52 protein-coding genes (2 of these 52 only partly in view) are annotated in these 57,671 nt (G+C 63.5%); 14 read left to right on the top strand and 38 right to left on the bottom strand.

Features of this window, described 5'->3' with window-relative positions; all coding sequences use genetic code 11:
* The 4 genes in view from OKW39_RS08110 to OKW39_RS08125 are tightly spaced (each overlapping or abutting the next) and all read left to right on the top strand, a layout consistent with a single transcriptional unit that may run on beyond the window.
* Positions 1–508: the 3' portion of a glycosyltransferase gene (locus OKW39_RS08110; protein WP_090803327.1), read on the top strand. Its footprint begins 464 nt before the window's first position; only the last 508 of its 972 coding nucleotides appear in the window; the start codon falls outside the window, past its left edge; it ends in the stop codon at positions 506–508.
* Complete coding sequence (locus OKW39_RS08115) at positions 505–2,712, top strand: glycosyltransferase family 2 protein (protein WP_429562394.1); 2,208 nt, start codon at positions 505–507, stop codon at positions 2,710–2,712. The genes OKW39_RS08110 and OKW39_RS08115 overlap by 4 nt, the downstream gene beginning before the upstream one ends.
* The gene (locus OKW39_RS08120; RefSeq protein WP_429562395.1) at positions 2,705–5,941 is read left to right on the top strand and encodes a glycosyltransferase family 4 protein; all 3,237 of its coding nucleotides are present in this window, start codon (positions 2,705–2,707) and stop codon (positions 5,939–5,941) included. The genes OKW39_RS08115 and OKW39_RS08120 overlap by 8 nt, the downstream gene beginning before the upstream one ends.
* Positions 5,938–7,056, top strand: coding sequence for a glycosyltransferase (locus OKW39_RS08125; protein WP_429362219.1), 1,119 nt, complete (start codon positions 5,938–5,940; stop codon positions 7,054–7,056). The genes OKW39_RS08120 and OKW39_RS08125 overlap by 4 nt, the downstream gene beginning before the upstream one ends.
* A gap of 65 nt (positions 7,057–7,121) precedes the next feature.
* Here OKW39_RS08125 and OKW39_RS08130 read toward each other — a convergent pair whose 3' ends face one another.
* The 4 genes from OKW39_RS08130 to OKW39_RS08145 are packed head-to-tail and all read right to left on the bottom strand — an operon-like array spanning position 7,122 to position 10,669.
* On the bottom strand, positions 7,122–8,027 hold the full coding sequence (locus OKW39_RS08130; RefSeq protein ID WP_429562396.1) for a hypothetical protein: 906 nt from the start codon (positions 8,025–8,027) through the stop codon (positions 7,122–7,124).
* Positions 8,024–8,614: a histidine phosphatase family protein gene (locus OKW39_RS08135; RefSeq protein WP_090803319.1), complete on the bottom strand. Its 591-nt coding sequence runs from the start codon at positions 8,612–8,614 to the stop codon at positions 8,024–8,026. Before OKW39_RS08135 ends, OKW39_RS08130 begins: the two co-directional genes overlap by 4 nt.
* A gap of 14 nt (positions 8,615–8,628) precedes the next feature.
* Positions 8,629–9,630 carry a glycosyltransferase gene (locus OKW39_RS08140; protein WP_429562397.1) on the bottom strand — a complete coding sequence of 334 codons (1,002 nt, stop codon included), beginning with the start codon at positions 9,628–9,630 and terminating at the stop codon, positions 8,629–8,631.
* A 49-nt stretch (positions 9,631–9,679) separates the two neighbouring features.
* Positions 9,680–10,669 carry a glycosyltransferase family 4 protein gene (locus OKW39_RS08145; RefSeq protein ID WP_090803315.1) on the bottom strand — a complete coding sequence of 330 codons (990 nt, stop codon included), beginning with the start codon at positions 10,667–10,669 and terminating at the stop codon, positions 9,680–9,682.
* Between the two features lie 504 nt (positions 10,670–11,173).
* Between OKW39_RS08145 and OKW39_RS08150 the strand changes: the two genes are divergently transcribed.
* The 3 genes from OKW39_RS08150 (at position 11,174) to OKW39_RS08160 (ending at position 14,484) form a co-directional block, all read left to right on the top strand.
* Positions 11,174–12,130, top strand: coding sequence for a class I SAM-dependent methyltransferase (locus OKW39_RS08150; protein WP_429562398.1), 957 nt, complete (start codon positions 11,174–11,176; stop codon positions 12,128–12,130).
* A gap of 42 nt (positions 12,131–12,172) precedes the next feature.
* Positions 12,173–13,246, top strand: a complete 1,074-nt coding sequence (locus OKW39_RS08155; RefSeq protein ID WP_429562399.1) for a zinc-dependent alcohol dehydrogenase — start codon at positions 12,173–12,175, stop codon at positions 13,244–13,246.
* A 77-nt stretch (positions 13,247–13,323) separates the two neighbouring features.
* On the top strand, positions 13,324–14,484 hold the full coding sequence (locus tag OKW39_RS08160) for a methyltransferase type 12 (protein ID WP_429562400.1): 1,161 nt from the start codon (positions 13,324–13,326) through the stop codon (positions 14,482–14,484).
* A 311-nt stretch (positions 14,485–14,795) separates the two neighbouring features.
* Here the strand turns inward: OKW39_RS08160 and OKW39_RS08165 are convergent, their stop codons facing one another.
* The 18 genes from OKW39_RS08165 to OKW39_RS08250 all read right to left on the bottom strand — a co-directional run bounded on the left by OKW39_RS08165 (position 14,796) and on the right by OKW39_RS08250 (position 35,397).
* Positions 14,796–16,262 (bottom strand): hypothetical protein, encoded by a 1,467-nt coding sequence (locus OKW39_RS08165; protein WP_429562401.1) that lies wholly within the window; start codon positions 16,260–16,262, stop codon positions 14,796–14,798.
* A gap of 71 nt (positions 16,263–16,333) precedes the next feature.
* Positions 16,334–16,732: a GtrA family protein gene (locus OKW39_RS08170; protein ID WP_184038521.1), complete on the bottom strand. Its 399-nt coding sequence runs from the start codon at positions 16,730–16,732 to the stop codon at positions 16,334–16,336.
* A gap of 133 nt (positions 16,733–16,865) precedes the next feature.
* Positions 16,866–17,606, bottom strand: a complete 741-nt coding sequence (locus OKW39_RS08175) for an SDR family oxidoreductase (protein WP_429562402.1) — start codon at positions 17,604–17,606, stop codon at positions 16,866–16,868.
* Entirely contained in the window at positions 17,603–18,919 is a 1,317-nt protein-coding gene (locus OKW39_RS08180; RefSeq protein ID WP_429335849.1) for an FAD-binding oxidoreductase, read from the bottom strand. Before OKW39_RS08180 ends, OKW39_RS08175 begins: the two co-directional genes overlap by 4 nt.
* 2 nt (positions 18,920–18,921) lie before the next feature.
* Positions 18,922–20,346, bottom strand: coding sequence for a UbiA family prenyltransferase (locus OKW39_RS08185; RefSeq protein ID WP_090803302.1), 1,425 nt, complete (start codon positions 20,344–20,346; stop codon positions 18,922–18,924).
* A gap of 367 nt (positions 20,347–20,713) precedes the next feature.
* Positions 20,714–21,847, bottom strand: coding sequence for a glycosyltransferase (locus OKW39_RS08190; protein WP_429562403.1), 1,134 nt, complete (start codon positions 21,845–21,847; stop codon positions 20,714–20,716).
* The gene (locus tag OKW39_RS08195) at positions 21,844–23,097 is read right to left on the bottom strand and encodes a glycosyltransferase (RefSeq protein ID WP_429562404.1); all 1,254 of its coding nucleotides are present in this window, start codon (positions 23,095–23,097) and stop codon (positions 21,844–21,846) included. Before OKW39_RS08195 ends, OKW39_RS08190 begins: the two co-directional genes overlap by 4 nt.
* Complete coding sequence (gene wecB / locus OKW39_RS08200; protein WP_187615931.1) at positions 23,090–24,211, bottom strand: non-hydrolyzing UDP-N-acetylglucosamine 2-epimerase; 1,122 nt, start codon at positions 24,209–24,211, stop codon at positions 23,090–23,092. Before wecB ends, OKW39_RS08195 begins: the two co-directional genes overlap by 8 nt.
* On the bottom strand, positions 24,208–25,785 hold the full coding sequence (locus OKW39_RS08205; RefSeq protein WP_429562405.1) for a polysaccharide deacetylase: 1,578 nt from the start codon (positions 25,783–25,785) through the stop codon (positions 24,208–24,210). The genes wecB and OKW39_RS08205 overlap by 4 nt, the downstream gene beginning before the upstream one ends.
* Complete coding sequence (locus OKW39_RS08210; protein ID WP_429562406.1) at positions 25,782–27,164, bottom strand: phenylacetate--CoA ligase family protein; 1,383 nt, start codon at positions 27,162–27,164, stop codon at positions 25,782–25,784. Before OKW39_RS08210 ends, OKW39_RS08205 begins: the two co-directional genes overlap by 4 nt.
* Positions 27,165–27,348: 184 nt before the next feature.
* Complete coding sequence (locus OKW39_RS08215; RefSeq protein ID WP_090803291.1) at positions 27,349–28,125, bottom strand: ABC transporter ATP-binding protein; 777 nt, start codon at positions 28,123–28,125, stop codon at positions 27,349–27,351.
* Positions 28,126–28,129: 4 nt separating this feature from the next.
* Entirely contained in the window at positions 28,130–28,948 is an 819-nt protein-coding gene (locus tag OKW39_RS08220) for an ABC transporter permease (protein WP_090803289.1), read from the bottom strand.
* A 1-nt stretch (position 28,949) separates the two neighbouring features.
* Positions 28,950–30,365 (bottom strand): mannose-1-phosphate guanylyltransferase/mannose-6-phosphate isomerase, encoded by a 1,416-nt coding sequence (locus tag OKW39_RS08225; RefSeq protein ID WP_090803287.1) that lies wholly within the window; start codon positions 30,363–30,365, stop codon positions 28,950–28,952.
* A 286-nt stretch (positions 30,366–30,651) separates the two neighbouring features.
* Positions 30,652–31,578: a dTDP-4-dehydrorhamnose reductase gene (gene rfbD / locus OKW39_RS08230; protein ID WP_429562407.1), complete on the bottom strand. Its 927-nt coding sequence runs from the start codon at positions 31,576–31,578 to the stop codon at positions 30,652–30,654.
* 9 nt (positions 31,579–31,587) lie between these two features.
* Positions 31,588–32,139 carry a dTDP-4-dehydrorhamnose 3,5-epimerase gene (gene rfbC / locus OKW39_RS08235; RefSeq protein WP_429562408.1) on the bottom strand — a complete coding sequence of 184 codons (552 nt, stop codon included), beginning with the start codon at positions 32,137–32,139 and terminating at the stop codon, positions 31,588–31,590.
* Positions 32,124–33,017 (bottom strand): glucose-1-phosphate thymidylyltransferase RfbA, encoded by an 894-nt coding sequence (rfbA, locus tag OKW39_RS08240; RefSeq protein WP_429562409.1) that lies wholly within the window; start codon positions 33,015–33,017, stop codon positions 32,124–32,126. The genes rfbC and rfbA overlap by 16 nt, the downstream gene beginning before the upstream one ends.
* Before the next feature lie 10 nt (positions 33,018–33,027).
* A complete protein-coding gene (gene rfbB / locus OKW39_RS08245; RefSeq protein WP_090803281.1) occupies positions 33,028–34,089 on the bottom strand; it encodes a dTDP-glucose 4,6-dehydratase in 1,062 nt (353 codons plus the stop codon).
* Positions 34,090–34,485: 396 nt separating this feature from the next.
* Positions 34,486–35,397, bottom strand: a complete 912-nt coding sequence (locus OKW39_RS08250; RefSeq protein ID WP_429562410.1) for a GDP-mannose 4,6-dehydratase — start codon at positions 35,395–35,397, stop codon at positions 34,486–34,488.
* Between the two features lie 229 nt (positions 35,398–35,626).
* Between OKW39_RS08250 and OKW39_RS08255 the strand changes: the two genes are divergently transcribed.
* The gene (locus OKW39_RS08255; RefSeq protein WP_429362243.1) at positions 35,627–36,499 is read left to right on the top strand and encodes a symmetrical bis(5'-nucleosyl)-tetraphosphatase; all 873 of its coding nucleotides are present in this window, start codon (positions 35,627–35,629) and stop codon (positions 36,497–36,499) included.
* Between the two features lie 84 nt (positions 36,500–36,583).
* Positions 36,584–38,116, top strand: a complete 1,533-nt coding sequence (locus OKW39_RS08260; RefSeq protein ID WP_429562411.1) for a transposase — start codon at positions 36,584–36,586, stop codon at positions 38,114–38,116.
* Positions 38,117–38,170: 54 nt separating this feature from the next.
* Here the strand turns inward: OKW39_RS08260 and OKW39_RS08265 are convergent, their stop codons facing one another.
* The 8 genes from OKW39_RS08265 to OKW39_RS08300 all read right to left on the bottom strand — a co-directional run bounded on the left by OKW39_RS08265 (position 38,171) and on the right by OKW39_RS08300 (position 45,318).
* Positions 38,171–39,028 carry a lysophospholipid acyltransferase family protein gene (locus OKW39_RS08265; protein WP_090803279.1) on the bottom strand — a complete coding sequence of 286 codons (858 nt, stop codon included), beginning with the start codon at positions 39,026–39,028 and terminating at the stop codon, positions 38,171–38,173.
* 38 nt (positions 39,029–39,066) lie between these two features.
* On the bottom strand, positions 39,067–40,347 hold the full coding sequence (locus OKW39_RS08270) for a dihydroorotase (RefSeq protein ID WP_429562412.1): 1,281 nt from the start codon (positions 40,345–40,347) through the stop codon (positions 39,067–39,069).
* Positions 40,348–40,407: 60 nt separating this feature from the next.
* The gene (locus OKW39_RS08275; RefSeq protein ID WP_090803276.1) at positions 40,408–41,433 is read right to left on the bottom strand and encodes an aspartate carbamoyltransferase catalytic subunit; all 1,026 of its coding nucleotides are present in this window, start codon (positions 41,431–41,433) and stop codon (positions 40,408–40,410) included.
* A 68-nt stretch (positions 41,434–41,501) separates the two neighbouring features.
* Complete coding sequence (pyrR, locus tag OKW39_RS08280) at positions 41,502–42,041, bottom strand: bifunctional pyr operon transcriptional regulator/uracil phosphoribosyltransferase PyrR (protein ID WP_429562413.1); 540 nt, start codon at positions 42,039–42,041, stop codon at positions 41,502–41,504.
* Positions 42,028–42,468: a Holliday junction resolvase RuvX gene (ruvX, locus tag OKW39_RS08285; protein ID WP_429335836.1), complete on the bottom strand. Its 441-nt coding sequence runs from the start codon at positions 42,466–42,468 to the stop codon at positions 42,028–42,030. The genes pyrR and ruvX overlap by 14 nt, the downstream gene beginning before the upstream one ends.
* A 10-nt stretch (positions 42,469–42,478) precedes the next feature.
* On the bottom strand, positions 42,479–43,057 hold the full coding sequence (locus OKW39_RS08290) for a YqgE/AlgH family protein (protein WP_090803272.1): 579 nt from the start codon (positions 43,055–43,057) through the stop codon (positions 42,479–42,481).
* A 308-nt stretch (positions 43,058–43,365) separates the two neighbouring features.
* Positions 43,366–44,772: a hypothetical protein gene (locus OKW39_RS08295; protein ID WP_184038464.1), complete on the bottom strand. Its 1,407-nt coding sequence runs from the start codon at positions 44,770–44,772 to the stop codon at positions 43,366–43,368.
* A 375-nt stretch (positions 44,773–45,147) separates the two neighbouring features.
* Positions 45,148–45,318, bottom strand: a complete 171-nt coding sequence (locus tag OKW39_RS08300) for a rubredoxin (protein ID WP_006047743.1) — start codon at positions 45,316–45,318, stop codon at positions 45,148–45,150.
* Positions 45,319–45,701: 383 nt separating this feature from the next.
* Between OKW39_RS08300 and OKW39_RS08305 the strand changes: the two genes are divergently transcribed.
* Positions 45,702–46,565, top strand: a complete 864-nt coding sequence (locus tag OKW39_RS08305; RefSeq protein ID WP_429335834.1) for a hydroxymethylpyrimidine/phosphomethylpyrimidine kinase — start codon at positions 45,702–45,704, stop codon at positions 46,563–46,565.
* Positions 46,566–46,873: 308 nt separating this feature from the next.
* On the opposite strand, the gene OKW39_RS08310 is transcribed toward OKW39_RS08305, so the two are convergent.
* Positions 46,874–47,074, bottom strand: coding sequence for a hypothetical protein (locus tag OKW39_RS08310; RefSeq protein WP_429562414.1), 201 nt, complete (start codon positions 47,072–47,074; stop codon positions 46,874–46,876).
* Between OKW39_RS08310 and OKW39_RS08315 the strand changes: the two genes are divergently transcribed.
* Positions 47,063–48,082, top strand: a complete 1,020-nt coding sequence (locus OKW39_RS08315) for a chondroitin 4-O-sulfotransferase (protein ID WP_429562415.1) — start codon at positions 47,063–47,065, stop codon at positions 48,080–48,082. The two genes, OKW39_RS08310 and OKW39_RS08315, sit on opposite strands and share 12 nt — an antisense overlap.
* A gap of 26 nt (positions 48,083–48,108) precedes the next feature.
* Entirely contained in the window at positions 48,109–48,747 is a 639-nt protein-coding gene (gene cysC, locus OKW39_RS08320) for an adenylyl-sulfate kinase (protein WP_429562416.1), read from the top strand.
* Positions 48,748–48,952: 205 nt separating this feature from the next.
* On the opposite strand, the gene groL is transcribed toward cysC, so the two are convergent.
* From groL to OKW39_RS08340, 4 genes are all read right to left on the bottom strand, one after another.
* Entirely contained in the window at positions 48,953–50,593 is a 1,641-nt protein-coding gene (gene groL, locus OKW39_RS08325) for a chaperonin GroEL (RefSeq protein ID WP_184062186.1), read from the bottom strand.
* Between the two features lie 53 nt (positions 50,594–50,646).
* Entirely contained in the window at positions 50,647–50,937 is a 291-nt protein-coding gene (groES, locus tag OKW39_RS08330) for a co-chaperone GroES (protein ID WP_008923887.1), read from the bottom strand.
* 531 nt (positions 50,938–51,468) lie between these two features.
* Positions 51,469–52,179: an FkbM family methyltransferase gene (locus OKW39_RS08335; RefSeq protein WP_429562417.1), complete on the bottom strand. Its 711-nt coding sequence runs from the start codon at positions 52,177–52,179 to the stop codon at positions 51,469–51,471.
* Positions 52,180–52,599: 420 nt separating this feature from the next.
* Complete coding sequence (locus OKW39_RS08340; RefSeq protein ID WP_090803262.1) at positions 52,600–52,989, bottom strand: hypothetical protein; 390 nt, start codon at positions 52,987–52,989, stop codon at positions 52,600–52,602.
* Between the two features lie 349 nt (positions 52,990–53,338).
* Between OKW39_RS08340 and OKW39_RS08345 the strand changes: the two genes are divergently transcribed.
* A complete protein-coding gene (locus tag OKW39_RS08345; protein ID WP_429562418.1) occupies positions 53,339–53,950 on the top strand; it encodes a hypothetical protein in 612 nt (203 codons plus the stop codon).
* Positions 53,951–54,071: 121 nt separating this feature from the next.
* Here OKW39_RS08345 and OKW39_RS08350 read toward each other — a convergent pair whose 3' ends face one another.
* Positions 54,072–54,215, bottom strand: a complete 144-nt coding sequence (locus tag OKW39_RS08350; RefSeq protein WP_429362257.1) for a hypothetical protein — start codon at positions 54,213–54,215, stop codon at positions 54,072–54,074.
* An 81-nt stretch (positions 54,216–54,296) separates the two neighbouring features.
* On the bottom strand, positions 54,297–55,139 hold the full coding sequence (locus tag OKW39_RS08355) for a hypothetical protein (protein ID WP_429562419.1): 843 nt from the start codon (positions 55,137–55,139) through the stop codon (positions 54,297–54,299).
* A gap of 1 nt (position 55,140) precedes the next feature.
* Between OKW39_RS08355 and OKW39_RS08360 the strand changes: the two genes are divergently transcribed.
* Entirely contained in the window at positions 55,141–55,545 is a 405-nt protein-coding gene (locus OKW39_RS08360; RefSeq protein ID WP_429562420.1) for a hypothetical protein, read from the top strand.
* Positions 55,546–55,641: 96 nt separating this feature from the next.
* Here the strand turns inward: OKW39_RS08360 and OKW39_RS08365 are convergent, their stop codons facing one another.
* Positions 55,642–57,671, bottom strand: the 3' portion of a protein-coding gene (locus OKW39_RS08365; protein ID WP_429562421.1) for a polysaccharide biosynthesis tyrosine autokinase. It continues 214 nt past the right edge of the window; the window shows 2,030 of its 2,244 coding nt (coding positions 215–2,244); its start codon lies off the right edge, out of view — the gene reads right to left on this strand; its stop codon occupies positions 55,642–55,644.

Genomic DNA, 57,671 nt, shown 5'->3' on the forward strand with positions numbered 1-57,671 from the left:
GGGCCGCTTCATCCTGAACGTCGGCAACATCGAGCCGCGCAAGAACCAGCTCGCGCTGATCCGGGCGATGAAGTCGTTCCCCGACCTGAAGCTTGTCCTGATCGGCCATCAGCGCGATCCCGAGTATGCGAAGGCATGCTTCGACGAGGGTGGCGCGCAGGTCGTCTACACCGGCACGCTGCCCCACGATTCGCCGCTGCTGCGCTCCGCCTACGCGGCCTGCGAAGCGTTCGTGCTGCCGAGCACGCTCGAAACGCCGGGGCTCGCCGCGCTCGAAGCGCATGCCGCCGGCGCCCGCATCGCGGTGACAAAGGTTGGCTCTACCCAAGAATATTTCGCGCAGCACGTTGCCTACCTGGATCCGTTCGACGTCGACAGCATCACCGGATCGATTCGCGCGGCGCTCGCGCAACCGCGCGGCGCTGCCGCTGCTCCGACGCGCGATCTGACCTGGCAGGCCGTCCTGTCGCCCTTGAAAGACCTCTACGATTCCCTGCTGACGAAATGACAAAACCCGTGACGAACCTCGTGAAGAACCTCATGAAGAACTTCGAACTTCGTCCCTTGAATAACGTCGAGGCGTCCTCGAATTCCGGATTCGCCTGGAACGCGACGAACGGCGATCCGCAGTTCGAGCTGACGGGATGGGAAGAGTTGTCGGGTCGCGCCGCGCATATTTCGTTCGAGCTCGCGAAAGAAGACATGCCGGCCTCGCCGTGCATGATCTATTTCGACGCGGGCGCGGGCATGTCGGAGCACGCGACGATCGGCCTCGTGGTCGACGCTGACGGCAAGGTGGATCAGGTCGTCGCGTTTCCGCCGCTCGTCGGTCCGTTGCGCCTCGATCCGATCGCGCGCGCGGGACTGTTTTCGATCACCGGCTTCAACGTCGAACTGGTGGCCGACGCCGACTGCCCGACGGAACTGCTCGAACGCGCGCGCCGGATGGCGTCGTGGGGCGGCGGCGCTCAGCCCGCGCCGGCGCCAACCGTGGGTCACACGTATCAGGAATGGATCGAGCGGCACGAGCCGCCCGCGTCGCATTACCCGGAACTGCGCGCGCGCTCGAAGGCGTGGGCGCTGCAACCGCTGATCAGCATCGTGATGCCGACCTACAACACGCCGGCCAGGTGGCTGCGCATGGCGATCGATTCGGTCGTCGACCAGGTCTACGAGAATTGGGAATTGTGCATCGCCGACGACTGCTCGACGAACCCCGAGGTCAAGCAGGTGCTCGACAGCTACGCCGCCAAAGATCCGCGCATCAAGGTCGCGTACCGCACGACGAACGGCCACATCAGCAGCTCCAGCAACACGGCGCTCGAGCTTGCCGTCGGCGAATTCGTCGGCCTGCTCGACCACGACGACGAATTGCATCCGCTCGCGCTCTACTGCGTCGCCGAGCTGATCAACGCGCATCCGGACGCGACGGTGATCTACAGCGACGAAGACAAGATCTCGATCGACGGGGTCCGCTCGGACCCGTACTTCAAATGCGACTTCAACTACGATCTGTTCCTGAGCCAGAACATGATCTCGCATTTCGGCGTCTACAAGACTTCGGTCATGAAGGAGGTCGGCGGCTTCAGAACCGGCTTCGAAGGCTCGCAGGACTACGACCTCGCGCTGCGCGTGATCGACCGCGCGGGTCATCACACGGTGTATCACGTGCCGCGCGCGCTGTACCACTGGCGCATGATCCCCGAGAGCACGGCGGCCGGCCATGAAGCCAAGCCGTACGCGCATATCGCGGCGATGCGCGCGCTCGACGAACACCTCGCGCGCAACGGCATCAACGCCCACACCGAGCACGCGCCGGGCACGGACGCCTTCAACAAGGTCGTGTACGACTTGCCCGAGGTGCTGCCGTCGGTGGAGATCATCATTCCGACGCGCGATTCCGCCGGACTCGTCGAGCAATGCGTGGAATCGGTGCGGCAGAAATCGAGCTATCCGAACTTGCGCATCACGATCATCGACAACGGCTCGCTCAAGCAGGAAACGCACGACCTGTTCGCGCGCCTGCAAGAGGACGAGCGCATCAAGGTCGTGCGCGACGATTCGCCGTTCAACTACTCGGCGCTGAACAACCGCGTCGCGCTCGCGAGCACGGCGGACTTCGTCTGTCTGATGAACAACGACATCGAAGTGATCAACGGCGACTGGCTCGAGGAAATGGTGTCGGTCGCGCTGCAGGCGAATGTCGGCGCGGTCGGCGCGAAACTGCTGTATCCGGACGACACGATCCAGCATGGCGGCGTGGTGCTCGGCGTCGGCGGTATCGCGAGCCATGCGCACAAGCATTTCCCCAATTCGCACCCCGGCTACTTCGCGCGCGCACGCCTGCGCAACGTGATGTGCGCGGTGACCGCCGCGTGCCTGCTGATTCGCCAGTCGATCTACAAGGAAGTCGGCGGCCTCGACGAACAGTTACACGTCGCTTACAACGACATCGATTTTTGCCTGCGTGTGCGGCAAGCGGGCTACCGCAATGTGTGGACGCCCTACGCGGAGCTTTATCATCACGAATCGGCAACCCGCGGCGCCGAAGACACACCGGAAAAAATCAGCCGCTTCAACCAGGAATCTGAGTTGGTCAGACAGCGCTGGGAGCATCTGTTGATGAACGATCCCTGCTATTCACCCAATCTGACACTGACTGCCGACGATTTTTCCTTTGCTTGGCCTTCAAGGATTGCAAATCTTGATTAATCTGGGACCCAAAAAAAACAAGACCGGATGGCTGGCGGAGTACCGCCATCCATCGCCGGGGGAACTGTTCTGCCTGCCGAGCGCGATCTACTTTCTGATGAAGTTCAGAGCCGATCTCGCGCGCTTCAATTCCAAAGTGCTGGATGACCGCGTCACGCTGTATTTCTGGTGGGAAATGTCGGCGCGCGAAACGTATCCGGACTTCAACTGGGTGCTGCGACAGGAAGACCTCGAATATTTGCGTCAGCTCGACAACGACACGCTGATCGAGCGGCATCCGGACGCCGTCACGTACTGGCTCGGCTCGACCAAACCGAGCGTGCTCGATGCGAAGCATCTGAGCGAGACGCTGCACGAGCCCGTCACCGTGCTCGAAGAAGCCGGCCTGCAATTGCCGAAGCTGATGACGACGGTCGTGCGCAATCGCGGCGATCTGTCTCAGGCATTCAACCTGAACACGCTGACCGGCTATCTTAACTGCCTCGACTGGTGGGAGCAGTACGGTCAGCTCACCTGCCCGCGCGTAACGTGGCGTCCGCCGATCGCGTGGCCCGGGCTGCTGGAACCGATCGACGCGGCCGACTCCAGCGCGATGCCGTTTCCGCGCTTCCTCGCGCTGATCACGACCGAGCGGCCCGATCTGCGCAGCGCGTTCAATCTGAACAGCTTCACTTCGCGGCTCAACGCGCTCAGCTGGTGGGAAGACCACGGCCAGCGCGAGTATCCGCGCATCAAGTGGTCGCAGCCGCCGATCGGCGGCTTCATGCTCGAGCCCGAAGCGCCTCCCGCGGACGGTGGCCCTTACGTGCCGCGCTTCCTGTGCGAGATCTACAAGGACCGGCCGGACCTGCAGGAGACCTTCACGCTGCAGTCCTTCCGCGGGCGGCTCAGCTGTCTGTCGTGGTGGATCGAACACGGCCAGCATCAGTACCACGCGATCAAATGGGTGCCGCCCACGCCCTCCGCCGTGATGTTCGAGCCCGAATTTGGCTCGCACGCCGACTGGCTACCGGTGCCGCGCTTCCTGCGGCTGCTGCACGGTGAGCGCCGGGACCTGCAGGAACTCTGCTCGCTCGACAGCTTCACCGGGCGCCTGAAGTGCCTGTCGTGGTGGATCGAGCACGGGCAGCACCAGTATCCGGCGATTCACTGGGGCATCCCGCCGTTGCCCGACACCCTGTTCAAGATGGAAGCGGGCGAGCAAGGCGCGCTGCCGCTGCTGCCGCGCTTTCTGCCGCTGATCTGGAACGAGCGGCCCGACCTGCAGGCGTCGTTCAACCTGAGCAGCTTCCGCGAGAGGCTCGCGTTCATTTCGTGGTGGGAAAAGCACGGGCACAGCGAGTACTACGCGATCGAATGGTCGCCGACGCATCTCGCCGAAGAACGCGAGGGCGAATGGGTGCCGCCCACCACACCCGCATTGATGTTCGAGCCCGAATGGGGCACGCACGCCGACTGGCTGCCGGTGCCGCGCTTCCTGCGGCTGTTGCATGACGAGCGCCAGGATCTGCAGGAGCTCTGCTCGCTCGACACCTTCACCGGGCGTCTGAAGTGCCTGTCGTGGTGGATCGAACACGGGCAGCACCAGTATCCGGCGCTTCACTGGGTCATCCCGCCGTTGCCCGACGGCCTGTTCGGCGCGCCAGCCGGCGAGCAAGGCGCGCTGCCGCTGCTGCCGCGCTTTCTGCTGCTGATCTGGAACGAGCGGTCCGACCTGCAGGCATCGTTCAACCTGAACAGCTTCAGCGAACGGCTCGGCTTCATCTCGTGGTGGGACAAGCACGGGCACGACGAGTACTACGCGATCAAATGGACGCCGACTCATCTGGCCGAAGAGCTCGCGAGAATCGACGACGAGCAGCCGGCGGACGACACCTTGCTGCCGCGCTTCCTGACGATGATCGCGAATGACCGCCCGGATCTGCGCGAAGTGTACGACCTGAACACCGCGGATGGCCGCGACCAGCTCGTGCGCTGGTGGAACGAATGGGCGTCGACCGAATATCCGCTGGTCGGCTCGCTGAAGGTGCGCTGGACCGACAGCGCCGACGACGAAGCCGATGACGACGCGCACGAGCCCGCGCGCTATCACGCGCGCGTCGAAGGCATCGGCTACGACTTCGGCGTCAACATCATCGGCTTCCCGCAAGGTGTGCTGGGCCTCGGCGAAGACGCGCGCATGGCCGCCCGCGTACTGCAACTGTCGTCGACACCGGTCACGCTGCTCAATGCGCCGATGGCGGGACCCGCGCGCCTCGAACACTCGGTCGATCATCTGATCAGCGACGAGCTCAAGTACAACATCAGCCTGATCTGCCTGCCGGCGCCCGAAATGGTGCGGCTCGCTCTGGAAGGCGGCCGCAGCCTGATCGACGCGCCCACGCACAAGATCGGCGCATGGCCATGGGAACTGCCCCACTGGCCGAACGCATTCGGCAACGTGCATCAGATGGTCGACGAAATCTGGGCGCAGAGCCGCTTCGTGCAGAGCGTCTACAGCCGGCTCGGCAACACGCCGGTCTACCAGATGCCGATGGCGGTCGAGGTCCCCGCGCCGCTCGAGCCGAAGCGCGAGCGCTTTGGCCTGCCGGCCAACGAGTTCCTGTTCTACCTGATGTTCGACGGCAACTCGTGGCTGAGCCGCAAGAATCCGGTCGCCGGCGTGCAGGCGTTCAAGCAGGCGTTCGGCGACAGCTCCCCGGGCGTCGGGCTCGTCATCAAGGCGATGAACGTGCGCGACGACGACCCGGTGTGGCGCGCCGTGCTCGACCTTGTCGCGGGCGATAGCCGCGTTCACATCGTGTCCGAGCGCCTGAGCCGCCAGGACTCGACCGACTTCATGGCCTGCTGCGACGCCTATATTTCGCTGCACCGTAGCGAAGGCTTCGGCCGCGTGATCGCGGAGGCGATGGCGTTGGGGCAGCCGGTCGTGGTCACGAACTTCTCGGGCAACGTCGACTTTTGCGAACCCGACACCGCGTTCCTCGTGGATGGCGAACTCGTGCCGCTGCGCCCCGGCGACTACCTGTTCGCCGAAGGTCAGTACTGGTGCGATGCGGAGGTATCGATCGCGGCGGAACAGCTCAAACGCATGATCGACGATGCGCCACTGCGTGAGCGCATCGCACTGGCGGGGAAGGCGCGCATCGAGCGCGACTACTCAGTTGAGGCAGTCGCACGCGCGTATGCGCGACGGTTGAACGACATTGCGGAGGCGAAGACGATATGACGCTGCGGGTATGTGCTCCGGACATTTTCTCGGGCGATGCGGTGGGTAACCACTGCATCGGTTTCGTACGCATGGCTGAACGTCTCGGCATGAGGGCCGAGCTGTATGCAAGCGGTTTCGAGGAGGGAACGAATGGAGTGCGCCCGCTTGACGCATTTTTCGAAGAGGTCACTCGCGACGATGTGGTTCTGCTGAGTTACTCGATCTACGATCCGTACCTCGAGCGGACACTCGCGCTCGATTGCAGGAAGATCTGCTACATCCACGGCGTGACGGACCCGCAGTTGCTGCGCGCGCTCGAACCGCGCACCGCACAGTTGTGCGAGAAGGCACTCGCGCAACTGCCGCTGCTCGCGCACTTCGACACCGTCGTCGCGAATTCGCGCAGCACGGCGGCGAGCCTCGCCGGCATCGTCGCGGCGGACGCCATCAAGGTCGTGCCGCCGATCTTTCCCGACATGTACGTGTTCCGGCGCGAAGGACCGCGCAAGGGCCGCAAGCGCCCTGAGCCGAACCTGCTGATGGTGGGCCGCGTGGTGCCGCATAAACGCATCGAGGACGGCATCGAGATTCTGTCGCTGCTGAAGCAGCGTGATTTCGGCGCGACGCTGAGCATCGTCGGCAGCACGCCGAACTACGATTACCTGAAATTTCTGATCAATCACGCGCGGCGTCTCGGCGTGCTCGAGCAGGTCGACTTCAAGGGCATGCTCGACGACGCCGATCTGTTCGAGTGCTACGAATCCACCCACGCGTTGCTCGCGATGAGCCGCCACGAAGGCTTCTGCGTGCCGGTGCTCGAAGCGATGCATTACGGCAAGCCCGTATTCGTGCGTGGCGACACGGCCGCTCAGGAGATTTGCCCGCCCGACTGCGTGTTCGACGCCCATGCCGAACTCGCCGCCTGGATACCCGTGATCACGCAGCGCCTCGGCCAGACCCACGGCCGCTGTCCGATCGACACGGCCTTCGTCAAACATGCCGACGGTGTGCTGCAACGTGCCAGCGACGAGGTATGGCGCAACATCTTCATCGGCGCCGGGGTCGGCATGGCGGCCGCGTCGACGCATGCGCGCGCAGGTACGGCGGCCGTTTCGCTGAAAAGAGATCGATAGTCAGCGCCGCCGCTCACCAACGCATCCCGGCGCCCATCGGCGCGATCCAACCCGATCGCGCCGCCTCACTCGTTCGCTGGCGGCTTGCCGCTCCTGTCGAAGTCGATCGGTTGCCCCGTATGCGGGTGCGGTGTGAACGAGAAATGCGCGCGCACGTACTTCTGCGATAGCGTGCACAGCAAGTCCATCAACGCAATCTGTTCGGGCGGAAAGACCGGCGCGCGATCCGCCGCGTCGATCGGTTTTTGCATGTAGCGCACGATGTCTTTTTCGAAATCGCTGACGCAATAGTCCAGCACCTGATCGCCTTCGATCGGATAGGCCGCCACCTTCAGTTCGGGATGCAGCGACAGATACGTGCTGAACAGACGCTCGGCAACGAATGGCAGGAACGGTGCGTCGTCCGAGTGGATCGTGGGCTCCAGCACCCCGCGCGCGGCCTCGGTGCCGCTCTGCGTTTCGAGGAACGTGGCAATCGGCTCAAGCACCTTGCCGACGTAGCTTTCCCAGAACGACTGCGAACCGACCCAGAAATTGCAATAGCACAGCGTATGCGGCGACTGACGGGGCGCCTCACGCAGATTCCACGTGATGCCGCAGGCGTCGAGCAGTTGCTGGCTGCGCTCGACGAGTCCCGGATGCGCATGCTCGCCCTGCATCCACGCGGTGTACGAGAAATACGCGAGTTGCGGAAACGGATTGATCATCCAGACGTCGGCGTCGGCATTGGCCTGCACGAACTCCAGAAACCGGCTGCCGTCTATGCGCGCCTTCAGCGCGAACTTCGGCGAAAAAAGACCGGTAATCTGCTGCTGCCGATGCATGCCCTTGCGGTACATGTCGACGAGAATATAAAACTCGCGCCACGCGGCGTGCGCGTTATCGCGCAGTTCGAGCGGTTGAAAAGCCTGTTCGGACAGGACCTGTCCCGGCGCGTAAAGCGGCTCGAAGATCTTGATCGATGCACTCATGACAGCCCTGCGATCTGCAGATAATAGTTTCCGGTATGCACGTTGCGCCGGAACAGCGTGAGCGATGCATTCGGCACCAGCACGTTGGGAAAGCGGGACAACGGCACGTTCAGCAGGTATTGCGAGATCACCGAGATCGGTCCCGCGTGACACACGGCGGCGATCAGGCCAGGCTGCTCAGCGTGCCGCAGCACCTCCTCCTCGAGCCAGTTCACCGAACGCGCGGCCAGTTCGAGATGCGACTCGCCGCCCTCGTAACGGTCCGACAGATGTTTGCCCCAGTCGGGAAACGCCAGACGAAAATCTTCGGCCTTCCAGGTCGCGAACCGCCCCGCATTGGTTTCGCCGAGACGGGCGTCGACGGTCCAGTCGCTGTTGTCCTCGAACAGCACTTCAGTGGTCTGCAACGCGCGCCGCCACGGGCTCGAAAAAACGCGGTCGGGCGCGAAACCGTGACTTTCCATCAGCGTGCGTAGCTTCGCGGCCTGCTGCAGGCCATGCTCGGTCAACTCGTCCTGCTCGGTCGAGTTCAACAGGCCAGCCACGTTGGCGTGCGATTGGCCGTGTCGAATCAGAAGAAGATCCATAGGTGTTAGGTGCTTTAAGGCTTGGGGTCGGGCAAGGCCTTCAGGAACATCGACGAAATGCGTCGCACGCTGAAACGGTCGAACACGTCGGCGTAGGCATTGCGGCGGATCGACTGGCGAAGCTGCGGGTCGCCCAGCATGTCCTCCAGCGCTCGTGCCCAGCTCTCGGCCGTGTTCGACGCAATGTATCCCGTCACACGATGTTTGACGTTCTCGCGGTAGGTCGGGCAATCCGAATAGATGCTCGGGATGCCGAGGCTGCCGTAGTCCGCGTATTTGATCGGCGACTTGCACGAGTTGAAAAACAGCGTCTCCGGATCCTCTTCGGCGCCGAGCGGCACGATCGCGAACGTGTAGCCTTCGTCGCGAATGGTCTTCTTGTATTCGAGGTTGCCGCGGCTGCCGCGATGCGTCATGCGGGCAATCGTGTTGAGCTCCGGAAACGGATCGCCCCAGAAGTCGATCGACACGTTTTCGTGGCGCGCGAGAAAACTGCGCAAGGTGCCGAAAAACTCCTTGCGAAAGCTCACGAGCTTGATGCCGTCGAGATTGGAGAAGATGATCTTCGGCGGCTGGGTTTCAGTCCACAGTTCCGGCGACAGGTCGAACGCCTGATCGTCGAAACCGTTCGGGATGATCAGCACGTCGTCCGAGCGCCGCACTTTGCGCATGCGCTCCTGCAACAGCGAGTTCGACGCCGTGGCCGCGCTCGCCTCGCGAATCATCGCGAGCACGTTGTAGAGCACGTCCTCGTTCATTTCGAGCACGCTCCACGACGGCAGATCGAGCAGCCAGTCGTCGAGATCGTAAATCGTATGAAGACCGAGTTCGTTGGCCATCCGCATGATCTTCAGCGACAGATTCGACACGTGCTTGTTGAACAGCACGACGTCGAAGCGATGCAGATGGCTGACGCCAACGTCCGCCTCCGAGATCTGCTCCCATTCGATCAACCGATGGCGCTGCATGTACGAAAGCAAAGGCGCGAAGCGCGCGCCGATGGTGCGCGAATTCATTCGCCCATCGGTCATGGAGCGCCGCTGAACGACGAGCAGTCGGGGAATCTTAGTAATTTGTGAGGCCGGCATCGATCAGGTGTCTGATTAGGTCTGCTGCTACCGTGCCCGACGAGTGCCGTGCATAGACGCGTTCGTAGTTACTTTCAATCTTTTCGTCCCTGTCCGGGTCGGTCAGGGCAGCCTGAATGGCGGGAACGATGTCCGGCGCGCGGGTGGAAGCCGCGTACCAGACATTGTCGTCGAAGTGCTCGCGCTGCCAATCCCCATCAACCATGACGAGCGGCTGCTTCACGAACGCGCCTTCGAGGCACGAGCGCCCGGGCGGATCGAGGCTCGGCTCCGCCACTACCATCGCGCTGGCGAGCGCGGAGCGCAACAGCGCGCTGCAGGGCTGGATGAACGGCAGGAAATGAATGCCGCGACGCGCTTCGCGAACGCACTGCCGGTAATACTCCTCGTCCCTGAAACCGCCGACCATCAGGCCGTTCATGTCGAGCTGGTTCAGTGCGCGGATCAGTTCGAGCTGATTCTTGATCGGCTCGATCAAGCCGAGACACAGCACGTAGTCCGAGACGTCGCAGACCGTGGGGAGCAAATCCTTGTCGGCCGGCAGCAGGAACCGGTCGGATATGCCGGAGCCCACCACCACGCATTTACCTGGATCGACCGTGATGTACCTGTTGAAGTGCGCGAGTTCGGCGGAGGACTTAAACAGTAGCCGCTCGGCACGCTGCACGAACGCCTCGATGCGGCTGATTTCCGCCGGGTCGGGCGCGCTCAACCACCAGACGTTCGGCCACAGGAACAGCTTCTTGCCCTGACTCACCGTTTCGCGAACGATCGCTTCTCCGTCCGCATGGACGGAGAAGTGCATCACCGCGTCGTAAAAGCGTAGCGGCCGGCTGCGAATGCCGTAAATGTCGGCCTGTACGTCCGAATCGTTGAGAAGTTCGGCGACCTGCACGAGTTCCGACTCACCACCACCGCTCGTCATGAACGCGGTACTGTGAGTGGTCAGGAGAATTTTAAAATGCATATTGCGGGCTCCGTCCCGAATCGTGGGCGCTGGCGCCGTCCGCCGGACGGTGCGGAATTCACGTGTTCGCGCGACCTGTGAAACAGGCGCGGACTATTATCGGCAGGGGCTCGATTTTACGCCAAATCGTAACGCAGACGATCGCCCGCGAGCGACGCGCAGAGCACCCTGTTGCATGCTTTCGTCGGCTTACGTGGCTTACGAAACGATGACCGCCCCGCCCTCTTCTGGCGCGCACTCGCGACTCACTCGCGGTATCCACGGAAAACGGACGGCACATGACCCTTGGCATCGCGGCTGTGCCGATTGCTATGACGAATAATTTGTAAGTAACGGTAAATGCGGGCTCATGTCGGAACATCAGGAAATGTTGGACGTGCAGAATACTGGGGGTACGATAGACTGGCCGGCCGGGAGGGCCGGCTCGCCAGCCAGTCGGCATATCGGTATGAATTCGCTGTTCTGTCATGGCTTTTCGCAAATTCTTTCAAGCGGAGCAACAAGATGTCGGCATCGCCCGAGCTTCTCGATTCACTTGCCGCGCAGCATCCCGAGATTGCAGAACTGATCGCTGAACGGGACAAGTATCGCGACGCGCTTCAGGTCAATATTCCGCACTTTTCGAATCTCGGCGACGTGCCTCCAGGCCACTACTATTCGCCGATCCCGTCGATCCCCGACATCAAACAGAATGAAGCACGGCTGTTCGGTAACGTCTCGCGCACGCTGCCCGGCATCGAGTTCAACGAAGAGGCGCAGGTGCGGCTCGTCGGCGAGTTCGCCGACAAGTACTACGGCGAAATGCCGTTCGAGCCGCACAAGAAAGACGGCCTGCGCTTCTACTTCGAGAACGTGATGTTCTCGTATGGCGACGCGACGTCGCTGTACTGCATGATTCGCCACCTGCGGCCGCGCCGCATCGTCGAGATCGGCTCGGGTTTTTCGTCCGCCGTTTCGCTCGATACCAACGACCTGTTCTTCGACGGCCAGATCCAGTGCACCTTCGTCGAACCGAACAATGAACGCTTGCTGTCGTTGCTGACCGAGAAAGACAAGGTCACCTCGAAGATCGTCAAGTCGCTCGCGCAGGACGTCGACCTGTCCGTATTCGCGGAGCTCGAAGCGAACGACATACTGTTCGTCGATTCGTCGCACGTGAGCAAGATCGGCAGCGACGTGAACCGCATCGTCTTCGAGATACTGCCGATCCTCGCGCCCGGCGTGCACATACACTTTCACGACGTGTTCCTGCCGCTCGAATACCCGCCGCGGTGGATCTACGAAGGCCGCGCGTGGAACGAAGCCTATCTGCTGCGCGCCTTCCTCCAGTACAACAGCGCGTTCGAAGTTGTCCTGATGAATACGTTCATGGGACACTTCCATGCGGACCTGATGAACGCGCGGATGCCGCTCTTCATGCGCAATCCCGGCGCGAGCTTCTGGATTCGAAAGACACGTTAGGCGCCGCGGCGCAAACGTCTCACATTTTGCGGAGATTGATAGATGACTTCGACGAACGCGCTCGAGCATCGCAACGAAGGCGCGTCCATGCGAGCCGGCTTGCAAGACGGGGTGCGCGCCATGAAGGTCGGCCGCATCCCGGTACCTGAGTTGCTACCCGGCACCGTGATCGTCAAGGTGGCGAGCGTCGGTATCTGCGGCAGCGATCTGCACGCTTACCGGAACGTCGACGTTCATCAAAGCTTTCCGAACGGCCACGAACTGAGCGGCACCGCGGTCGAGATCGGCGAGGGCGTGACGAGCGTGCGCGTCGGCCAGCGCGTGACGATCGACATGGTGATGGGCACCGCGTGCGGCAAATGCGAGTACTGCAAGCTCGGCGCGCCGATTCACTGTCGCGCGCGCGAATTTCCGTTCGGCGGCGGCTTTGCCGAATACGTGCGCACCAAGGAATCGGGCGTGTTCCCGCTGCCCGATGCCGTCGACGATCAGCTCGGCGCCATCGTCGAGCCGGTGGCGGTCGGCATCCACGGGTGCCGCAAGATGCCGATTGCGCGCGGCTCGGTCGGCGTCGTGATCGGCGCGGGCACGATCGGCCTCGCGGCACTCGCCGCGGCGCTGGACGCTGGCAGTGAAAATGTCTACGTGGTCGCAAGACACGCGGCTCAGGCGCGCGCGGCGCTGGCGATGGGCGCCACCGCGATCCTGCCGGTTGATCGCGCCGAAGCGCTCGCCATGGTCGAACAGGCAACCGGCGGATTGGGCGCGCACTACGCGATCGAAGCGGTCGGCGGAACGGCCGACACGTTCGACTTCGCCTGTCAGTTCGTGCGCCCGCTCGGCCACGTGTGCGTGCTCGGTGCCTTCGATCACGGCTTCAGGAACATCGAAATCATCAAACCGCACATCAAGGAACTGACGATTCATCTGCCGAACTGCTACGGCTATATCGACGGTCAGCACGACTTCGCGCTCGCGATCGATCTGCTGGCGCGCAAGGGCGATACGTTGCGCGCCATGATCACGCACGACCTGAGCCTCGACGACGTCGACGAGGCCTTTCGGCTGGCCAGCGACAAAAGTTCGGACTCCATCAAGGTGCAGATGCATACCTGAAGATGTAAGCGGTCTCGCGCAATGCAGTGAACATCGGTCATAACTGGAAGCTGTGCCGTCCAATACGAGGAGGCAACATGGCGAAGGAAGACAATGCTCTCAGCATCGATGAAATTCGCGATAAGCGGCGTTGCCGTCTGCTGAAAGGACTGAACGTCAAGGAAAGCGTGGGCGTCGAGATAGGCCCGCTGTGCTGGCCTCTCGTGCGACGCAGCGACGCCGGTGAAATCATCTACGTCGACCATACTGACACGCCGCACCTGCGTCAGAAGTACAAGGACGATCCTCATCTCGACATTAATGAAATCGTCGATGTCGACGCGGTGTGGGGGCGCAACACGTTGCATGAAGCGATCAAGGGCCGCTATGTCGACTACGTGGTGGCCTCTCACGTCGTCGAGCATGTTCCCGATCTCGTGACGTGGCTCGGAGAACTTGGCGCGGTCCTCAAACCGACCGGCGAAGTGCGTCTCGTCGTTCCCGACCGACGCTACACCTTCGATTATTTCCGTCGCGAAAGCCGGTTGCCCGAAGTACTGGCCAGCTATATCGCGCGTGCGCGGGTACCGCAGCCCTACTCGCTGCTCGATCACTGCCTGTCCGCCGCCGATGTGTCGACACAGGAAGCGTGGCAAAAGCGGATCGACCCGCAGTCAGTCAGACGGCATCACACATGGCAAGGCGCGCTGCATCTCGCGCGCGACGCATTCGAAAACGGCACGTATCACGACGTTCACTGCTGGGTGTTCACGCCGCGCTCGTTTGCGAAACTGATTGCCGATCTTTGCGAAATGAAGCTGATCGATTTCGCGTGTGAAGACTTCTGCGACACGATGCGCAACGACATTGAGTTTTCCGTCGTGATGAGGCGCTCGCGCGATTCGCAATATATTGCCGAGAGCTGGCGGCGTATGGAGCGGCAGGCCAGCGACATAACGCCGGCCGTGCCGTTCTGGCGCACGCACCGCAAACTCCGGGAGCTATGCTCGGGACAGGACGCCGGTAAGAGCCCGCAGCGCGTATGCGGACAGCGTAGCGAACTGGACTCCGACACAGCGATCAAATTGCCGCCGGGTTTCAATGAGCAGGAATATCTCGCCGCCAATACAGACGTGGCGGCGGCGGGCGTGAACGCGGGTCAGCATTACCTTCAATATGGGTGGCGGGAGGGGCGGGCCTTGCGGCCGGCCCCCGAGGCTCAGGCTGCCCCTGCTCCGGTCGCCATTGAAGCGAGGTAACGATCGAGACGGGGAAACGCTCGATGACCTAATGGCCGGGCGCGCTAGCAGGAATCTGTACCGCCCAGTTCGGCGCGACCTTTAGCGTATGCCCCTTGTCGTTCGCCGTAACGTTCCACATTGCGATGAGCGCCGGAAGCAGTATCCATTGAATATTCGTCACGTTCAGCAGCGTCTCGCCCGTCTGCGGGACCAGCAGAGGTTTTTGGACAAAAAGATGAGCAGAAGCCCACAGCCGACTCGAACATCGAGTCGGCTGTTATTGCCTCAAGCCGGCAGGCATGAATTCGCAACGAGTGTTGCAGGGCTCATCAGGTCCGCGGCCCTTTCGCGCATGTTTGAATCTGCTGCTGCGTTCCCGCGGCGTCACTGCGCCGTAGCAGGCGGTAACCAGCGAAATTGAATGTGTCCACAGGAGCATAGGCCTGGCTCGCGAGCAGGCAATTCGCGCTTGCCTCGAAAGTCCAGAGCGGCTCATGCACGAGAATGTAATCCGGGCTGTACTTCGTGAGCCACGAGTAAAGATCCTTGCGAGCAATGTAGTCCGCGTTATAGCGATTGGTCAGACCGAGAATGTCGATGATGTACCGGTCGGAGTACCAGCCCACGGTTCCGATCTCGACGCTTGCAACAACCGCCTTGGCGGGTGTGTTGGTTTTTATCCATTCACCAATATTCTTGTATGCGTCCATCGAGCCGCGCTGCACGTTCGAGATACCAAAGCTGTGATAAACGAAGCCGCTCGTGACGAGAAAAAACGCAAGGAACAGCGAGAGGAAAACAGAGCTCTCCCGGGACCGCTCGTACGTGAAGCTGAGCACTCTCCACGCGCCGACACCAACGAACAACAAGCCGAAGAAGAAGAATGGTGCGTAGTACCAGTGGTAATTCGGAATATGCAGAAACACATAAAACGAAGCCAGCAGCACGAGATAGAGAATGACGAGCCACGCGATCCTCTTGCCGAGACTCGACAGCACACCGACGAGACCGATCGGCAGCATGAACGCGAGCAGCCGGAAGTCACCCCCGAAGAAAGCGTCCTTCATGTACTGCACGTGGAGAAAAATCAGTCCCTCGCCCCAGTACCCCGACTTGCCCTGTCCGAGCTTCGCATTGCCGGTGGCCGGAAGAAACGCGCCGTAGTAGTAGTAGTTAAATATGAAATTGGCCGCGAGCAGAATGACCGGCGCGACCAAATACTTAACATGAGGCAGTTTTCTGTTCCTGATGAAGTAATCGACGACCACGACGAGGCCAAGGAACACACCTTCACTGCGCGTGATGAACAGCAGGCCCAGCACCACACCCAGACCGAAAAATTGCTCCCTGCGATAGAGTACCAACGCGAGCGCGGAGAGGAACAGAAACAGCGAAGTCTCCATCCCAAAGGTGTCGTAAAAATAATTGAAGGAAACAACGATCAGCGCGCACAGCGTCTGTTCGTATTTTCCGCTCGCCAGCAGATGCGCTCCGGTGATCGCGGCCGCGCACAGGAACACGAACGACAAAAAGATCGTCGTATATTGCAAATTACCGGCCACGACGTTCGCCACGATCAGCAAGTAGGAATACAACGGCGACGTCAGCCCGTTGAAGCGATCGCCCGCGTTGTAGGTGAGCCCTTGCCCGTCAAACAAATTGCGTAAATATCGCAGATAGATCAGCGAATCATCGAGCTGAAAGTTGCGCGTTTGCCACGCGAGATAACCACCCACGGCAATGGTGACCACCAGTAGAAGCGCGTTCTCCGAAAGGTACTGTCTAAATCGTTGCATGTTCATTGGTCAATATTTTCTGATTACGCGCGTGCGGCAGCGCAACTACAAAAATCAATGCATTGCCCGAATCAGGCAAAAACGAACTTCTTGTCGAGCCGATATTTGACTATATAACCAATCACGAGGCCAATCACGCCGCCCGTAAAGCGAGCAGGCTCGGAATGATAGATCGCGTCCGCGCCGAATTCGAAGCCCCAGAAAATCGCCGTAGTTGCGAGCCCCATCACCGTGTACAGCAGAAAACTCTGTATGCCGTGCGATAGATCGCGATGCTGGTATCGAAAGATCCAGAGCTTGTCGAGTAAGAACTTCACCACCAGCCCGCCACCCGTTCCGACGACTACGGACAGCGGCACGCTGAACGCTCCCGAATAGGTGATCAGCGAGAGCTTCTGCAGACCGATATTCGCGGCGATCGAAACTGCCGCGAATATCGCGTAAAAAATCACGAGGCGCGACGCGCTCATGGGAGTTGCCGAGGAGTTCACGAAAGGCACACCAGGTCAGGAAGGTCGAACGAACATTCGCCGCGCCATGCGCTCGCTGGGCGGCGACGGTTGCCGTCGAGCACGGCAGACCCGTGGCGATGCATACAATGCATCACAACGAGAGCCGCTTGAACACGCGGCCAGGAACAGAGCGAATGATCAGCATGATGCCCCACCAGAACCACGGGGTATAAATGACATCCCTACCCTTTTCCACCGCGCGCACGATATCGCCCGCGACCTTGTCCGCGGTAGCAACAAGCGGTCCCGGCAAGGGAAGACCCGCTGTCATTGGCGTCGCGACAAAGCCAGGCTTGATCGTCAGCACATGCGCGCCCGCCTTGAACAGGCGCGCCCTCAGGCCCTCGCAAAACGCGGAGAGCGCTGCTTTTGCACTGCCGTACAGATAGTTCGACTGGCGACCGCGATCGCCGGCCACCGACGAAATGACCGCGATCGTGCCGCGCCGCTGCTGCTCGATCACAGTGGCAAAACGCGTCAGCAACGCGATGATCGATACGGCATTGGTATTGAACTCGCGGACCGCGACGTCGGCATCGTTCTGACAGGCCTGCTGGTCAGGCAGCGTTCCCGGCGCCACCAGCACGATGTCGAGCGCGCCGAACTCGGCCGAACAACGCTGCATCATGGCGGCATGTTCACCGATCTGATCGATGTCCAACTGCTGACACAGCACGTCTTGCGCACCACGTGCCTTGAGGTCGTCGGCAACCTGCTGGAGGCGCTCCATGTTGCGCGCGACGAGAAAGAACCGCACGCCCTGTTTAGCCCATTGCCGTGCACAGGCAATGGCGATCGCCGAAGTGGCGCCTACGATAACGATGTTTTTCATACTCGAGTGGTTCGTTCCCAAAAGCGTGACAGCAAAGCCGGATCACGCAGCGCTTCGACCTGTTCCCACTGCGGATAGGCAGCGCGAAAATCTTCCCCCGACATATGCGCGTCCTTGGCGGGATACAAACGGCCGCCGCTCTCGCGCACGATCGCATCCAGCCGGTCGAAAAGCTTGCGATTCGATTCCTCGCGCTGCGGGAAGTCGAGCGCGAGCGAGGTGCCTTCGAGCGGAAAAGACAGCAAGCCCGGCGATTTGATGGCGCCGCAGCGCTTCAGCACGGCAAGTATCGACCCCGTGCCGCTGCGGGCAATCGCGTCGAGAATGGCCCGCGTTGCCTCGCGCGCAACGGCCGCCGGGATCACGCATTGATACTGCTGGAAGCCCGAGCGGCCATAGATGCGATTCCATTCAAGCAGGCTGTCGAGCGGATAGAAGTACGAGTCGTAAGTGACCGTCGAGCGAACCGCGTCCGCGCGTTGCCGCCTGTAGTACAACTCGTTGAAGGCGCGCAGGGTCAGGCGGTTGAAAACGGGGATCGGCGACGTGAACGGCACCGTACGCGTCTTGCGGCGTTCGACGTCGAGCCCCCCCTCGGAGGCGTGATCGCCGACCATGAAAATGCCTCTGCCCAACGCGGCATCGCGGCTCTGACAGTCCACCCACGCCACGCTGTACTCATGCAGTTCGTCGAGCCGTTCGGACAGCGCGAAGAACTCGTCGAGGTTGGCAAAGCGGATACTGGTCACGTCGAGCCTGCTCGACCTGATCGGCATCAGCTGGATTTCAGCCCACGCGATCAGCCCGGTCATACCAAGGCCGCCGATCGTCGCGGTGAAGTACTCGGGGTGGAGGTCCGGCGTACATTCGAACTGCGTGCCGTCGCTTCGCAGCAAGCAGAAACGCCGCACATGCCGGCCAAACGTGCCGCGTACATGGTGATTCTTGCCGTGCACGTCGTTGGCGATCGCGCCGCCCAACGTCGCGTACTTCGTCCCCGGCGTGACGGGCAACATCCATCCACGCGGAATCGCCACGTCGAGAATCTGCTCGAGCGTCATGCCCGGTTCAGCGCGCAACACGCCGTTCTGCCAGTCGGCCAGAATCATCCGGTCCAGCGGCAGCGTCTGGACCACGTGCCCCGACGACGCGAGGCAACTGTCGCCGTAACTGCGCCCATTGCCGAAGGCAAGTGTCGTGCGCTGCGTGCCGCCGACACTTCGCCATATCGCCGCGGCCGTATCACGCCAGGCGATCGGATGGGACTCTTGCAGCGCGTACGGATAGCGCCCCCAGGACTGGACTTTCGACATGGCTAGATCGCCATCCAGAACACGGCACCGCATAGGGCCATGATCAGCCAGCTGCTCCGGTCCTTTGCCGCGAATATGATCGGGTCGTCATGCATGGAGCCGCGATGCGCGATGATCCACGTGCGGCTCACCCAGTAAAGCAGCAGAGGACAGGCCACCCAGATGTACTGTGGATGCCGATAGAGGCTCGCCGTATTGCCGTCCTGAATATAAAGCGCGAGAACCAGCACGGACAGATAGCCCGAGGCCGCGCCTAGTGACGAAATCAACGGCAGATCGCTCGCGACATAGCCGCGGCCGCGTGACTTCACGAGGCCGCGCTCCTTCAATGCGTGCAGTTCCGCATACCGCTTGACGAGCGCGAGGCTGAGAAAAATGAACATCGAAAACGCGAGCAGCCAGAACGTGAGCCGCGCATCGATCGCGGCGCTTCCGGCGATGATCCGTGTCGTATAGAGCAAGGCCAGCACCACCACGTCCATCATGACTCGCCGCTTCAGATGGAACGAATAGGCCAGCGTGAGTACGTAATATCCAAGCAAAACCAGCGCGAACTGATGAGGCAGGCAGAACCACGCGATCGCGCCGCCCACGACCAGCAGAACGGGACAGAGCGCCGCGCCCCAAACCAGCGGCAACGCGCCCGACGCAAGCGGGCGTTTGCGCTTGGTCGGATGATGCCGGTCGTCCTCGAGATCGAGCAGATCGTTCAACAGGTAGACGCTCGACGCACAGACACCGAAGGCAAAAAAAGCGAGGAGCGCGGCAATGACCAGCGCAGCGTCCGACAGTTGATGCGCCGCGAGCAGCGGAACGAAAATCAGCAGATTCTTCAGCCACTGATGCAGTCGCAACGACTTCGCCCACGTTCTCGGCCACGCGGAGCGTTGGTCGATGACGCGCTCGACGTTGCCCTGCTTGCGGGCCGCGCGCTCTACGCCACTCGACGGATTGATCACATAAGCACGCTCGGCCGCGGCCCAGACTGCGACATCGTCGTGCGAATTGCCCGCGTAGTCGAAGCCTTTCTCGCCGAACTCGGCCACGAGCCTGTCGCGCTTGCGATGCGCGGACAGATTGATGTCGCTTTGCGTGGCGAAGGTTTTGTCGAATAGCCCAAGATGATCGGCAATCGCCTTCGCGTAGCGTTCATGGCTAGCGGTCGCCAGCACGAGCGACCGCCCGGCGGCCCGTTCTTCCTTCAGCCACTCGATGACCGTGGCGTCGTAGGGCAGGACGGTGACGTCGATATCGGTCGCTTCGGCCAAGCGGGCTTTGAGCCCGGCTTTGCCCCCGCGCAGGAGCCACAGAAGCGGCTCGTAGAACCGATGGGGAGCGGATCGGGTGAAAGCAAATCCGCATTCAATCAGGACGTCCGAGCGAATCAGAGTTCCATCAAGATCGACGACGAGTGGTTTGCTGCTCATTCAGTGAACCGCCGCAGGGCAGAAAAGAGTGTGGAAGGCACATGCGCTGCCGTAGAAATTCGTTCCGGCGCGGCAGCGGGTCAAGTCGAACCACGAGAATCAAAATCCGGACCGCGTAAAGCGGCATCACGCTACCATCTCGCGCCCTCCCCTACAACCCGCTTCCAATTTATTTGTCAACTTATTGCCGACTGATTTAACAACCATGAGTCTGCAAAATTGTAATGAAGCAGAATAATCAGTGTACCGGGCTCGACCGCGCAGATAATACCAACATCTCGCATATAGGCCGAATTTGCGCAAACAAAAGGTGAATTAAACACTTTCGCAAGCTTTTCGGTGAAATAGAGAGAAAGAAAGTAACGACTCAGGAAGACAATACGTGTTCATACAGCGATTTATATGCGTTTCCCAACGCTGCCCCAGAAAATAGCCGCTCATATCGCTGCCGCGCCGCCGCTCCCATGCCGCACGCCAGTGCTTCATCCAGCGTCAGCCGGTTAATCGCGGCGATCAGCGGTTCGGGCGCCTCGGGCGGCACGACAAACCCCGTCACCCCATCCTCGTTGACGAACGACGTCCCGGACCCCACCTCACAGCACACCATCGGTTTGCCGAACATCGCGGCTTCGACCAGCACCATCCCGAACGCTTCGGAGCGCAAATGCGAGGGCAGCACCATCGCGCGACAGCCCTGGAGCAGCGCAACCTTTTCCTCATGCGTGACCTGCCCGGCAAACACGACGTTGGTCGCGCCATGCTGCCGCGCCAAGGCGGCGAGCCGCTCGCGCTCCGGCCCCGAGCCAGCGATGACGATTTTCGCCTGCACATGCCGGGCGGCCTCGACGAGCGTATGCAGTCCCTTGTAGTAGCGCAACACGCCGAGCGCCAGAAAATACGGTTCGCCCGGCGCCAGGCCGAGCCGGCTCTCGAGCTTGCGCCGCGCGTCGAGCGGCTGCGGCTCGTCGCGATAGTCGATGATGCCGAGCGGAATCGTCTTCAAACGCTCCTTCGACACGCACGCGGCAAGCGTCTCACTGGTCCGCGCATAGGCCGCCGACGTCGCGACCACCGCGGACATGCTGCGCAGCGTGCGCCGCATCAGCGGCCCATAGACGGCGCCGAGCAGCTTCTGCCGCACGATGTCGGAGTGGTAAGTCATCACCGTCGGTTTGCTGGTGCGTCCGAGCAGATGCAATACGTCGGCGAACGGCCACGGAAAGTGGAAATGCACGACGTCGGCCCAGTCGGCCAGCTCGCGATACCTGATCACCGAGCACGGCCCGCCGAGATCGCACGATGCCGGCGCCGCCCACGATTTCTCGCGGATCACCTGCCCTTCCGGGCGTTCGACGACGGTCGGCGTCGGGCTCGGCGACAGCGTCAGAATGCGCGGTTCGACGCCGCGCTCGCGCGTCGCTAGCGCAATCTGGCGGATCGCTTCCTGCAGGCCGCCGGGCGGGTCCGGGAAGTACGTGCGGTACACATGAACGACCCTCACGTGCGCACCTCAGCGCCGTGTGGCCGCGAGCTGCCGCCGCCCGCCTGCGGGAAGTGGAAGGTGACCGCCAGCATCTTGTCCAGCCGCGCTTCCCACGTGTTCTCGCCAACCGCCGCGCGCGCTTCCTCCGCCCTGAGCTTGCCGCGTGCAAGCTGCTTCTCGATCGCCGCGATGAACGCGTCGGCATCGCTGCCCACTTCGAGCCCCGCGCGCGGTTCCTTCGCGAAATCGAGCGGCGTCGATACGACCGGCAGACCGGCCGCGAGATATTCGTAGAACTTCATCGGAAACATCGAGTGCGTGTATTCGTTGATCAGCGTCGGCAACACACCGACCCGCATGCCGCGCAAATACTGTGGCAGCACGCGATACGGCCGGTAGCCGAGCAGATGCACGTTCGGCAGACGCTTGAGCTGCGCGAGCAGGTCGCTGCGCTGCCCTTCGCGCTCCTCGCCGATGATCACCCATTGCCACTGCGGCCGCGCCTGCGCGGTTTGCAGCAGCAACGGCAGATCGACCTTGAAGTCCGACAGCACGCCGTGATACACGAGCCGCGGCTCGTCGATCGCGGCGAGCTCGGCGGGCAGCGGGCCGTCCGCGCGCGCCGCGCCGAAGTGCGCTTCATCGACGACGTTGCCGAAGAAATGCGTATTGGGGTTAAACGGCAGGCACACGTCCTTCAGCGACTGCGCAGTCGTGAATACCGCCTCGCAGCGCCCGAGCAGGTCCTGCTGGGCATTGCGGAACGCGTCGACGTCGACGCCCGGAATCGCCGCGATATCGTCGACGCAGTGGTAGACCAGGGTCCCGCGCGGCAGCGTCGCGATCGCATCGAGCATGTACGGGTGGTACGTCCACACGACCGGCTTGACGTAGCGATGCGACCTCGCGAAGCGGTTCACCGAAAAACGCAGCATCGCCTGATTCAGCGAGCGCACGAACGGCAGATGATGCCCGGCCGGCACCATCAGCGGCGACAGCACCCAGATATTGTCGGCGCGGCGCGGCGGGCCGAGCACGAGCGACTGCACGCCGCGCCACAGACGTCGCCACAGGCGCGACCAGTCGCGGCCGCTCGCCACTTTCGGCGAGCGGAAGCCAACGCTTTCCACATACAGAATCCGCCAGCCGCGCGCGGCGAGGATGCTCGCCGTGTGCTGCTTGTTGGTCCAGTACGGCTCGTCCCAGTCGGCGGTCGAAAACAGCACGCAGTCTTGCGGGGCAAGCACGGGGTTCTTGCCGTCAGCCAACGAACACCTCGACCGGTCGGCCGCGCAGGCTGTCGACGATGCGTCGTGAGGCCAGTCCGTCGCCGTACGGATTCGCGCGATCGCGCAGCGCCGCGCGCCGCGCGGGATCGTCGAGCCAGCCGATCACCGCGCTTTCGATGCTCGCCGCACTTTGGCCCGCGAGCGTCGCGAAACCCGCGTCGACGCCTTCGCGGCGCTCGGTGTGATTGCGCATCACGACGACCGGCACGCCGAAGGTTGGCGCTTCTTCCTGGATGCCGCCCGAATCGCTGACCACGACGGCGCTGCCGCTGATCAGATAAAGGCTCGTCGGATAGTCGACCGGCTCGATCAGCGCGAGATTCGGGATGCCATCGAGCTCGCGATGCACGGGCCCGCGCACGGCCGGGTTCAGATGCACGGGGAACACCCAGCGGTAATCGCTATAGCGCTGACACAGATCGCGCAGCACGCGGCAGATATCCTGCAGCACGTCGCCGAAATTCTCGCGCCGATGGCACGTGACGAGCACGTGCTGCTGCTGCGCGCCATGCCATGCGGGCAGCGGACTCGCCGGCGGCGTCACGCTCCAGCTCGCGCGCACTTCGCCGATCGCATCGACGACCGTGTTGCCGGTCACGACGATCTTCTCTGGCGCGACGCCTTCGCTGAGCAGGCTGTCGCGCGCGCGCGAGGTCGGCGCGAAATGCAGCGTCGCGATGCGGCCGAGCAGGCTGCGGTTCGCTTCCTCGGGAAACGGACTCGCCAGATCGCCGGTGCGCAGCCCCGCCTCGACGTGACCGACGCGGATGCCGCGCTGGAATGCCGCGAAGCCCGCGCAGAACGCGGTCGTCGTGTCGCCCTGCACGATCACCCAATCGGGACGTGTTTCGTCGAGCGCGCGATCGAGCGCGGCGATCAGGCGCGACGCGAGCGCATTCAGCGATTGACCCGGGTGCATCGTTTCGAGCGTGATGTCCGGTTCGATGCCGAAGAATTCGAGCGCCTGCGCGGCCATGTCCCTGTGCTGCCCGCTCGCGCAGACGATCGTGTCGAACTCGCTGCGCAGCGCTCGCACGAGCGGTGCGAGCTTGATGACCTCGGGCCGCGTGCCCATCACCACCATGACTTTCATTGCAGTGCTTTCCCCGTCTCGACCTTGGTATGAGCGCCCCGGAACTCGACGCCGAGCGCGAGCGGCGTCGTGTCGGCGAAGGGCGTGACGACGCGAAAGGCGCCGTCGTGTTCGACGATCTGCGCGAGCGAGCGCAAGCGCAGGAAATCGAGCGCGGCTTCCTCGTGCAGGAACAGCGGCCGTTGGGCCTTGCCGCGCATGTACGTGATCAACTGCTCGTGCGCGTCGATGCGCGCCGCCTCGTCGGTCCAGCCGTACGCGTAGCGCTCGGAGAACGGATGGTCGAGATAGCCGAACAGCGTGTTGGTCGCGTACGCGGTGTCGAAGGCCTGCTTGAAGATCGCGAGCGGATCGCCCTCTTTCAGCATGCAGTCGCCGTGCAGCATGCACTGTTGGCTGTGACCGACGAAGCCCGCCGGCAAGCCGGCCAACGCGCCGCCGCGTGCGCTCAGAAACTCCGGATCGTTGCGGATGATGCCGCCGATGCAGCCCGCGTAGCCCGCGTCGATCAGGCCGCGCATCGCGTACGGCGGCGACTGGTGAAACGGCGACACCGCGTAGCGCACCGGCACGCCGGTCGCGCGTTCGAGCAGTTCGGCCGATTGCACGCCTTCCGCGATCGCGGTGTCGTAGCTGCCGCCCCAGTTCGGCGAGTGCGTCGCCGTGTGCGACAGCACCGCGCCCTGCTGCCGGTCGGCGAGCAGTTCGCGCAGGATGTCGTGCTGGCCGCCGCGTTGCAGGTTCTGCGTATGCACGGCGAGCGTGAACGGCACGCCGAGACGCCGGTACGCGTGCCACAACGGGCGCGCCGATTCGACGTCCTCGTCGCAATCGAGCCGCGACGTGATCGCCGCGTCGTAACCCCACGGGAGTTCGCTCAGCACCGGCTGACACGGCAGCGCATCAGCCCGGTAGCCCGACAGAAACTGCTCGACGAGGCGCCATTCGAACGAATCGCACGGGCCGACCGGCCGGTTGAACCACAGCACGGCCGATGCGCCCGCATCCCACAGCGCCGCGTACGCGAACTGTCGCTCGCCGTTCACGACGACCGCGGCCAGCTCCGCTTCGGCCGGAACTTCGGGCGCCTGCGCGAGCGCCCAGATCGAACCGTCGGCGCGAATCGCGCCGTAGCCGAGGTTGTTCCATTCGTCGGCGAAATCGAAGCGCTCGAACGGGCGATGCCATGGCGCGCCGCCGAGTGCTTGCGCGAGCGCGCCGTAGCGCACCGCCGCCGCGCTTTCGCGCGACTCGCCCGAAGGCGCCGTTGCACTGCGGCTCGCTTGCGAGAGGTCGGCGGGCAACGCCGCGGGCCGATAACGCAGATAGTGCGCGAGCGCGATCGGCATATGGCCGAACACGATCAGCTTGCGCGGCCGCGCCTGCACGAACGCGATCAGGTCGGCGCTCCACGCATCGGGCGCGTCGACCGCGACCATGACGTCGGGCGCGATCTCGTGCAGCATGTTGCGCGTGATCGCCTGGGCCTGGGTCACGCTGACCGAGCGCCGCAGCGCCGCCAGCACGTATTGGCCGGCGTCGGCGCGGGCGTCGGGATACGCGACGCCGATCATGCACTCACCACGTGACGGAATTTGGCGCGACTGCCCACGCGCACGAAATCGTCGTGACCGACGTAGGCGATCGTGAACGCGTCCTGCCAGAAGTGGCGCAGCTTCGCGGTGGTTTCCTCCGCGTTCGCGTGCGGTTCGAGCACGATGCGCAAAGTGGGCGGCGTCGTGCGCAGATCGATCTGGAATTCCTGGATGCCGCCGACGCGGTGATCGAGCATGTCCTGGATGTGGTGCGTCGGATGCGCGACGCCGTTGATCGGCACGACGTCGTGAATCCGGCCGACCACGTCGGTCAGGAAAAAGCCCTTCTCCGTCTTCTGCACGCGCGCGAGGTCGCCGGTCGTGTAGCGGATCAAGGGCATCAGCCGGTTGCGGAACCCGGTGAACACGAGCTCGTGCGCGCCGTCGGGGTTGTCCGGCGCAACGCGGCTTTCCGGCCAGCCTTCCGATTCGAGGATCTGGAAGCCGCCTTCGTGACCGTCGAGCTCATAGGCCATCACACCGAGCTCGGCGAGGCCGTAGCGGTCGATCACGCGACAGCGCAACGCCTTCGCGATCATCTCGCGCGCATGCGGCTCGAGCAGCTCGCCACTCGACTCGAACACCTGGAACGCGTTGCCGCCGCCGTACTTGCGCTCGACATAGCAGGCGAGCGCGTACATCGTCGACGGATGCGAGTGCGCGAGATATGGGCGGCGGCGCTTCAGCGTGCGCCACATTTCCTCGAGGCCGTGATCGTCGATGCGGTCGAAGAAGACATTGCTGCGATTCATCGCGAAGCATTTGAAGTCTTCGCGCGACGGCCACTCGGGCACGACCTGATCCGGGAAACGGCACGCGAAGTGCAACTCCGAGCGATGGCGCAGCTTGCCGATCCGCTCGCGGCAATAGTTGGTGACCGCCGACGAATAATCGGCGCCTTCCTGGTCGTAGTAAATCGTCGTGGAGAGGCCGGTCGAGCCGCCGGTCTTGCACGCGTGGTGCTTGCCGGCCTCGAGCGGTCCCGACAGGAGACGCGGACCCTGCTCGCGGATGATGTCCTTGGTCAGATACGGCAGTTCTTCGAGGTAGCGCGGGTCGTTCCTGACCTTGGCGGGATCGAACTGCTTCGCCTGGAACAGGTCGCGATAGTAAGGCACCTTCGCGCCGGCGAATTCGAGCGTGGCGACGAGCCGTTCGAGCGCGATGCGGCGGCGATGCGGCATCGGCAGCGAATAGTGCTCGCGCAGCTCGCGGATTTTCGGGCGCACGTTGCGCTTTTCGGCGTTCTCCGCAATCGGATACGCGATATAGCCGCCCGCGAAACCCTTCAGCGTGCGAAACGGCTGACGCACCAGCAGGGATTCGGAGTAGCGCAGAAACGGGTGATTAGCTCGCATCAAATTCGAACCTTGTTACGCCTCGGGATTGGCCACGAGGGTGTTGCTGAACTGCGGGACTGGCTTGCGCCGGGGCGCGGTTTAGCCGATGAGCCGATGGATTTGCCTGCTGCCGTCGCGCCGCGCGTCGGCGCACATGCGGCGCAGGCGCAGCATGCGCCGCGCCGGTCGCGCGCCGGCGTGCTCAGTGCGGCAACTGCGCGGTGTGGCTGATGAGCGGCTCGTCGGATTTTTCCGACGGCAGCACGGGTTCGTCGGCGACCATCTTGCCGTGTTCCATCGAGATCTTGCGGGTGCACGCGCGCGCGACCAGCGACGGATCGTGCGACGCCACCACCAGCAGCGCCGCCTTGCCGACGAGGCCTTCCAGACGCTCGGCCGCCTTCACGCTGAACTCGGCGTCGCCCACGCTCAGCCATTCGTCCATGATCAGGATGTCGGCTTCGACGCTCGTCGAGATCGCGAACGCGAGGCGCAGCATCATCCCGCTCGAATAGGTGCGCACCGGCAGATTCAGGTAGTCGCCCAGTTCGCTGAAGTCGGCGATCTCGTCGATCTTGCTGCGGATGCGCGCGGGCTTCAGCCCGTCGAGAATGCCGCGCAGATAGATGTTTTCGAAGCCGGTCGCGTCGGGGTCGAGGCCCATCGACACGTCGAGCAGCGACGCGATCTTGCCCCGCACCTTCAGCTCGCCGCGCACCGGCGCATAGACGCCCGACAGCGTGCGCAACAGCGTCGTCTTGCCCGAGCCGTTGTGGCCGATCAGGCCGATGCGCTCGCCTTCGCTGAAGGTGAAGCTCAGGTCGTCGATCGCGCGGACGATCGCATGGCGACCCGCGTCCTGGCCGATCCGGCCGCCCGTCGTCAAATTGAGCACCGCCTTTTTCAGCGAGCGATGCGAGTTCTCGTAAATCGGAAATTCGACGGAGATGTTACGAGCGACAATCGATGAAGAACTCACAATATCAAAGCCAGTAAGGAACGCGATTACGGAAACGCTTCATCAGGATCTGCGCGAACGCAAAGCCGACGATCAAGAGACCAATCGACCACGCCCACGACTCCCAGTGGGTCGGGCGGCCGGTGAGCGGCGCGCGCACCGTTTCGATCAGGTGATAGAGCGGGTTGTATTCGGCGACCCACGCGCGGTCCTTCAGGATTTCCGGCGACCACATGACCGGCGTGAAGAAGAACACGACCTGGATCAGGTTCGTGACGATCGGCGGAATGTCGCGAAAGCGTGCGCACAGCACGCCGAGCGTGACGCCGAGCCACACGCCGTGCAGCAGCAGGACCACGAGCGCGAACGGCACCAGCACGATTTCCCAGCCCGGCCAGTGACCGAACACGAACAGCAGCACGACGACGACCGGCAGGCTATGCAGCAGGATCACGAAGTTGCGCCACGCGATGCGGCATACGTGGACCGTCAGCGGCAGCCTGATCTGCTTGATCAGATAGGCCGAGCCGATGAAGGCCATGCAGCCCTCGTTGGCGACCGACGCCAGATACGCCCACACGACGAGACCCACCGCCAGATACGGCAGATAGTCGGAGAGTTCCTGGTGCAGCAGCGTCGAGTACAACGCGCCGAGCACGACCACCAAGATGATCGTGCTGAGCGTGAACCAGAACGGCCCGAGCACCGAGCGGCGATAACGCTGCCGGATGTCGTGCCAGCCGAGCGTGCCCCAGACCCGCACCGCTTTCATGCCGACCAGCAGGTCGTCGCGCTCGTTGTGACGTGTCAGGTCTTCCGAGTCGTTGGTAAAACTGATATCCATCTCAAGTACGTCCGTAAATGTCTTCGAAGCGAACGATATCGTCTTCGCCCAGATATTCGCCGCTTTGCACTTCGATCATCACGAGCTCGACGACGCCCGGATTTTCGAGGCGATGTTTGTGACCCGCCGGGATATAGGTCGACTCGTTGGTCGACACGAAGAACTCTTTTTCGCCGTTGACGACCTTCGCCATGCCGCTCACCACGACCCAATGCTCGTTGCGGTGATGATGCATCTGCAGGCTCAGGCTCGCGCCCGGCTTCACCTCGATGCGCTTGATCTTGAAGCGCGGCCCCTCTTCGAGCACCGAGTACGTGCCCCACGGCCGATGCACGGTGCGATGCACCTTGTACGTCTCATGGCCGCGCGACTTCAGCTCCGCGAAAATCTGCTTCACGTCCTGCGCGCGATCCCGGTGCGCGACGAGCAGCGCATCGGGCGTGTCGATCACGATCAGGTTGTCGACGCCGACCGCGCCGATCAGGCGCCCGTCGCTGCGCAGATACGAGTTCTTCACGTCGACGAGCAGCGCCTCGCCTTCGACGCGGTTGCCGCTCGCATCGGCCGGCGACAGATCGGACAGCGCGGTCCACGAGCCGACGTCGGTCCAGCCGAGGTTGCAGCACACGACCGCCGCGTGCTCGCACTTCTCCATTACCGCGTAGTCGAACGACAGCTCCGGCACCGCGCCGAAGCAGCCCGGCTCGAGACGCACCTGCGCGCCGCTCTTGCCTTCGGCGGACGGCGACTTGTCCATGCATTCGGCCGCGGCATCGAGAATGTCGGGACAATGCTCGCGCATTTCCTTCAGGATCGTGCCCGCGGTGAAGCAGAACATGCCCGAGTTCCACACGAACTTGCCCGACGCCAGATACTCGCGGGCCTTCTCCACCGACGGCTTCTCGACGAAGCGCACGACCCGCTCGCCATCGGCTTCGATATAGCCGTAGCCGGTTTCGGGCGTATCCGGATGCATGCCGAAGGTGACCACGTTGCCGGCCTGCGCAAGCGTCTGCGCACGCGCGACCGCCGCGGCGAACGCGGTTTGATCCGCGATCAGGTGATCCGCGGCGAGCACCAGCATCACGGTGTCTGCGCCATGCGCCTTCGCCGTGTGCAAGGCCGCCGTGGCAACCGCCGCGGCCGTGTTGCGGCCGAACGGTTCGAGAATGAACGAGGTCGCGACGTTCTTGCCGTTCACCTCGCGGAAATCGTCTTCGGTCTTGAAGAACAGCTCACGGTTGGTTACCGTGAGCACTTCCTTCACGCCGGGCAACGCGACCGCGCGCAGGAACGCTTTCTGCAGCAGGCTTTCGCCGTCCGCGAGACGGATGAACGGCTTTGGGTGCGATTCCCGCGAGACCGGCCAGAGCCGCGATCCCGCTCCGCCGCACAGAATGATCGGTAACAAACTCACAGCTCCCTCTCGATACCGTATTTTTTACGTGGCCATACTGGCTTGCGCGCGGTCGACGCAGACGTTTGCAATCTACTGCGCATAGAACGTTAAATCCGCGCCTCGAACGCCCTCGCGTCGAGCGACATTCTACCGCCGCACCCTTTCACCATTGTCAGGCAACAATCGTTTCGATCGGTCCCAGACCACGACGGCATCATGGCGAGCGGCGTGCGCGGCAGGACATCCGATGCGAGTGTTTCCTTCGCCGCACCGGTGCTCGCGAGCCCTGCGTCGAAACCGCGACTCAGGTGCGCGCCGCCGGCGACTTTGGAAAACCGTCCGTCAGACACAGCTTCAACGCGTCGCGCCAATGCGGCGCGGCGAGCCCGAACACGCGCGCCAGCTTGTCGTTCGACATTCTGGAATTGGCTGGGCGCTTCGCGGGCGTCGGGTAATCCGCGGCCGGAATCGGCAGCGTGTTCGGCCTGTTCGGCAAATCCGCGAGTTCAAAGATCGCCGACGCGAAACCGTGCCACGACGTCGAGTCGCCCGCGCACAGGTGAAAGATGCCCGAACGCTCGTCCCACCACTTCGCGCCGTCTTCGGTGGCGAAGGACTGCGCGCACAGATGCGCGCTCAGCGTCGCGATCGTGTTGCACCAGGTGGGCGCGCCGAACTGGTCGGCCACCACCTTCAGCTCCGGACGATCGGCGCCGAGTCGCAACATCGTCAGCAGAAAGTTCTTGCCGCGCGTGCCGTACACCCAGCTCGTGCGCAATACGAGGTGATTCACGCCGCTCGCCGCGATTGCCTGCTCGCCCGCGAGCTTGCTGCGGCCGTAGACGTTCTGCGGATCGGTTGGATCGTCTTCGACGTACGCGCCTTCTTTCGTGCCGTTGAACACGTAGTCGGTCGAATAGTGGATCAGCGCGGCGCCGAGCTTTTTCGCTTCCTCGGCGAGCACGCCCGGTGCTTCGCCGTTGATGCGCATTGCCAGGTCGCGTTCTTCTTCGGCCTTGTCCACCGCCGTATAAGCGGCCGGATTGACGATCAGCGCGGGACGCAGGTCGCGCACCACCGCGCGAATCTGATCGAGGTTCGACAGATCGAGCCGCGAGCGGTCGACCGCGACCACGTTGCCGAGCCCTTGCAGCGTGCGCGCGAGCTCATAGCCGAGCTGGCCATTTACGCCGGTGACGAGAATCGTCCGTTTCGCGTCGTGTGCGCTCATGCGATCCCCTTATGCGTAGACTTCGGCGTCGGCGAGACGCTTGCCCGCCGCATCCTTGGCCGCGAGCAGCGGCTCGACGTCGACCGGCCATTCGATTCCGATCGCCGGATCGTTCCACACGATGCTGCGCTCGTGCTCTGGGAACCAATAATCCGTGGTCTTGTAGAGGAACTGCGCGGACTCCGACAGCACGACGAAGCCGTGCGCGAAACCGGGCGGCACCCACAGCTGCCGATGGTTCTCGACCGACAGCGTCACGCCGACCCACTTGCCGAAGTTCGGCGAGCTCTTGCGGATGTCGACGGCGACGTCGAACACCTCGCCCTCGACCACGCGCACAAGCTTGCCCTGCGCATGCTGGATCTGATAGTGCAGACCGCGCAGCACACCCTTGGCCGAACGCGAGTGATTGTCCTGCACGAACTCGACGCCCGGCTCGACCTTCTCGGCGAATTCGAGCGCATTGAAGCTTTCGAAAAAGAAGCCGCGCGCATCGCCGAACACCTTCGGCTCGATGATCTTGACTTCGGGCAGCGAGGTTGCGGTTACCTGGATGGCCATGCGACGTGATCCGTGAGAATGTTTTGCAGGTATTGCCCGTAGGCATTCTTCGCGAGCGGTTTGGCGAGCGCGAGCAACTGCTCGCCGTCGATCCACTGACGCCGGTACGCGATCTCTTCCGGACACGCGACCACCAGACCCTGGCGCTTTTGCAGCGTTGCGATGAAGGTCGCGGCTTCGATCAGCGAATCGTGCGTGCCGGTGTCGAGCCACGCATAACCGCGGCCCATGATCTCGACGTTGAGCGCCGCGTTCGCGAGGTAGCGCGAGTTCACGTCGGTGATTTCGAGCTCGCCGCGCGGCGACGGCTTGATGTCCGCGGCGATGTCGCAGACCTCCTTGTCGTAGAAGTACAGACCCGTGACCGCGTAGTTCGAACGCGGCCTGGCGGGCTTTTCCTCGATCGACAACGCGCGGAACTGCTGGTCGAATTCGACCACGCCGTAGCGTTCCGGGTCCTGCACGTGATACGCGAACACGGTGGCGCCGTCGGTCTGATCGTCGGCGCGTTCGAGTTGCTTCGCGAGATCGTGGCCGTAGAAGATGTTGTCGCCGAGAATCAACGCCGACGGATCATTGTTCACGAACTCGCGGCCGATGATGAAGGCCTGCGCGAGTCCATCCGGCGACGGCTGCACCGCGTACTGGATGTTCATGCCCCACTGGCTGCCGTCACCGAGCATCGCCTCGAAGCGCGGCGTGTCCTGCGGCGTGGAGATGATCAGCACGTCGCGAATACCCGCCACCATCAGCGTGGACAGCGGGTAGTAGATCATCGGCTTGTCGTACACCGGCAGCAGCTGCTTGGAGACGACGTGCGTGATCGGATACAGGCGGGTGCCCGAGCCGCCCGCGAGAATAATGCCTTTGCGCGCCATTGCCGTGCCTTTACGCGCGCTGCGCGTAGTTGGTCTCGACCCACTTCCGGTATTCGCCCGAAGCGACTTCGTCGACCCATTGCTGGTTGTCGAGATACCACTGGACCGTTTTGGCGAGCCCCGTCTCGAACGTTTCCGCCGGCTTCCAGCCGAGTTCGCGCTCGAGCTTGCGCGCGTCGATCGCGTAACGGCGGTCGTGACCCGGACGATCTTTCACATAGGTGATCTGGTCGCGATACGAGCCGGCCGCCTTCGGGCGCTGCTGGTCGAGCAGGTCGCACAGCGTGTGCACGACCTCGAGATTCTTCTTCTCGTTCCAGCCGCCGACGTTGTACGTCTCGCCCGGCGTGCCGCGCGCGAGCACTTCACGGATCGCGCTGCAGTGGTCGCCGACGTACAGCCAGTCGCGCACGTTCTGCCCGTCGCCATACACGGGCAGCGGCTTGCCGCCGAGCGCGTTGGCGATCATCAGCGGAATCAGCTTCTCGGGGAACTGGTACGGGCCGTAGTTGTTCGAGCAGTTGGTGGTCAGCACCGGCAGGCCGTACGTGTGGTGGTAGGCGCGCACGAGGTGATCCGAACCGGCCTTGGTCGCCGAATAGGGGCTATTCGGCGCATAAGGCGTAGTTTCGGAGAACTGCGGATCGGTTGCCGACAGCGAGCCGAACACTTCGTCGGTCGACACGTGCAGGAAGCGAAACGCGGCGCGCTCCGCAACGCCCAGCGTATTCCAGTAGCTGCGCGTCGCTTCGAGCAGCGTGAAGGTGCCGACGACGTTGGTTTGCACGAAATCGGCCGGACCGTGGATCGAGCGATCCACATGGCTCTCGGCCGCGAAATGCAGCACGGCGCGCGGCTTGTGCTCGGCCAATAGCGAATCGAGCGCGGCGCGATCGCAAATGTCGACGCGCGCGAAAATGTGTTTGGGATTGCCCTGTAGCGACTTCAGCGTCCCCAGGTTGCCGGCGTAGGTCAGTTTGTCTACGTTGAGCACCGCTTCGTCCGACGCATTCAGCCAGTCGAGCACGAAATTAGCGCCGATAAAGCCGGCACCGCCCGTTACCAGGATCATGTAATTCCCTTGTCGATGTTAGTGACAGGCGGCGAAGAGCTTGCGACCTGTTCACCCCGCGTGGGTGTCCGTTTCTCTGGTCGTCCGTCGCGTTCCCCGGAGAGTGGACACTCAGACGCCAATTTTATGAACCCCCAATTATAAAGCCGCCGAGTGCAAAAACTAGAACCCTAACAACTTGAAACAGCTTGACAGAATTCGTTGCCGTGGGTCTGGAAAAAGGGGCTTTTTCGGTGCGGTTACGCGCATTTTGGCGCCTGTGATGATGTGCACCACATACTGTGCGGCGCGGCGCGGAAAGAGTGGAAAATGAAGAAGAACGGCGAAAGCGTCATGAAAGGCCGCAAACGCGGCCCTTCGGTGCAGACCGTCAGGCGGTTGCTCGCGCGAGCGCGCTCAGGCCGCGAGCATCCAGCGCAGCGTATCGATGAAAGGGATCGACTCGACCGCCGGCACCAGCGAGTGCAATTTGGCGGGCGAACCGGCAAGCATCTTGACGTCCGTTTGCCGGACAAAGGCGGGATTGACCCGGACTTCGATGTCGTGACCGGTGAGTTCGCTCGCGGTCGTGAGGATTTCACGCAACGAATACGGCGCGCCGGTGCAGACGTTGACGATTTCGGCGGCGACATTGGAGTCGAGCAACGCCTCGTACGCGCTCGCCACATAACGCACGTCAGAGAAGTCGCGCGCGATGTCGATATTGCCGAGTTCGATCGATGCCGCGCGCCGCGCGAAGTGGCTGACGATCTTCGGCACGAGGAAGTTCACCGCCTGGCCGCGGCCGGTGTAGTTGAACGGCCGCACGATCAGGATCGGCAGGCGGTCGAACCATGTGCGCACCAGCGCTTCCATGGCCGCTTTGCTGGCCGCGTAATGATTGACCGGCATAAGCGGGAAGCTCTCGTCGATCGCGGCGCTGCTGACGTTGCCGTACACGTTCGCGCTGCTTGCGATCAGCAGCTTGCGCGGCACATGGCCAATCGCGGCACAGGCTTCGAGCAGGTTCTGCGTGCCGATCACGTTGACGCGATAAAAGTCGAGCGGATCGTTGTGCCCCACGAAGCTGATCGCGGCCAGATGCACGATGAAATCGGGCCGCACGGTGTCGAGCACGCGCCGGCAGTCTTCCGGTGAGGTGATGTCGAGTTTGACGCGTGCCGGCGTGTCGGGCTCGTCGCGGCCGGACACCGCTTCGATCACGGTATGGCCGCGCCCGGTCAGCTTCTCGACCAGATAGCGGCCGGTAAAACCGTTCGCACCGGTGACGAGCGTGCGAAATGATTGCTTCGCCGCGGAAGACGACATGCTGGCTTCGTTCACGAGAGAGTCATCCTGTTGTTGTATTGGAATCGCGCGCGGTCCATGCGTGGCTGCCGCCGTGCCGTGTTACGGCGGTGTTCCACCCGCGTCCCGCAACGTGATCGCGCGATACCCGAACCCCAAACGGGCTATTATGTCACGCTATCTTGCTGCTCTGCCCAGCGTGGCACGCGTCGTGCAGCACCGCGCGTATCGAATCGCCTTGATTTCCTCGATGACACCCCTCAACGCTTCCAGTACCTCCGCTCCCCTCGTCCCTCTTGCTTTCGGCGATCTGCAAGGCTGCCGCGCACCGTTTCAGCGACTGCTCGCCAAAGCCGCGCCGCCGGACGGCACACCGCTGTGGTTCGCCGGCGATCTGATCAACCGCGGCCCCGACTCGCTCGACACCTTGCGCGACGTGATCGCGTTCGGCGAGCGCGCGGTGCCGGTGCTCGGCAATCACGATCTGCATCTGCTGTCGGTGTCGGCGGGGATTCGCAAGTCGAAGAAAGGCGACACGATCGAAGAGATCCTCGCCGCGCCCGATGCCGCCGATCTGCTCGAGTGGATACGCCACCGCCCGCTCGCGCATTTCGACAACGGCATGCTGATGGTGCATGCGGGCGTGCTGCCGCAATGGGATGCGACGCTGACGCTCGAACTCGCCGACGAGTTGCAACGCGCGCTGCGTGCGCCGAACTGGAAAGAGACGCTTGCCGGCTTGTACGGCAATGAACCGAACCGCTGGAAGCCGGGCCTGAAGGGTATCGAGCGGCTGCGCGTCACGTGCAGCGCGTTGACGCGCATGCGCTTTTGCAGCGCCGATGGCGTGATGGATTTCAGCAGCAGCGGCACGCTCGCATCCACGCCGAGCGGCTGCATGCCGTGGTTCGACGTGCCGTCGCGCCAGACCGCCGACGTGACCGTCGTGTTCGGTCATTGGGCCGCGCTCGGCCTGATGTTGCGCGACAACCTGATCGGCCTCGACTCGGGTTGCGTGTGGGGGCAGAAGCTGTCGGCGGTACGGCTCGCGAAAAACCCGGCTGAGCGGACGTTGACGCAAGTCGATTGCGATTCGCGCGGCGTGCCGCGCGGGGGCAACTAAACCTAGAAACGGCAGTTGAAGGTTTGAAATCAGGCGCCAAGGCAATGCGGGCAACGGTCTTCGGAAGTCTGGCAAACTCACCCGATGGGTGAAAAGACAGACCGGGATATTGCGGCGGCACCGGACGCCGAACCGATGATTGTCGACACGATGGGCGGGCGCATGCACGTGCATTGGGACGAGGCCGCGCACGCGACGCCAAACGGCCAGCTGGTGTTCTTTGCCGAGTTTCTCGCGACCGCCGGCGTGTTCGATGCGTGGGTCGATGCTTGTCCGCTCGTGCATCGCGGCGGCAATACGTCGGACAAACGTGACGTGCTGGGCACGCTGGTGCTCGCGGTCCTTGCTGGCCACCGCCGCTATGCTCACGTGACGGCACTGCGCGGTGACGCGGTAGCGGCGCAGGCGCTGGGTATGAAGCGCACCGTCAGCGAGGACACCGTGCGACGCTCGCTGTTGCAGATCGATGCGGTGGCCAGCGAGGCGTGGATGCGCCCGGCGCTGATGAACAGCGTACGCGAGGCGCTCGCGACGCCGTGGATCATGGACATCGACGCGAGCATCAAGCCGCTGTACGGACGTCAGGAAGGCGCGGAACTGGGCTACAACCCGCACAAGCCGGGGCGTCCGAGCCACGTGCTGCACACCTTCTGGGTCAGCACCCTGCGGCTGGTGCTGGACGTGCAGGTGAGCCCGGGCAACCAGCATGCGTCGCTGCACGCCAGGGAGGGGCTCGGTCGACTGCTCGACGAACTGGATGGGTGTCGCCCGGTGCTGGTACGAGGCGACTGCGGCTATGGAAACGAAGGTGTTCTGGCCGTGCTGGAGCAACGGGCGCAGCCCTACCTGCTTCGTTTGCGCCAGACCAGGAATGCGAAGCGTCTGATTACCCGGCTGGCGGGGCGCAGCAGCTGGGGGCAGGCGGATGCCCAGGGATGCCAGGCGATCGAAAGCGAACTGCGGCTGGACGGCTGGTCGCGCACACGCCGCGTGGTCGTCGTGCGCCGCCGGATTCGTGACGACGTGGTGAACGCGCCGCGCAAGGATCAGCAACAGCTTCGGCTGCCGATCGCCGACGTGGCGGTGCTCGACGCCCATCAGATGTGGGAGTACACGATCCTCGTCACCAACGCACCGTATCCGCTGGACTCGATCGCGCAGTTGTACCGCGACCGCGGCGATTGCGAGAACGGCTTCGACGAACTGAAGAACCAGTGGGGCCTGGGCGGCTTCACGACGCAGGACATCACGCGCTGCCAGACGACGGCCCGGATCGGCGCGCTGGTCTACAACTGGTGGTCGTGGTACTGCCGCGCCGCTCATCCGCAAGGTCGGCTCGAAGCGGTGACGAGCCGGCCGCTGCTGCTGGCCGCCGTCGGTACGAGCGCCAGCCACGCTGGCGGCACCCGGCTCTATCTCACGCCGTTGCATGCGATGACGCAGACCATCCGTGCGCTGGTGGGCAATATCCGCAAGGCACTGCAGCATGTCAGACAGCTCGCGGAGCAATCACCGAAACTCGATCGCTGGCGCGCGCTGCTGCGCTACATCTGCGCACAGATCGTCCCTTCGAAATTGCCTCGGATTACTCATGATCTGCTTGTTGCCTCGGGGTGATCGCCGTTTTTAGGCTAAACAGAAGACGGCGACGCTGCCCGGCAGCGCCCCCGCTTAGACCGAGCGGTGCGGCTGATCGACGGGCTCGATCAGCGTTTGCGCCGTCTCAGCGGCGTCGCTCGACGACGCAGCATCTACAACGTCGCCCTCTTGCGCGACCGTCCCCGCCACTGCGTTGCCGGCCTGCATGTCCCGCAACGCGTTCGCCACCACCTGCTGAGCCTGCGCCGCGAGCACCCGCCGGTCCGCGTCCGGCGCGAGCGGTGCGCCAACATATACGTGGGCGGTCAGCGGACCGCCACGCAACAGCATGTCGAGCGAGTCGGACAACGACACGTCGTCGATATATGCGGGTGCCGTCGACTGCCGGCCCTGCGCGTCCTCGTACATGATGCACAGCGGCTGCACCGGCACACCGGCCGACACCGCGGCCTGGAACATGTTCGCGTGAAACGGCAGCAACTCGAGCCCGTTCGACGTCGTGCCTTCGGGGAACACGCACATCAGTTCACCCGCGCTGAGCCGCGCGGCGAGTTCGTGCATGATGCGCTTCGCGTCGCTGCGCTTCTCGCGCTGGATGAACACCGTATCGAGCTGCTGTGCGAGCCATCCGACCACCGGCCATTGCCGGATCTCCGCCTTCGAGACGAATGGCGTCGGCCGCCACGCGTTGATTACGTAGATGTCGATCCACGAGATGTGATTGGCGACGACGAGCACGCCACGATCGAGCCGCACCGGGTCGTTATGCACGACGAGGCGCATGCCGCACAGCCGCAGCATCTTCAGCGACCACGCGCGATTGAGCGCGTGACGCCGCTCGGCGCTCGCGTTCGGAAAGCGCGTCGCGACGGTCCACATGCCGTGCAGCAGATGCGTGATGAGACGGACCTTGCGTAACGCGAGCTTCATGGCCGGAGCTTTCCTTGACTGGACCGAAACGATACCGCTCAGCGCTGTTCGTAGGCGAGCTGACCGGACACGACGGTCGCGCGCACCTGTGCCGGCAGCTCGTAGCCGAGGAACGGCGTGTTGTGCCCCTGGCTCTTCAGCGCACGCGGCTCGACGCGCCAGTAAGCGTGACGGTCGAACACGCAGAGATCGGCCACCGCGCCGAGCGCAATGCGGCCAGCCGCTTCGAGGCCGAGCACCTGCGCCGGCGCCGCGGTGATGCGATTGAGCGCGGTCGCGAGCGGCACGCCCGCTTCGTCGGCCCACTTCACCGTCAGCGACAGGAACAATTCGAGGCCGGTTGCGCCCGGCGTCGCTTCGGCGAACGGCAGCAGCTTTTCGTCGTCGTCGACCGGCGTGTGCGCGGAGCAGATCGCATCGATCGTACCGTCGACGAGGCCCGCGCGAATCGCTTCGCGATCGCGCTGCTGGCGCAGCGGCGGATCGAGCCGGAACTGCGCGTCGAAGTAACCGATGTCGAGGTCGATCAGATGCACGTGGTTCACGGTGACGTCGCACGACACCGGCAGGCCCTCGCCCTTCGCCGCGCGCACGAGCGCCACGCCCGCCGCCGACGACACATGCGAAACATGCACGCGCGCGCCGGTCACGCGCACGAGTTCGAAGATCGTATGCAGCGCGATGGTCTCAGCCGCCACCGGCACGCCCGACAGCCCGAGCCGCGACGCCAGCGCGCCGCTCGCGGCGACGCCGCCCTTGCCCAGATACGCATCGACGGGACGCAGCCACACGGTGAAATCATAGGTCTTCGCGTATTGCAGCGCGCGCATCAGCACCTGGGTATCGACGATCGGCGTGTCGGCCTGCGAGAAGCCGACGCAGCCCGCCTCGGTCAGCTGGACCATCTCGGTGATGACCTGCCCCTTGAGACCGACCGTCAGCGCGCCGAGCGGATACACGTGCGCCTTGTTCTGATTGCGCGCGCGGAACTTCAGCATTTCGACGAGGCCCGGTTCGTCGAGCGTCGGATCGGTGTCCGGCGGACATACGAGGCTCGTCACGCCACCCGCGAGCGCCGCGGCCATTTCCGAGCCTAGCGTCGCCTTGTGCTCGTAGCCCGGCTCGCGCAAACGCGCGCACAGGTCGACGAGACCCGGCGCGATCGACAGACCGCGCGCGTCGAGCGTGCGCTCCGCCTGGAAGCCGGCCGGCGCGTTGCCCAAGGCGACGATCTTGCCCGCCTCGATAAAGATGTCCTGCTGCTGTTCGGTGCCCGCTGCCGGATCGATCAGCGTGCCGCCTCGAATATGAATCTTCATGCGCTGCCTTTGTTAAACCTGTGGTTCAGCCTATCGTTCGGCTTCCCGATCAGTCGTTGCTTAGTCGTTATTGCCCGCGACGATCCCCATCACCGCCATGCGCACCGCGATACCGAACGTGACCTGATTCAGGATCACCGATTGCGGGCCGTCCGCGACCTGCGAGTCGATCTCGACGCCGCGGTTCATCGGGCCGGGGTGCATCACGATCGCATCGGGGGCGGCGAGCGCGAGACGCTCGGGCGTGAGCCCCCAGCTCTTGAAGTACTCCTGCGACGACGGCAGCAGCGCGCCGCTCATGCGTTCATTCTGCAGGCGCAGCATGATGATCACGTCGACATCCTTGAGACCTTCGTCGAGGTTGTGGAACACGCGCACGCCCATCTGTTCGAGCCCGCCCGGCAGCAGCGTGCGCGGACCGATCGCGCGCACTTCGGGCACGCCGAGCGTGGTCAGCGCATGAATGTCCGAGCGCGCGACGCGCGAATGCAGGATGTCGCCGACGATCGCCACGCGCAGCTTCGTGAAGTCCTTCTTGTAGTGGCGGATCGTGTACATGTCGAGCAGACCCTGCGTCGGGTGCGCGTGACGGCCGTCGCCGGCGTTGATCACGTGCACGTGCGGCGCGCAGTGCTGCGCGATCAGGAACGGCGCGCCGCTCGACGCATGACGCACGACGAACAGATCCGCGTGCATCGCCGACAGGTTGTTGATCGTGTCGAGCAGCGATTCGCCCTTGCTGGTCGACGACGCGTTGATGTTCAGATTCAGCACGTCGGCCGACAGCCGCGTGGCCGCGATCTCGAACGTGGTACGCGTGCGCGTCGAGTTTTCGAAGAACAGGTTGAACACCGACTTGCCGCGCAACAGCGGCACCTTCTTCACTTCGCGATCGGTCACGCTGACGAACTGGTCGGCGGTCTCGAGAATGTGATTGACGATGGCCTTCGGCAACCCCTCGATCGACAGCAGATGTTTGAGCTCGCCGCTCTTCGTGAGCTGCGGGTTGCCCTTCAGGAAGCCGTAGCGGAAGCGCTCGGATGCGCTAGCGGAGGAATCTTGCGGAGCCGGGGTGGCGGTGTTCATGATGTACCTGCTTCAAATACGGGCTTCAACGTAATCGAGGTCGCGTCGACACGCCGCTCACGCGCGTTTCAATCGACGCGTGCTTCAGTGTGAAAAGAAAACCGCTGGCCGCCCGCGCCGTCGTCTTCACGGGCCAGCACGAGCGTCGCGTCGGCGGGTACGTCGACCACGCCACCGACGAAGCGCGCCGCCACCGGCAACTCGCGTCCGCCCCGATCGGCGAGCACCGCGAGTTCGACCGATGCCGGCCGGCCATAGTCATACAGCTCGTTGACCGCCGCGCGAATCGTGCGGCCGGTGTACAGCACGTCGTCGACCAGCACGATGCGGCGGCCATCGACCCCGAACGGCAGCGAGGTCGGGCTTGCTTGCGCGTGCAGCCCTTTCTTCGCGTAGTCGTCGCGATGCAGCGCGACGTTCACCACGCCGAAGCTCGGCAGTTTCAGGTCGCGCGCGAGCCGCTCGGCGAGCCACGCGCCGCCGCTATGGATACCAGCCAGTACCGCCGCTTCGGCACCGTCGTGCGTGGCGGCGAGCTGGTCGCCATACGCCGCTCGAATCTGGTCGAGCAACGCGCGATACAGCGCTTCGGCGTCAATGGAACTCATGATCGTCGGAAAGTCCGTCAAGATATTGCTGGAGGATGATGCTCGCGGCTTCGGCATCGAGCATGTCGGCGCGGGCATTGCCGGCGCGGATTTCCGCCTCGGCCTCGACCGACGAGTAGCGCTCGTCCACCCACGTGACCGGCAGATTGAAGCGGCCGTTCAACTGGTTGCCGAAGCGCTTCGCGAGTTGCGTGCGCTCGTGCGGTGTGCCGTCGGGGTGCATCGGCAGGCCGACCACCAGCGCATCGGGCTTCCATTCGGCGATCAGCTTGCCGAGCGCTTCGAAGCGGTAGTCCCTGCTGCGGTTTTGCACGACGACGAGCGGCCGCGCGCGGCGCGTCAGCGAATTGCCGACTGCCACGCCGATGCGTTTCTCTCCGTAGTCGAACGCAAGCAGCGTCGCCTCACGTCCGGCCGGCAGATTCATGCGCGGCCCCTCATGCGTGCCCGGCCTCGCCCGACAGCATCGACAACGACACGCCGAGCAGTGCGAGCGCCGCTTCGAGACGATCTTCGGCGGGCACGTCGAAAACGATTTTCGGATCGGCCTCGACCGTGAGCCAGCCGTTCTTGGAGATTTCGTCTTCGAGCTGACCCGCGCCCCAGCCGGCGTGGCCGAGCGTCAGCAGGAAACGCTCCGGACCGTTGCCGCTCGCGACGGCCTCGAGCACGTCTTTCGACGTGGTCATTTCGAGCCCGCCCGGCACCGACATCGACGACGTGTATGCGCTGCCGCCTTTCGGATCGTGCAGCACGAAGCCGCGCTCGGTTTGCACCGGGCCGCCGAAATATACGGGGACATGGAGAAGCGGTTCGATCTCGAGCTTCAGATCGATGCGATTGAAGAGCGCCTGCAGGTCGATATCGGTCGGCCGGTTGATCACGAGGCCGAGCGCGCCGCGCTCACTGTGATCGCAAAGGTAGACCACCGTTCCTGAAAACGTCGGATCGGCCATGTTCGGCATGGCGATCAGGAACTGGTTGGTCAGATTGATGCGATCGGTACTCTTGGACATAGTTCGGATTTTAGCAAAGACGATGCGTCATGGCGGGCTGCTTTGAGCATTGCAACGCGTTGGGTTGCACGCTACGCGACGCGCCATCGACGCCGGATCAAGTTGCACTCTATCACGCGCGCGACTTGCGCCATGCCGCGATCAGGCGCCGAAACACCGCGTAGAACGGCACGTTCGGCGCGCGTCGCGAAGTTGCGGGATTATGACTTGTCACAATGGGTTTCAGCGGGTTCGGCGCGCGTCGGTCGAAGCGTTGCGGACGCAATTCGCGCGCCACGTCGCGCGTTTGGTTCGACCCGGCTTGCGCTTCACGCGCCGCCCTGCTCGATCGCACGCGTGAGCGCGGCGAGCGCCGCCTGCGTGAAGCTGCCGCCCGCCGGCCCCACGCCCGCGGCGACCTTGTGCAGCGACGCACGCAAGGCCTCGGCGGCCTGCTCGAGCGTGTCGGCCGGCGGCGCGCCGACGATCACGTGCGCGCGCACCGCCGGCGTCGCGACGCTCGCATGCGCACGCCGCCGCCATGCGAGACCGAGCGCGTCGGCGAGCAGCGCCACGTGACCGAGACCGAGCGCGCAGGCGGCCGAGCCGAGCCGGTAGGCGGCGTCGCCCGCCTGCAGCGCTTCGCTCGGGTCGGCTTTTTCCGGCTGATCGGCCGCGCGCGCATGGGCGGCCAGCGCCTCGATGGACGCGTCGGCGGTCTGCAGGAAGTCTTCGTACGCGTTCGCGTTGACGCTCAGCACGCCGAGATCGCGCGTGTGCGGCAGCGACTGCGCCTCGAGCGCGCCCGCCTCCCACAGCGCTTCCGACGACTGCGTGCCGGCGACGTGCCAGTCGACGGTCAAGCCATAGTCGTGCAGCACCTCGACCTGGTCGGCGTCTTGCGCGGCCGCGCCGAACAGCGCGTAGTCGCGCCACAGCAGCGCGAGCGTCGCGCGCACCAGCGAACGCGGCGCGCGCTCGATGCCGCGCGCGTGATCGGCGAGCGCCAGGTTGCAGCGCGCGTAGAAGCGCCGCGCCTCGATATCGCGGATTGCGTGGCCACGCGCGCGCAGCGCCTTCGCGCAGGCGCGCGCGAGCCGCCAGAAGTCATACGGATCGGGGCCGGCGAGTTCGGTGAACACGGCGTCGAGCTCGTCGAGCGCGGCGTTCGTGACCGCAAGCGCCACCGCGCTGCCTGTGTCGGCCTGCGAGCGCAGCACCGGCAGCAACGCGCGCTCGTAGCGCGCCCGCAGATGGGCAAGCTGATCGGCCGATTGCGCGTGCAGCGAAGCCGGCGGCACTGGCCGCGCGCACAGCGCGAGGTCTTCGAACGCAACGGCGGAACCCGGCGTGGGTTCGATGAGTTGCGCACACAGCTCGCGGTAGTGGTTGAACAGCGTCGGCGAGCAACTGAGCTCGCGCAGATTGTGACGTTCGAGCGCCGCGCGGAAGTCGCGCAGCGCCGCGCCGAACACTGGCCGCGCGCTTTCCGCTTCGGCTGGCTCGCCGCTCGCGAGCGGCGAGAGCCGCACGAGGGCGTCGGTGAAACGCTGCGCGCTGAGCCAGCCCGCCGTGCGCAACGCATGCGACGCGCGCAGCAGCGCGGCACCGCTCTCGTCGCGCTGCTCGAACGCGAGCGACGCCTCGGCGAGCGCGAGTTCCGCAGGGCGGACCGCGCCACCGCGCGGGTTCGGCAGTGCGTCGATGGAAACGGGTGCTGCGGATCGAAGAGTCATGGGCAGGCGACACGAAGCTGACGGGGCCGTCGCTTCGCGCCGCATGCTGAGTGAGCGGCCACCGCGCGAACCGGCGACAGGACAATGACAGACTACCGTTGCGACACGACGCGACCGGCGATGTTCCGCGCCGGCGCGCTCAGACAGGCGCCGGGCGTGCCGGACGCATCAAGCGATTGCAGCAATTGCGCGGCGGATGACGCCGCTGACTTTTCGGGATCGAAGCTCAGGGTTCAGGTTCGGGACCGAATCTCGGGACCCGGTTTGGGGGCCGAAACTTCCGGCGAGTCGCACGAGCCCATCAAACCGCGCCGCCGGAACAATGATCAAGCGACGCGAACGACCGGCCGGCTGACGCCGGCGGCTTGCCGAACTTCAGATCTGGACCATTTCGAAGTCTTCCTTGCGCGCTCCGCACTCCGGACACGTCCAGTTGATGGGCACGTCTTCCCAGCGCGTGCCCGGCGCAATGCCTTCGTCCGGCAAGCCGGCCTCTTCGTCGTAAATCCAGCCGCAAATCAGGCACATCCAGCTTTGATATTCCATTCTTTTGTCGCGTCGTTGAGTCCGTGGAAGCGGGAGCCATGATGGTACCGTGTTGCCGCCCCCATGCCTAGCAATCGAAAACTCGCAATCGTAGCGTGGAGCGGGCTTCGGCGGTGCGCCCGCGCGCCGTGCGGACGACGCTCGCGGCGCCATGCCGCATGGCGGTGGGGACACCCGGCAGCGCGATAGAGAGCGCCCTCGGCAAGCTCGCGGCGCTAGCGTGGCAACCTCAAAGCAATCCCCGCCGGCCGCGCGTCAGCGAGCCGCGAGCCAGCCTCTGGCGATCCCCGCCGCGCGAAAAAACGCCCTCTCCACGGTTTAGGCCGCATAATTGAGCCGATTGCGCATTGCGCGCCGAAATCCTGCTTTCCTTATCCATTTTCATGCCCAGCGACACGCCTCCGATCGTCCTCACCTTCGGTCTCTCCGACCCCACCGGCGGCTCCGGCCTGCAGGCGGACCTGTTGACACTTGCCAGCATGGGCTGCCACGGCGTTTCCGTGCTCACGGGCTATACCGTGCGCGACTCGGCGAACTGCGACGAAGTCACCGGGCTCGACCCGGACATCGTCGCGACGCAGGCGCGCATGCTGCTCGAGGACATGCCGATCGCCGCATTCAAGGTCGGCGGGTGCACGCGCGCCGAAGTGGTCAGCGCGATCGCGGAAGTTGTCGCCGACTACGACGACATCCCACTGATCCTCGCCCCGGACTTCACGCTCGACGACGAGCACGTGCTCGCCGCCGACGAACTGCGCGAAGCGATCGCCGATCTGCTCGCGCCGCAAACCACGCTGCTGGTCGCCGACTCGGCGACGCTGCTCGCGCTCGCGCAGCCCGACGGCGACGCGGAGGCGCCGAGCCTCGACGCGGCGATCTCGCACCTGCTGTCGCAGGGCTGCGAGTACATTCTGTCGACCGAAACCGGCACGCATCGGCTCGTCAACACACTCTTCAGCGAGGACGGCCAGTTGCGTCAGGACATGTGGGACCGCGCGCCGCATCGGTTGACGGGCCTGACCGATACGCTCGGCGCGGCGATCGCCGCGCTTCTCGCCAACGGCCAGGAGCCCGCGGAAGCGGTGCGCGAAAGCCAGGAGTATCTGTATCAGGCAGTGCGCAATGCGTTCCGGCCCGGCATGGGGGCGTACATGCCCGATCGCTTCTTCTGGGCGCGCAGCAGCGATGAAGACGAAACGCCGCCCGCGCAAGGCAAGGGCGCGGCGCCGGGGGAAGCGCGGCACTGACCTCGCCATTCGTCGGCATCGACTAAAAACCCGCTGTCAGCCGGTTTTTTCATTAATGTGACTTTCGCGATTGGTGCGACTTTCCATTCGATTTAACCAAATTGAACAATGTAATTAGCGCGTAGCTATCGATACTGCCGCGCCCAGTTCGTCTCGCGGGCATCCTAGTCAATTTATTTTGCATAGCCGCATGAATCTTGCTGTCGGCGATGCAACCGGACGTTTTACCGCGTAATCAAACGTTACAACGCCGATGACATCTTTTGTCTAGACTTTACGCATCACGATAAGTCATATGTCCCCACATGTCATTTCCCACCTTCTTCATCCATCCACCGAAATGCGGCGGTTCGACCGTTATTTCGTTTTTTGATTTGAATAAAGGTAATGACCAATTCATTAGCTTTGTCTGGGATCAGGATGGCTGGGGAAACTGTGGCGCGAAGCTGCTCGAGACGCAGGTAGGCGGCGGTCATCTCCCGTATGGCATTCATCGGATGATCAAACATCCGGTCAACTACTGCACGATCCTGCGCGATCCGCTCGCGCGCCAGATCTCGCACTACTGGTATGCGGCGAACGGCAAGAACGGCGAGGTCACACGCGGCGTCAGTGTGTCCACGCCGGAAGCTCTGGCGCAGCAAGGTGTGCTGTCGCTCGACGAGTGGGTCAGCGAATCGCTCGGCGGCAAGAACCTGTTCGTGCACATGTTGAGCGGCGAGCCAGTGGCTAACCAAACGAGCCTCGCCGTTGCGCGAATCCATTTGCGCGAACAGATCGGCACCGTCGGCGTCTGCGAGGACATGAGCGAATTCTTACTGCGGCTTTGCGGTTCGACTGGGATGAAATTGCCGTTCTATTTCGAAGCGAATCGCACCAATGGCACGGCGAAGGGCAAGGCTCACTTAAGCGACGCAACAAGACAAAAATTTATCGAGGACAATAGCCTCGATTACGAACTGTTCCGCGACGCAAGTCAGATCGTGGAAGCTTATGCGAAAGAAACGGGCAGCGTCTTTTCGAATGCGCTCGAATTGGTCCGCGTGATTCAGTCCGAAATCGATCAGCTCGACAATCCGCACGTCTATAGTTCGACCGTTTTCGGCTTCGACGGCTCATTCCTGTCGCGCGTGCATGAGGTGATCCGCCGCTTCGATCTCGCGCCGATCGACACCTATCTGGAGTTCGCGCGAAGCCGGCAGCGTCCGCCGGTCGACCTGTTCGACGGTTTTGTCGACACGGTGCGCGACGGCGTAGTGTGCGGCTGGGCCGTCAACCTGAGCGAGCCGCAGCGGCAGGTACCGCTCGAGGTGCGGGTCGGCACGCAGATCGTCGCGACCGGCTGCAGCGGCGAGCCGCGGCCCGATGTGGCGAGCGCCGGCTATCCGAGCGCATACAGCGGATTTTCGATTCCACTGCCGAACGATATTCCGGAAGGCTTTCGCGTTACCATTGCCAATTCCACCGAAAGCCTGCACAACGCCGGCACGTGGCGGCAAGGCTGGCACTGCGAATGAGCCAGAAGAGCCAAGAGAACCTATCCATGAAAGAGCCGCCCCAGTTCGTGCAACGCTTCCACGGCAAGATCGCGGTGCAGGACCGCATACGCATGTTCGATCAGATGCCCGCCACGATCTGGCTGACCGGCCTGTCCGGCGCCGGCAAATCGACGCTCGCGTTTGCGCTCGAAGAGCAGCTGATCGCGCTCGGTCACGCCTGCTATGTGCTCGACGGCGACAACATCCGGCACGGTCTGGCGAGCGACCTTGGATTCGAGCCCGACGACCGGCGCGAAAACATCCGCCGGGTCGCGCACGTCGCCCAATTGATGAACGACGCGGGTCTGATCGTGATTTCCGCGCTGATTTCGCCGCTACGCGAAGATCGGGCAATGGCGCGCGCGATCATCGGAGCCGACAAGTTCGTCGAAACCTATGTGTCCGCCTCGCTCGCCACCTGCGCGAGCCGCGATCCCAAAGGTCTTTACGCGAAAGCGAGGTCTGGCGAGATCAGCTCGTTCACCGGCGTATCAGCGCCCTATGAAGCGCCGATCGATCCCGACCTGCACGTCGAAACGGGAACGCTGAGCCCCGCGCAAAGCGTCGCGCAGATCTTCCACTACCTGCGCGAAAAGTGCCTCGGAAGGTCCTCTCATCGCACGGCTCACGCCGCGGGCGCCTGATCCGGACAAAAGGGCGTCCGGAAGCGCTCGCCAGCAAGCACATCAACGCCGGCCCCAAACGAAAAAAAACCCGCATAAGCGGGTTTTTTCGTTTGGGGAAACGCCTCGCGGCGCACTCCCCACATGGACTTCCAGCCGGGCCTCGGCCGTGATCCAGACGCGCGGCAGTTCAACCACGCGGCCGGACCACGAGGCCCGAGCGGAATTACATGTCCATGCCCATGCCGCCCATGCCGCCGGGCATGCCGCCAGGCATCGGAGCATCTTCCTTCGGCAGTTCGCAGACAGCTGCGTCGGTCGTCAGCAGCAGGCCAGCAACCGAAGCGGCGTTTTGCAGCGCCGTGCGCGTCACCTTCGTCGGATCCACGACACCTGCGTCGACCAGGTCGACGTACTCGCCGGTCGCTGCGTTGTAGCCGTAGTTGCCCTTGCCAGCAGCAACCGCTGCCACGACGACGCTCGCTTCTTCGCCACCGTTGGCGACGATCTGGCGCAGCGGCTCTTCCATGGCGCGCAGAACGATCTTGATACCTGCGTCCTGATCGGCGTTAGCGCCCTTCAGGCCAGCGATTGCCGTACGTGCACGGATCAGCGCGACGCCGCCACCCGCCACGATGCCTTCTTCCACAGCCGCGCGCGTTGCGTGCAGTGCGTCTTCGACACGTGCCTTCTTTTCCTTCATTTCGACTTCGGTCGCAGCACCGACCTTGATCACTGCAACGCCGCCTGCCAGCTTGGCGACGCGCTCTTGCAGCTTTTCACGGTCGTAGTCCGAGGTCGCTTCTTCGATCTGCGTGCGCACTTGCTTGACGCGAGCTTCGATGTTCGCTGCTTCGCCAGCGCCGTCGATGATCGTGGTGTTTTCCTTGCCCACTTCGATGCGCTTCGCCTGGCCCAGTTCAGCCAGCGTTGCCTTCTCGAGCGTGAGGCCGGTTTCTTCAGCGATGACCTGACCGCCGGTCAGGATCGCGATGTCTTCCAGCATCGCCTTACGACGATCGCCGAAGCCCGGAGCCTTGACGGCAACGGTCTTCAGGATGCCGCGGATGTTGTTGACGACCAGCGTTGCGAGCGCTTCGCCTTCGACGTCTTCAGCGATGATCAGCAGCGGACGGCCAGCCTTCGCGACTTGCTCGAGCACCGGCAGCAGGTCACGGATGTTCGACACCTTCTTGTCGTGCAGCAGCACGAACGGGTTCTCGAGCACGGCGACTTGCTTGTCCGGGTTGTTGATGAAATACGGCGACAGGTAGCCGCGGTCGAATTGCATACCTTCGACGACGTCCAGCTCGTCTTGCAGCGACTTGCCGTCTTCGACGGTGATCACGCCTTCCTTGCCGACCTTGTCCATTGCTTCAGCGATGCGCTCGCCGATCGACGAATCGCTGTTCGCCGAGATCGCGCCAACCTGGGCGATTTCCTTGTTGGTCGTGCACGGCTTGCTGATCTTGCGCAGTTCTTCGATTGCGGCTGTAACGGCCTTGTCGATACCGCGCTTCAGGTCCATCGGGTTCATGCCCGATGCGACGTACTTCATGCCTTCGCGGACGATCGATTGCGCGAGAACCGTAGCGGTCGTCGTGCCGTCGCCTGCGTTGTCGCTGGTCTTGGAAGCGACTTCCTTGACCATTTGCGCGCCCATGTTCTGGAGCTTGTCTTTCAGTTCGATCTCTTTCGCGACCGACACACCGTCCTTGGTGACCGTCGGGCCGCCGAAGCTGCGCTCGAGAACCACGTTGCGGCCCTTCGGACCCAGCGTGACCTTCACGGCGTTGGCGAGAATATTCACGCCTTCGACCATCTTGGCACGGGCGGAATCACCGAATACGACGTCTTTAGCTGCCATCTTCTAACTCCTTGAATACTTTGGATATAACCGGTGAAGTAGCGACCTTGCGCTTACTTCTGCACCACGGCCATGATGTCTTCTTCGCGCATCACGAGCAGTTCGTTGCCGTCGACCTTGACGGTCTGGCCTGCGTACTTGCCGAACAGGACGCGGTCGCCGACCTTCACGTCGAGCGCAATGGCTGCGCCCTTGTCGTCGCGCTTGCCCGGGCCGACTGCGAGGATTTCACCTTGATCCGGCTTTTCCGCTGCGGCTTCGGGGATCACGATGCCCGACGCGGTCTTGGTTTCCTGATCCAGACGTTTGACGATCACGCGATCATGCAAAGGACGAAGGTTCATACATACTCCTCTCTGATTGAGACTGAAGAACGCTGAGAAAAACCCGGCTGGCCGAGCCAACCGGAGATGTTGTTAGCACTCTCGTGCAGCGAGTGCTAATTATATGGACGGGCAGTGACAAATTCAAGAAGCGGGGAACGCGGTCGAAGTTCACTCACCCTCAAACGTGATTCGCTCGGGCTTGAACCCGCCCCGTGCGGAACGTCTGCCGTTCGGCATTTTCTCTAAGAAAACAATAATTTACCGACGTGTTGCGTTGAGATTCGGCCCTTCGTGAAGGAAGAGGCGAGCCATGACGAGGCAGCGACTTCGGAGCGGAGCGCCCGCTCGAAACGTCAAACCCAGGGAAATCCCCCATAAGCGCGGGCCGTTACGATAGTCAGCCTTCAGGCAAGTCGAGGGGCTCATGAATGTGCTTCGCGGCTGAGGCACCAGTCGGTCCAAGTATATCTGGACCGTTGCAGCGGCCGTTGATAGCGGGATTGTGAAATTGATAGCAGCTGCAAGGACGATACTTGCAGAACCGTAACGCTATAACTGAGTGCGAAAGATTTGAGATCTTTCCACTCTGAAGATCAGCGACAAATATGTCCAACTGACCAGTCGATAATTGCGCTCCTCCAGATAGCGAAATATGGCGGAAGCTATTACTTCCCTTATCGAAGTCAGCGTAGACTCCACAATAATGATTTTTGGTTTATACCTGCTGATATCAATCGATCGCAAGACTTCGTAATCGTGACCTTCCACGTCAATGGAAAGCAGATCGATTTCCTGATCGGCGTACGGGGTGTGCTCGAGAACGTCGTTCAATGTGGTGGTTTCAACGGTCCGGACGGAGATAGGCTTCTGGACTTCGGCCGCAGCCACTATGGGATCTATGGTCGAAGTCAACCCATAGTTCGAAAAATTATAGACTTCCTTGAGCTGTTTCTCGTTCGAGACGGCCGCACGTACATTGACATCACCAAACCGCGCAAGAGAAAACGCTTCAATTTTCACCGGATCCATGTCTATGTTGATGCCGCGCCAACCACGCTTGTAAAGCGCATGTGTGTTCGAGAACTTGACAGGGTGGTATGCACCAACGTCGACATAAACACCCTTATTGCACCGGGGACTGATTATCTCGCGCAACACCGCGTCCTCTCCAAACTGCGAGTAGTACAAACGCGGCCCGCGTGTTATCCACGTCTTGCGGACGAGCCAAAGGAAGTGTCCGAACGTCTTCGGGTTCAACATAACCGCTCCTCACTTCGAAACGATAACGGCAAAAGGTCAAACAGTGTTTGATCTGGAAGCTTGCCGAGCAGACGGTCGGTCCGGTCCGGCATTACGTTAGCTAATATTCACATATAGCAGGCCTCATTACCGCCGCAAATGTGCCGCAGTACGGACCAAACGATATTCGCGAATTAGTTACATGCTCGAAAAGTCGTTGAGAGTTACATCTGCAGACTACTCGACGGTTGGCCGAACATTAAGCGAAAGTCATAATATTGTGTATTTATGCCCGAAACCGTCGATTGATGCAAAAAGCTTCCGGTTCCAGTCGGTTCGCGTGTCGTCGACTACAGCCGCGCGAGATTCAGCCCGGCGAAGCCTTCTGCATCAGGCCACGATCCGCCAGTTTCGCTCGCCCGACAGCACGCTCGTTTCACTTCACTTCTGCGCAGGCCGGTGCAACGCATTACCCGCCATCCACTTGAGCCGTTCGCAATTGACCTTGATGCGCGCCGCGAATTCCTTCGGATCTCGCTCGCGCAGTGCGTTCATCTGGCTATTGGTGATGTCGGCGCGGTGCCAGCCCGTGTCCCAGTGCTGATCGAAATCGGTCGCACCGGTCAGGACCTTTCGGAGCCGCTCCTTATAGGCGTCGATCCGCTCGGGCGACACGTCGCAAAACGCCCGCGCGAAGCTTGCGCGCTCGCCCGCCGTCTCCGCGCTCATGTTGGCGTCGCTCGCGCCGCTCGCGAGCGGCGCGGCGAGCGACAGCACCGACAGACAGAACGCTGCGCAAAGCGGCCGATAGCGATACGATAGGTTTTTCATCTTCGACTCCTGACGATCCTTCGTGGCGACCAGGGATTGTCCCGATCTTCAACGCCGCCTCGCCGATTGTGTCCTGATTGCACTGCACGATGGCGTTTTCGCGCGCTATCCGATGCATCGCGTGGCCAAACTGCGGTGCTACGCTCGTTAAAGCGGCATTCGCGACGTGCCCGTTCCGGGGAGCCGTGGCGCAAGCATCGCAACGCCACGGCCCATCGGCAGGCCGCGACAGAAGCACGAGCGCCAGGCATGAGAACGAGCTCGAACACGACGCGCAACGAGCACAGAACGAAAGCACGACACGAAATCAAACACAAAAAGGCGAGACATCGCTGCGGGAGTGACTGCGATGGCATTTAGAACATATACCGTACTGACGCTGTTGGTGACGAGCACTGCCGCGTTCGCGTGGCGGCCTGTCACCTATCCGATCCGAAGTCAGAGCCCTTACGAGCGCAGCATCGACAACGCGATGTGCTACGCCGAGGCGAACCGCGTGACCGGGGTCAACATGGCCCACGAGTCGCAGATTCCGCCGCGTCAGCCGCCCGCGGCCAAAGGTGCGTCGACCGGCGTACCGTCGAAGCCGCCGCTTCCGCCTAGTTCCTTCTCAGCCACGCCGCTGCCGTGGAGCGCGAGCGCGCCCGAAGCCGCGAGCGCGCCGTTGGCTGAGGCGCAAGCGCCTGGCGGTGCATCGTCGGCGAAACCGGTGGACGAAGCCGCGGCCGGCGCCAGCGCGCCAGGCGCGCCAGCCACCGAGGCGGCGAATGCACCGCCGAACGCATCGGCAGCGGCAACGGGCCCCAGTGCGAACGCGGCACCCGGCGCGTCGGATGGTGCGGCCGCTTCGCTGGCGTCGAACGTCAAGCTGCCGCCGCTGCCCGCGCCCGAGCCGCCGATGACCCGCTATTGGGCCGCCTACGGCGCGTGCATGCAGGCGCGCGGTTACGTCGTCCAGTAGTCCGGCCGACGCCGCTTGCGGGCGTCGTTGCATACATTCTTTTTGATGGCGCCGCCCTTCGGCGCCAGTGGAGCGACACGGCCATGCCGCGCGACACGACCTCCGACCAGCCATTTTTCCATCACTGCGCATACTGCGGCGTGCCGCTGTCGGGCCGCTTTTCGCCGTGTCCCGCATGCCATGCGCTGCCGATCGATTCGTTCGATACGGACGACAAGCCCGGCGAGCGCTCCGCGCGATCCCGGGCGCTGAGCGCATCGCGCACGCAACTCGAACCGCTGCCAGCGGCCGCGAGCTTGCCCGCGGACCGTTCGTCGCGACGCTCCGCACAAACGAAGATGAGCCCCTACGATCTGATCGACGAAGCGACGTTCGAGCCGGGCGGGCGTCGACGGCGGCATCCGCTCGCGCTTGCCGCAGCCGCGCTCGCGACGCTCGGCGTCGTGTACGTCGGCTTCGTTCTATTCAACGACGACGATGCGAGCGTCGACACGCCGGTCACGGTCTTCGGCACGGTGCGCCCGGACAACCCTGGCCAAGCCCCTGCACAGAACGTTGCGCAGAATGCGGCGCCGTCGGTTGCCGCGGCGCCGAAGCCGGCGTCGATCGTCGCCCAACGGCCGCGTCCCGTTGTCGTCGCGCGGCAGCAACCGTCGAACGTGCACGCGGCCCCCGTCGCGCCACCGGCACCGCCCGTCGTTGCGACCGCGTCCACCGTAGCGCGATCGTCACCGCCCATCGTGGCGACCGCGCCGACCGTCGCGCCATCGTCACCGCCGGTCGTTGCGACCGCGCCTGCCGTAGCGCGATCGAGCCCGCCCATCGTGGCGACCGCGCCGACCGTTGCGCCATCGTCACCGCCGGTCGTTGCGACCGCGCCTGCCGTAGCGCGATCGAGCCCGCCCATCGTGGCGACCGCACCGACCGTCGCGCCATCGTCACCGCCGGTCGTTGCGACCGCGCCTGCCGTAGCGCGATCGGCTCCACCCGTCGTGGCGACCGCGCCCGTCCCAGCGCGACCGTCAACGCCCGTCGTTGCGACCACGCCGACCGCAGCGCGACCGTCAACGCCCGTTGTCACGACCGCGCGCGCCGTAGCGTCAACGAAGACATCGAGCGCGGCCATCTCCGCGCCCACGCCGCGTGGCACGGCGCTCGCGTCGACCAGCACCAACAGCAACACCGACACGATGGCCGCCCCGCTCACGCAAGCCGACAAACAGCGCGCCGACGCCGAGCGCAATCTGAAAGCCGCGCACGGCTATCTGCGACGAGGCAATCTGGCGGCGACCAGAGCACGCCTCGCCGCCGTAATCACCGCGCAGCCCGACAATCGCGACGCGCGCAGCATGCGCGCCCAGGTGAGCACGCTAGAGCAGCAACGCGACGCGTTGCTGAGCCTCGCGCGCGGCTGCAGCAACGTGGGACATTGGGAGTGCGCGTCGCACAACGCCAACGAAGCGTTGCGGATCGATTCAAGCAGCAAGGCCGCGCAACGGCTCGTCGCGCTCGCGTCGCACGAGTCGGCGTGGCAGACCATGCAACCGACGGCGGAAGAGTCGCGCGCATTGCGCGATCTGCTGCGTCACCACTAAGGATCGCGAGGTATCTCGCGGGACGGCGGCACGGACGTGCAGTCGATCACGCCCGCCCGCGCGGCGCCCCGAAAGACGCGCGCGCGGGCAGCAGTGTCAGCCGGCGATGCTGTCGTAGCCGTAATAGCCGCCCTGATACCCTGAGCCGAGAAACGCCGCTTCCTGCGGCACGTCGGTGAGCAGCACGCCGCGCAGACCGACGCCACCGTTACGCAGGCGTTTGGTGGTTTCGATGATCTCATGCAGCGGTTGACGCCCATGCCGCACGACGAGCAGCGTCGTCGCCGCGTATTTGCCGATCAGCGTCGAGTCGGTCACGGCGAGCACCGGCGGCGTGTCGATGATCACGACGTCGTATTGCGGCTTCAACACCTCGAGCATCGCTTCGAAGCGTTTGCTCATCAGCAGCTCGGCCGGGTGCGAGGGCAGCGTGCCTTTCGCGAGCACGTCGAGGTTGGGCAGCACGTCGCGCTGGATCATCGCGTTGAGATCGCCGCCGCACAGCACGTCGGACAGTCCCGGCCGATGGCTGACGCCGAAATGCGAATGCACGTCGCCGCGTCGCATGTCGCCGTCGATGATCAGCACGCGCTTGTTCGCCGACGCGACCAGCGTCGCCAGATTCACCGACAGGAACGACTTGCCCGCATCGGGCCGCGAGCCGGTGATCATCACGACGTTGTTGGCCGCATGATCGAGCGACAGCTGCAGCGAGGTGCGCAGATTGCGCACCCCTTCCACCGCGATATCTTCGGGCGCCTGTTGCGCCAGCACATGCTGCCCGCGCTGGCGCAGCGACACCTTTTCCTGCAGGCGCAACTGCGTCTGGCTGCGCGGCACCACCGCGAATACCGGCACGCCGAGCATCCCCTCGAGTTCGTCCGGGCGCTCCACGCCGCCGCGCATCGCGCGCCGCAAGAAGACCAGCAGCAAGCCGAGCGCGAGGCCGCCGCCGAGCGAGATCAGGATCACCAGCATGCGCTTCGGCCACACCGGATCGTCGGGCGTTTCGGCGAAGTCCACCACGCGCACGCCGCTCACCTGCCCCGCCTGCGCGACCCGCAGTCGCTGCACGCTGTTGAGCAGGTTCATGTACAGATCGGTGTTCACGTGCACGTCGCGCTGCAGACGCAGCGCGGTCTGCTCGGTGTCGGGCATCGTCGAGACGCTGTGGTTCATCGTGCTCTGCGCGCCCTGCAACGCGGCGATCTGCGCATCGAGCGCGGCGACCATCGGATGATTCGGCGTAAAACGCTGCAACAGCTCCGCGCGCTGCTGCTGCAGATCGAGCAGCTTCGTCTTGTTGTCGACGATCTGCTGCAGCAGCAGCTTGCTTTCTTCACCGAGATCGACGGCGCCATGTGTATTGCGGAACTTGCCGTAGCGCTCTTCCGCGTCGTCGAGCGCCTTGCGCGCGTCGGGCAGTTGCTGTTCGAGATACGCGAGCGTGTGGTCGGATTCGGTCGAACGGCTCGCGAGATCCTGCCGCACGAACTGGCGCGCCACGTTGTTGACGATCGCCGCGGTCAGCGCCGGATCGGCGCCTTCGAGACTCACGCGGATCACGCCGGAGTCCTCCGCCGTTTCCTGCGCGACCATCGTCTTCGCCAGACGCTCCACCGTGCCGAGCGTCGACGCGCGCGTCAGCTCGAAACGCGAGCCGGGCGCGCCGACCAGTGTGTCGACGTGCAGCGTGACCGGGCCGACCGCGGTATCGGTTTGCACGGTCTCGCCGACGCGCCCCGACAGGATCGCGCTGCCGTGAGGATCGCGCAGCATGAAGGTGTTGCCGGCGCCCGCGACTAGCGTGAAGGTCTCGCCATACAAGTCCTTCGACGTGTCGAAGCGCGACACCGCGATGCTCTCGTTACCCCACGCGAACCCGCGCAGGTTGACGAACGACGGCAGCCGGAACCACCAGTGCCCGTTCACGAGTCCGGCGATCCTGCTGCCGATCACCGGCAGATAACGCGGCTTCGCCGTAATGTCGAGGTGCAGCGCGCGGACCGCCTCCTCGGTGACGAGACGCGACTTCAAAAGCTCGATCTGCGCCGCGGTCGACGGCTTCGAATCGTACGCGCCGGGAAGCGGCGCCGCCGCGTCCCGGCCGTTCGCATTGACGTTGA

Origin of the sequence: Paraburkholderia sp. MM6662-R1, from assembly GCF_050436245.1 — a bacterium.
In the GTDB taxonomy this organism is placed as follows: Bacteria; Pseudomonadota; Gammaproteobacteria; order Burkholderiales; family Burkholderiaceae; genus Paraburkholderia; species Paraburkholderia tuberum.

What these genes read in the sequence shown, in the direction of transcription:
- OKW39_RS08115 (WP_429562394.1), top strand. Translation starts at nt 505, where the DNA reads ATGACAAAACCCGTGACGAACCTCGTGAAGAACCTCATGAAGAACTTC.
- OKW39_RS08125 (WP_429362219.1), top strand. Translation starts at nt 5,938, where the DNA reads ATGACGCTGCGGGTATGTGCTCCGGACATTTTCTCGGGCGATGCGGTG.
- OKW39_RS08130 (WP_429562396.1), bottom strand. Translation starts at nt 8,027, where the DNA reads ATGAGTGCATCGATCAAGATCTTCGAGCCGCTTTACGCGCCGGGACAG.
- OKW39_RS08135 (WP_090803319.1), bottom strand. Translation starts at nt 8,614, where the DNA reads ATGGATCTTCTTCTGATTCGACACGGCCAATCGCACGCCAACGTGGCT.
- OKW39_RS08140 (WP_429562397.1), bottom strand. Translation starts at nt 9,630, where the DNA reads ATGAATTCGCGCACCATCGGCGCGCGCTTCGCGCCTTTGCTTTCGTAC.
- OKW39_RS08145 (WP_090803315.1), bottom strand. Translation starts at nt 10,669, where the DNA reads ATGCATTTTAAAATTCTCCTGACCACTCACAGTACCGCGTTCATGACG.
- OKW39_RS08150 (WP_429562398.1), top strand. Translation starts at nt 11,174, where the DNA reads ATGTCGGCATCGCCCGAGCTTCTCGATTCACTTGCCGCGCAGCATCCC.
- OKW39_RS08155 (WP_429562399.1), top strand. Translation starts at nt 12,173, where the DNA reads ATGACTTCGACGAACGCGCTCGAGCATCGCAACGAAGGCGCGTCCATG.
- OKW39_RS08160 (WP_429562400.1), top strand. Translation starts at nt 13,324, where the DNA reads ATGGCGAAGGAAGACAATGCTCTCAGCATCGATGAAATTCGCGATAAG.
- OKW39_RS08165 (WP_429562401.1), bottom strand. Translation starts at nt 16,262, where the DNA reads ATGCAACGATTTAGACAGTACCTTTCGGAGAACGCGCTTCTACTGGTG.
- OKW39_RS08170 (WP_184038521.1), bottom strand. Translation starts at nt 16,732, where the DNA reads ATGAGCGCGTCGCGCCTCGTGATTTTTTACGCGATATTCGCGGCAGTT.
- OKW39_RS08175 (WP_429562402.1), bottom strand. Translation starts at nt 17,606, where the DNA reads ATGAAAAACATCGTTATCGTAGGCGCCACTTCGGCGATCGCCATTGCC.
- OKW39_RS08180 (WP_429335849.1), bottom strand. Translation starts at nt 18,919, where the DNA reads ATGTCGAAAGTCCAGTCCTGGGGGCGCTATCCGTACGCGCTGCAAGAG.
- OKW39_RS08185 (WP_090803302.1), bottom strand. Translation starts at nt 20,346, where the DNA reads ATGAGCAGCAAACCACTCGTCGTCGATCTTGATGGAACTCTGATTCGC.
- wecB (WP_187615931.1), bottom strand. Translation starts at nt 24,211, where the DNA reads ATGAAAGTCATGGTGGTGATGGGCACGCGGCCCGAGGTCATCAAGCTC.
- OKW39_RS08205 (WP_429562405.1), bottom strand. Translation starts at nt 25,785, where the DNA reads ATGATCGGCGTCGCGTATCCCGACGCCCGCGCCGACGCCGGCCAATAC.
- OKW39_RS08210 (WP_429562406.1), bottom strand. Translation starts at nt 27,164, where the DNA reads ATGCGAGCTAATCACCCGTTTCTGCGCTACTCCGAATCCCTGCTGGTG.
- OKW39_RS08220 (WP_090803289.1), bottom strand. Translation starts at nt 28,948, where the DNA reads ATGGATATCAGTTTTACCAACGACTCGGAAGACCTGACACGTCACAAC.
- rfbD (WP_429562407.1), bottom strand. Translation starts at nt 31,578, where the DNA reads ATGAGCGCACACGACGCGAAACGGACGATTCTCGTCACCGGCGTAAAT.
- rfbC (WP_429562408.1), bottom strand. Translation starts at nt 32,139, where the DNA reads ATGGCCATCCAGGTAACCGCAACCTCGCTGCCCGAAGTCAAGATCATC.
- rfbA (WP_429562409.1), bottom strand. Translation starts at nt 33,017, where the DNA reads ATGGCGCGCAAAGGCATTATTCTCGCGGGCGGCTCGGGCACCCGCCTG.
- rfbB (WP_090803281.1), bottom strand. Translation starts at nt 34,089, where the DNA reads ATGATCCTGGTAACGGGCGGTGCCGGCTTTATCGGCGCTAATTTCGTG.
- OKW39_RS08250 (WP_429562410.1), bottom strand. Translation starts at nt 35,397, where the DNA reads ATGTCGTCTTCCGCGGCGAAGCAATCATTTCGCACGCTCGTCACCGGT.
- OKW39_RS08255 (WP_429362243.1), top strand. Translation starts at nt 35,627, where the DNA reads ATGACACCCCTCAACGCTTCCAGTACCTCCGCTCCCCTCGTCCCTCTT.
- OKW39_RS08260 (WP_429562411.1), top strand. Translation starts at nt 36,584, where the DNA reads ATGGGTGAAAAGACAGACCGGGATATTGCGGCGGCACCGGACGCCGAA.
- OKW39_RS08265 (WP_090803279.1), bottom strand. Translation starts at nt 39,028, where the DNA reads ATGAAGCTCGCGTTACGCAAGGTCCGTCTCATCACGCATCTGCTGCAC.
- OKW39_RS08270 (WP_429562412.1), bottom strand. Translation starts at nt 40,347, where the DNA reads ATGAAGATTCATATTCGAGGCGGCACGCTGATCGATCCGGCAGCGGGC.
- OKW39_RS08275 (WP_090803276.1), bottom strand. Translation starts at nt 41,433, where the DNA reads ATGAACACCGCCACCCCGGCTCCGCAAGATTCCTCCGCTAGCGCATCC.
- pyrR (WP_429562413.1), bottom strand. Translation starts at nt 42,041, where the DNA reads ATGAGTTCCATTGACGCCGAAGCGCTGTATCGCGCGTTGCTCGACCAG.
- ruvX (WP_429335836.1), bottom strand. Translation starts at nt 42,468, where the DNA reads ATGAATCTGCCGGCCGGACGTGAGGCGACGCTGCTTGCGTTCGACTAC.
- OKW39_RS08290 (WP_090803272.1), bottom strand. Translation starts at nt 43,057, where the DNA reads ATGTCCAAGAGTACCGATCGCATCAATCTGACCAACCAGTTCCTGATC.
- OKW39_RS08295 (WP_184038464.1), bottom strand. Translation starts at nt 44,772, where the DNA reads ATGACTCTTCGATCCGCAGCACCCGTTTCCATCGACGCACTGCCGAAC.
- OKW39_RS08300 (WP_006047743.1), bottom strand. Translation starts at nt 45,318, where the DNA reads ATGGAATATCAAAGCTGGATGTGCCTGATTTGCGGCTGGATTTACGAC.
- OKW39_RS08305 (WP_429335834.1), top strand. Translation starts at nt 45,702, where the DNA reads ATGCCCAGCGACACGCCTCCGATCGTCCTCACCTTCGGTCTCTCCGAC.
- OKW39_RS08315 (WP_429562415.1), top strand. Translation starts at nt 47,063, where the DNA reads ATGATCAAACATCCGGTCAACTACTGCACGATCCTGCGCGATCCGCTC.
- OKW39_RS08310 (WP_429562414.1), bottom strand. Translation starts at nt 47,074, where the DNA reads ATGTTTGATCATCCGATGAATGCCATACGGGAGATGACCGCCGCCTAC.
- cysC (WP_429562416.1), top strand. Translation starts at nt 48,109, where the DNA reads ATGAAAGAGCCGCCCCAGTTCGTGCAACGCTTCCACGGCAAGATCGCG.
- groL (WP_184062186.1), bottom strand. Translation starts at nt 50,593, where the DNA reads ATGGCAGCTAAAGACGTCGTATTCGGTGATTCCGCCCGTGCCAAGATG.
- groES (WP_008923887.1), bottom strand. Translation starts at nt 50,937, where the DNA reads ATGAACCTTCGTCCTTTGCATGATCGCGTGATCGTCAAACGTCTGGAT.
- OKW39_RS08335 (WP_429562417.1), bottom strand. Translation starts at nt 52,179, where the DNA reads ATGTTGAACCCGAAGACGTTCGGACACTTCCTTTGGCTCGTCCGCAAG.
- OKW39_RS08340 (WP_090803262.1), bottom strand. Translation starts at nt 52,989, where the DNA reads ATGAAAAACCTATCGTATCGCTATCGGCCGCTTTGCGCAGCGTTCTGT.
- OKW39_RS08345 (WP_429562418.1), top strand. Translation starts at nt 53,339, where the DNA reads ATGGCATTTAGAACATATACCGTACTGACGCTGTTGGTGACGAGCACT.
- OKW39_RS08360 (WP_429562420.1), top strand. Translation starts at nt 55,141, where the DNA reads ATGGCCGCCCCGCTCACGCAAGCCGACAAACAGCGCGCCGACGCCGAG.